At 58.0% G+C, this 49,637-nt stretch carries 48 protein-coding genes, 1 other RNA gene and 1 pseudogene; 23 read left to right on the top strand and 27 right to left on the bottom strand.

Annotated features, from left to right (window positions below):
• Positions 1–424: pseudogene (locus ACRDD5_RS12050) on the bottom strand (dimethyl sulfoxide reductase subunit A); the annotation flags it as partial.
• A gap of 296 nt (positions 425–720) precedes the next feature.
• Here ACRDD5_RS12050 and ACRDD5_RS12045 point away from each other — a divergent pair.
• On the top strand, positions 721–2,331 hold the full coding sequence (locus tag ACRDD5_RS12045) for an FAD-NAD(P)-binding protein (protein WP_438676889.1): 1,611 nt from the start codon (positions 721–723) through the stop codon (positions 2,329–2,331).
• Here the strand turns inward: ACRDD5_RS12045 and ACRDD5_RS12040 are convergent.
• The 5 genes from ACRDD5_RS12040 to ACRDD5_RS12020 all read right to left on the bottom strand — a co-directional run bounded on the left by ACRDD5_RS12040 (position 2,318) and on the right by ACRDD5_RS12020 (position 8,307).
• Positions 2,318–3,631, bottom strand: coding sequence for an amidase (locus tag ACRDD5_RS12040; RefSeq protein WP_438676888.1), 1,314 nt, complete (start codon positions 3,629–3,631; stop codon positions 2,318–2,320). The two genes, ACRDD5_RS12045 and ACRDD5_RS12040, sit on opposite strands and share 14 nt — an antisense overlap.
• Before the next feature lie 55 nt (positions 3,632–3,686).
• Positions 3,687–4,997, bottom strand: a complete 1,311-nt coding sequence (gene hisD, locus ACRDD5_RS12035) for a histidinol dehydrogenase (RefSeq protein ID WP_438676887.1) — start codon at positions 4,995–4,997, stop codon at positions 3,687–3,689.
• Positions 4,997–6,136, bottom strand: coding sequence for a nuclear transport factor 2 family protein (locus tag ACRDD5_RS12030; protein WP_271283779.1), 1,140 nt, complete (start codon positions 6,134–6,136; stop codon positions 4,997–4,999). Before ACRDD5_RS12030 ends, hisD (ACRDD5_RS12035) begins: the two co-directional genes overlap by 1 nt.
• 132 nt (positions 6,137–6,268) lie before the next feature.
• Positions 6,269–7,240, bottom strand: a complete 972-nt coding sequence (locus tag ACRDD5_RS12025; RefSeq protein ID WP_438676886.1) for a nuclear transport factor 2 family protein — start codon at positions 7,238–7,240, stop codon at positions 6,269–6,271.
• Positions 7,237–8,307, bottom strand: a complete 1,071-nt coding sequence (locus ACRDD5_RS12020) for a LacI family DNA-binding transcriptional regulator (protein ID WP_271283781.1) — start codon at positions 8,305–8,307, stop codon at positions 7,237–7,239. The genes ACRDD5_RS12025 and ACRDD5_RS12020 overlap by 4 nt, the downstream gene beginning before the upstream one ends.
• Before the next feature lie 348 nt (positions 8,308–8,655).
• On the opposite strand from ACRDD5_RS12020, the gene ACRDD5_RS12015 reads away from it, so the two are divergent.
• The 6 genes from ACRDD5_RS12015 to ACRDD5_RS11990 all read left to right on the top strand — a co-directional run bounded on the left by ACRDD5_RS12015 (position 8,656) and on the right by ACRDD5_RS11990 (position 14,759).
• Entirely contained in the window at positions 8,656–9,894 is a 1,239-nt protein-coding gene (locus ACRDD5_RS12015) for an MFS transporter (RefSeq protein WP_438676885.1), read from the top strand.
• A 72-nt stretch (positions 9,895–9,966) separates the two neighbouring features.
• Positions 9,967–11,289: a histidinol dehydrogenase gene (gene hisD / locus ACRDD5_RS12010; RefSeq protein ID WP_438676884.1), complete on the top strand. Its 1,323-nt coding sequence runs from the start codon at positions 9,967–9,969 to the stop codon at positions 11,287–11,289.
• Between the two features lie 3 nt (positions 11,290–11,292).
• Positions 11,293–12,057: an SDR family NAD(P)-dependent oxidoreductase gene (locus tag ACRDD5_RS12005; protein WP_438676883.1), complete on the top strand. Its 765-nt coding sequence runs from the start codon at positions 11,293–11,295 to the stop codon at positions 12,055–12,057.
• Positions 12,058–12,062: 5 nt separating this feature from the next.
• Complete coding sequence (locus ACRDD5_RS12000) at positions 12,063–12,797, top strand: alpha/beta fold hydrolase (protein ID WP_438676882.1); 735 nt, start codon at positions 12,063–12,065, stop codon at positions 12,795–12,797.
• Positions 12,784–13,572, top strand: coding sequence for an HpcH/HpaI aldolase family protein (locus ACRDD5_RS11995; RefSeq protein WP_271283786.1), 789 nt, complete (start codon positions 12,784–12,786; stop codon positions 13,570–13,572). The genes ACRDD5_RS12000 and ACRDD5_RS11995 overlap by 14 nt, the downstream gene beginning before the upstream one ends.
• An 11-nt stretch (positions 13,573–13,583) precedes the next feature.
• Positions 13,584–14,759, top strand: coding sequence for a cupin (locus tag ACRDD5_RS11990; protein ID WP_438676881.1), 1,176 nt, complete (start codon positions 13,584–13,586; stop codon positions 14,757–14,759).
• 43 nt (positions 14,760–14,802) lie between these two features.
• Here ACRDD5_RS11990 and ACRDD5_RS11985 read toward each other — a convergent pair whose 3' ends face one another.
• Together ACRDD5_RS11985 and ACRDD5_RS11980 are read right to left on the bottom strand one after the other, a co-directional pair.
• On the bottom strand, positions 14,803–15,438 hold the full coding sequence (locus tag ACRDD5_RS11985) for a carbonic anhydrase (protein WP_271283788.1): 636 nt from the start codon (positions 15,436–15,438) through the stop codon (positions 14,803–14,805).
• A gap of 51 nt (positions 15,439–15,489) precedes the next feature.
• Entirely contained in the window at positions 15,490–16,299 is an 810-nt protein-coding gene (locus ACRDD5_RS11980) for an MBL fold metallo-hydrolase (RefSeq protein WP_438676880.1), read from the bottom strand.
• A 137-nt stretch (positions 16,300–16,436) separates the two neighbouring features.
• Between ACRDD5_RS11980 and ACRDD5_RS11975 the strand changes: the two genes are divergently transcribed.
• Positions 16,437–16,577 (top strand): hypothetical protein, encoded by a 141-nt coding sequence (locus tag ACRDD5_RS11975; RefSeq protein ID WP_271283936.1) that lies wholly within the window; start codon positions 16,437–16,439, stop codon positions 16,575–16,577.
• 31 nt (positions 16,578–16,608) lie between these two features.
• On the opposite strand, the gene ACRDD5_RS11970 is transcribed toward ACRDD5_RS11975, so the two are convergent.
• The 4 genes from ACRDD5_RS11970 to ACRDD5_RS11955 all read right to left on the bottom strand — a co-directional run bounded on the left by ACRDD5_RS11970 (position 16,609) and on the right by ACRDD5_RS11955 (position 19,428).
• Positions 16,609–17,091 carry a GlcG/HbpS family heme-binding protein gene (locus tag ACRDD5_RS11970; RefSeq protein WP_438676879.1) on the bottom strand — a complete coding sequence of 161 codons (483 nt, stop codon included), beginning with the start codon at positions 17,089–17,091 and terminating at the stop codon, positions 16,609–16,611.
• Positions 17,092–17,168: 77 nt separating this feature from the next.
• Positions 17,169–17,792, bottom strand: a complete 624-nt coding sequence (locus tag ACRDD5_RS11965; protein WP_438676878.1) for a response regulator transcription factor — start codon at positions 17,790–17,792, stop codon at positions 17,169–17,171.
• Entirely contained in the window at positions 17,785–19,110 is a 1,326-nt protein-coding gene (locus ACRDD5_RS11960; protein WP_438676877.1) for a sensor histidine kinase, read from the bottom strand. The genes ACRDD5_RS11965 and ACRDD5_RS11960 overlap by 8 nt, the downstream gene beginning before the upstream one ends.
• Positions 19,111–19,260: 150 nt before the next feature.
• The gene (locus tag ACRDD5_RS11955; RefSeq protein WP_271269786.1) at positions 19,261–19,428 is read right to left on the bottom strand and encodes a hypothetical protein; all 168 of its coding nucleotides are present in this window, start codon (positions 19,426–19,428) and stop codon (positions 19,261–19,263) included.
• Positions 19,429–19,669: 241 nt separating this feature from the next.
• Between ACRDD5_RS11955 and ACRDD5_RS11950 the strand changes: the two genes are divergently transcribed.
• Genes ACRDD5_RS11950 through ACRDD5_RS11935 form a run of 4 tightly spaced genes read left to right on the top strand, consistent with a single transcriptional unit; the run spans position 19,670 to position 22,746 of the window.
• Positions 19,670–20,488: an ABC transporter substrate-binding protein gene (locus ACRDD5_RS11950; protein WP_438676876.1), complete on the top strand. Its 819-nt coding sequence runs from the start codon at positions 19,670–19,672 to the stop codon at positions 20,486–20,488.
• Between the two features lies 1 nt (position 20,489).
• On the top strand, positions 20,490–21,305 hold the full coding sequence (locus ACRDD5_RS11945) for an amino acid ABC transporter ATP-binding protein (RefSeq protein WP_438676875.1): 816 nt from the start codon (positions 20,490–20,492) through the stop codon (positions 21,303–21,305).
• Positions 21,305–22,072, top strand: a complete 768-nt coding sequence (locus ACRDD5_RS11940) for an amino acid ABC transporter permease (RefSeq protein ID WP_438676874.1) — start codon at positions 21,305–21,307, stop codon at positions 22,070–22,072. Before ACRDD5_RS11945 ends, ACRDD5_RS11940 begins: the two co-directional genes overlap by 1 nt.
• A complete protein-coding gene (locus ACRDD5_RS11935) occupies positions 22,066–22,746 on the top strand; it encodes an amino acid ABC transporter permease (RefSeq protein ID WP_438676873.1) in 681 nt (226 codons plus the stop codon). Before ACRDD5_RS11940 ends, ACRDD5_RS11935 begins: the two co-directional genes overlap by 7 nt.
• Here ACRDD5_RS11935 and fumD read toward each other — a convergent pair.
• From fumD to ACRDD5_RS11910, 5 genes are all read right to left on the bottom strand, one after another.
• Complete coding sequence (gene fumD / locus ACRDD5_RS11930; protein WP_271269781.1) at positions 22,727–22,936, bottom strand: fumarate hydratase FumD; 210 nt, start codon at positions 22,934–22,936, stop codon at positions 22,727–22,729. The genes ACRDD5_RS11935 and fumD overlap by 20 nt on opposite strands.
• A 107-nt stretch (positions 22,937–23,043) precedes the next feature.
• Positions 23,044–23,856: a MetQ/NlpA family ABC transporter substrate-binding protein gene (locus tag ACRDD5_RS11925; protein ID WP_438676872.1), complete on the bottom strand. Its 813-nt coding sequence runs from the start codon at positions 23,854–23,856 to the stop codon at positions 23,044–23,046.
• 26 nt (positions 23,857–23,882) lie between these two features.
• Positions 23,883–24,551, bottom strand: a complete 669-nt coding sequence (locus ACRDD5_RS11920; protein ID WP_438676871.1) for a methionine ABC transporter permease — start codon at positions 24,549–24,551, stop codon at positions 23,883–23,885.
• Positions 24,544–25,566 (bottom strand): methionine ABC transporter ATP-binding protein, encoded by a 1,023-nt coding sequence (locus tag ACRDD5_RS11915; protein WP_438676870.1) that lies wholly within the window; start codon positions 25,564–25,566, stop codon positions 24,544–24,546. The genes ACRDD5_RS11920 and ACRDD5_RS11915 overlap by 8 nt, the downstream gene beginning before the upstream one ends.
• A gap of 222 nt (positions 25,567–25,788) precedes the next feature.
• Complete coding sequence (locus ACRDD5_RS11910) at positions 25,789–26,088, bottom strand: hypothetical protein (protein WP_271283800.1); 300 nt, start codon at positions 26,086–26,088, stop codon at positions 25,789–25,791.
• On the opposite strand from ACRDD5_RS11910, the gene ynhH reads away from it, so the two are divergent.
• The 3 genes from ynhH to ACRDD5_RS11895 all read left to right on the top strand — a co-directional run bounded on the left by ynhH (position 25,998) and on the right by ACRDD5_RS11895 (position 28,176).
• Complete coding sequence (ynhH, locus tag ACRDD5_RS11905) at positions 25,998–26,201, top strand: protein YnhH (protein ID WP_418939619.1); 204 nt, start codon at positions 25,998–26,000, stop codon at positions 26,199–26,201. The genes ACRDD5_RS11910 and ynhH overlap by 91 nt on opposite strands.
• 7 nt (positions 26,202–26,208) lie before the next feature.
• The gene (gene pykF, locus ACRDD5_RS11900) at positions 26,209–27,630 is read left to right on the top strand and encodes a pyruvate kinase PykF (RefSeq protein ID WP_271283801.1); all 1,422 of its coding nucleotides are present in this window, start codon (positions 26,209–26,211) and stop codon (positions 27,628–27,630) included.
• 309 nt (positions 27,631–27,939) lie between these two features.
• Complete coding sequence (locus tag ACRDD5_RS11895; protein WP_012017161.1) at positions 27,940–28,176, top strand: major outer membrane lipoprotein; 237 nt, start codon at positions 27,940–27,942, stop codon at positions 28,174–28,176.
• A gap of 60 nt (positions 28,177–28,236) precedes the next feature.
• Here the strand turns inward: ACRDD5_RS11895 and ldtE are convergent, their stop codons facing one another.
• The 9 genes from ldtE to ydiJ all read right to left on the bottom strand — a co-directional run bounded on the left by ldtE (position 28,237) and on the right by ydiJ (position 38,948).
• A complete protein-coding gene (ldtE, locus tag ACRDD5_RS11890; RefSeq protein ID WP_271283802.1) occupies positions 28,237–29,235 on the bottom strand; it encodes a L,D-transpeptidase LdtE in 999 nt (332 codons plus the stop codon).
• A 97-nt stretch (positions 29,236–29,332) separates the two neighbouring features.
• Positions 29,333–29,749 carry a cysteine desulfuration protein SufE gene (gene sufE / locus ACRDD5_RS11885; RefSeq protein WP_271283803.1) on the bottom strand — a complete coding sequence of 139 codons (417 nt, stop codon included), beginning with the start codon at positions 29,747–29,749 and terminating at the stop codon, positions 29,333–29,335.
• Between the two features lie 14 nt (positions 29,750–29,763).
• On the bottom strand, positions 29,764–30,984 hold the full coding sequence (gene sufS / locus ACRDD5_RS11880; protein ID WP_271283804.1) for a cysteine desulfurase SufS: 1,221 nt from the start codon (positions 30,982–30,984) through the stop codon (positions 29,764–29,766).
• On the bottom strand, positions 30,981–32,252 hold the full coding sequence (sufD, locus tag ACRDD5_RS11875) for a Fe-S cluster assembly protein SufD (protein WP_438676869.1): 1,272 nt from the start codon (positions 32,250–32,252) through the stop codon (positions 30,981–30,983). The genes sufS and sufD overlap by 4 nt, the downstream gene beginning before the upstream one ends.
• Entirely contained in the window at positions 32,227–32,973 is a 747-nt protein-coding gene (sufC, locus tag ACRDD5_RS11870) for a Fe-S cluster assembly ATPase SufC (RefSeq protein WP_271283806.1), read from the bottom strand. The genes sufD and sufC overlap by 26 nt, the downstream gene beginning before the upstream one ends.
• 16 nt (positions 32,974–32,989) lie before the next feature.
• Positions 32,990–34,477: a Fe-S cluster assembly protein SufB gene (gene sufB, locus ACRDD5_RS11865; protein ID WP_438676868.1), complete on the bottom strand. Its 1,488-nt coding sequence runs from the start codon at positions 34,475–34,477 to the stop codon at positions 32,990–32,992.
• A gap of 8 nt (positions 34,478–34,485) precedes the next feature.
• Positions 34,486–34,854, bottom strand: a complete 369-nt coding sequence (sufA, locus tag ACRDD5_RS11860) for a Fe-S cluster assembly scaffold SufA (RefSeq protein WP_438676867.1) — start codon at positions 34,852–34,854, stop codon at positions 34,486–34,488.
• Between the two features lie 630 nt (positions 34,855–35,484).
• Complete coding sequence (gene menI / locus ACRDD5_RS11855) at positions 35,485–35,895, bottom strand: 1,4-dihydroxy-2-naphthoyl-CoA hydrolase (protein WP_271283818.1); 411 nt, start codon at positions 35,893–35,895, stop codon at positions 35,485–35,487.
• The gene (gene ydiJ / locus ACRDD5_RS11850; RefSeq protein WP_438676866.1) at positions 35,892–38,948 is read right to left on the bottom strand and encodes a D-2-hydroxyglutarate dehydrogenase YdiJ; all 3,057 of its coding nucleotides are present in this window, start codon (positions 38,946–38,948) and stop codon (positions 35,892–35,894) included. The genes menI and ydiJ overlap by 4 nt, the downstream gene beginning before the upstream one ends.
• A 207-nt stretch (positions 38,949–39,155) precedes the next feature.
• On the opposite strand from ydiJ, the gene ydiK reads away from it, so the two are divergent.
• Both ydiK and rprA read left to right on the top strand, forming a co-directional pair.
• Positions 39,156–40,268 carry an AI-2E family transporter YdiK gene (ydiK, locus tag ACRDD5_RS11845; protein ID WP_438676865.1) on the top strand — a complete coding sequence of 371 codons (1,113 nt, stop codon included), beginning with the start codon at positions 39,156–39,158 and terminating at the stop codon, positions 40,266–40,268.
• A gap of 188 nt (positions 40,269–40,456) precedes the next feature.
• Positions 40,457–40,564: antisense sRNA RprA (gene rprA / locus ACRDD5_RS11840), an RNA gene on the top strand.
• Positions 40,565–40,713: 149 nt separating this feature from the next.
• On the opposite strand, the gene ppsA is transcribed toward rprA, so the two are convergent.
• Positions 40,714–43,092: a phosphoenolpyruvate synthase gene (gene ppsA / locus ACRDD5_RS11835; protein ID WP_438676864.1), complete on the bottom strand. Its 2,379-nt coding sequence runs from the start codon at positions 43,090–43,092 to the stop codon at positions 40,714–40,716.
• A 338-nt stretch (positions 43,093–43,430) separates the two neighbouring features.
• On the opposite strand from ppsA, the gene ppsR reads away from it, so the two are divergent.
• The 6 genes from ppsR to ACRDD5_RS11805 all read left to right on the top strand — a co-directional run.
• Positions 43,431–44,264, top strand: a complete 834-nt coding sequence (gene ppsR / locus ACRDD5_RS11830; RefSeq protein ID WP_438676863.1) for a posphoenolpyruvate synthetase regulatory kinase/phosphorylase PpsR — start codon at positions 43,431–43,433, stop codon at positions 44,262–44,264.
• Between the two features lie 151 nt (positions 44,265–44,415).
• On the top strand, positions 44,416–45,462 hold the full coding sequence (aroH, locus tag ACRDD5_RS11825; protein WP_271283823.1) for a 3-deoxy-7-phosphoheptulonate synthase AroH: 1,047 nt from the start codon (positions 44,416–44,418) through the stop codon (positions 45,460–45,462).
• A 192-nt stretch (positions 45,463–45,654) separates the two neighbouring features.
• Positions 45,655–45,849, top strand: coding sequence for a hemin uptake protein HemP (gene hemP / locus ACRDD5_RS11820; RefSeq protein ID WP_271283824.1), 195 nt, complete (start codon positions 45,655–45,657; stop codon positions 45,847–45,849).
• Positions 45,850–45,920: 71 nt separating this feature from the next.
• Complete coding sequence (locus tag ACRDD5_RS11815) at positions 45,921–47,906, top strand: TonB-dependent hemoglobin/transferrin/lactoferrin family receptor (RefSeq protein ID WP_438676862.1); 1,986 nt, start codon at positions 45,921–45,923, stop codon at positions 47,904–47,906.
• Positions 47,907–47,953: 47 nt separating this feature from the next.
• Positions 47,954–48,982 carry a hemin-degrading factor gene (locus tag ACRDD5_RS11810; RefSeq protein ID WP_438676861.1) on the top strand — a complete coding sequence of 343 codons (1,029 nt, stop codon included), beginning with the start codon at positions 47,954–47,956 and terminating at the stop codon, positions 48,980–48,982.
• Positions 48,979–49,637, top strand: a 659-nt coding sequence (locus ACRDD5_RS11805) for a heme/hemin ABC transporter substrate-binding protein (RefSeq protein WP_438676860.1), incomplete at its 3' end; no start/stop codon positions are given. The genes ACRDD5_RS11810 and ACRDD5_RS11805, both read left to right, overlap by 4 nt.

The raw sequence follows: 49,637 nt of genomic DNA, 5'->3' as shown, positions 1-49,637 counted from the left end.
CTTCATCCCATGAGATGCGTTCAAACTTGCCCTCCCCGCGCTTACCGACGCGCTTCATCGGGTATTTCAGGCGATCCGGGTGATAGACAAACTTGCGATAGCCGCGACCGCGAACGCAGGCGCGCATAATAGGCATTTCCGGGTCCAGATCGCTGTCCGGGCGGGTCGTGATTTGGGTGATCACGCCGTCCGCGACATGCGCGCGAATATCGCATTTTCCGCCGCAGTCAAAGGTACTACAGGTTTGCACAACGCGTTCAGATGCGCCGGACGCTTGTGCTGCCGGGCTGGCATGGGTTGACGATGCCAGCGCTTTCCCGGACATGACAAATGGCAGCGTCACCAGCGCCGACCCTGCCTTGAGAAGCCCTCTGCGTGTGATCTGGGGAAAAAGAGTGTCCCGATTTTCTTTGTGTTCTGACATGTTATTCCCTCAAAAAAAGAGGGGTATTCTTTCTCATAACCCCATCGAGGTATTTGATGTGAATCAACTCAGAAAATATGACATCCAACAGACCCTTTATTCGCTTTTTATTTAGGCATAACAATGACGTACACAAATATCAAAAACCACATCCATTCATGAAATAAATATAAATACCGGGAGATGATGCGCCGGTTTGCTCATTCGCCGTTTTCGACCACACTTATTTTTTAATGGATTTTTGCGTGTTGACCTGAGGCGTATTGCCAGGCGGGCCGTAATAAAGGGTGGCATTGATGAAAAGGATCGCAATTATCGGCGCAGGGCCGACCGGCATTTATACGTTTTTTTCGCTGCTGAATCTCCGGACGCCGCTGTCCATCTCAGTTTATGAGCAGGGTGACAAAGCCGGCGTGGGCATGCCCTACAGCAGTGAAGAGAACTCCAGAACGATGCTGGCCAACATCGCCAGCATCGAAATCCCCCCTGTTTTCTCAACCTATATCGACTGGCTGCGCAGCCAGAGCGCCGCCCATCTGGCGCGCTATGGCGTGGAGAAAGCATTCCTGCATGTCCGGCAGTTCCTGCCGCGCATTCTGCTGGGGGAGTATTTCCGCGATCAATTTTTACAGCTGGTCGAACGGGCGAAAAAAGAGGGTTTTGAGGTCGAGGTGCACGAGTCCTGCCCGGTTATCGACATCGCCGCCACGCCCGAGGGCGTCAACCTGTGGACGGAAGGTGAACCGGAGCCAAAATCATTCGATCTGGCGGTGATCGCCACCGGGCACGTCTGGCCGGAGGAAGACGCCTCGTCGCGGGCCTTCTTCCCGAGTCCGTGGTCCGGGCTGATGGAGGCCAAAATCGCTGCCGGCAACGTGGGTATTATGGGCACCTCCCTGAGCGGCCTCGACGCAGCGATGGCGGTGGCTATTCAGCATGGTACCTTCGTCGAAGCCGATAACGAGCAGATCCACTTCCACCTCGATGAAGGCAGCGAGGCGCTGAAGATTGTGCTGATGTCCCGCTCGGGCATCCTGCCGGAGGCCGATTTTTACTGCCCGATCCCCTACGAGCCGTTAACCATTGCTACCGAACAGGCGATTGACGCCGCGATCGAGCAAGGTTCAGAGGGCTTACTCGACCGCATCTTCCAGCTTATGGTGGAAGAACTGCAGCGCGCCGATCCGGCCTGGAGCGAGGCGGTCGCGCTGAACACTCTCACGGCCGACAGCCTTCGCGAGGCCTGGTTTGCCGACCGGGAAAAAAACGGCCCGTTCCGCTGGGCGGTGTCGAATCTGGATGAGGTGGAGCGCAACAAACGCGACCGGCGAACGGTGCCGTGGCGCTACACCATCCTGCGTCTGCACGAAGCCGTCGAGAAAATTGTCCCTCACCTCACTGAACAGGATCGGGAGCGTTTTAACACCGGTCTGGCGAGGGTGTTTATCGACAATTATGCGGCCATCCCGTCCCGGTCAATTCGCCGGCTGCTGGCCCTGCGCGAGGCGGGCATCATCAGCATTCTGACGCTGGGCGCGGATTATGAAATGGCCCTAAAAACGGACCGAACGGTGATTAATGCCGAGGGTAACAGCTGGTCGTTCGATACCTTTATCGACGCCCGCGGGCAGAAGCCGCTCAAAACCAAAGACCTGCCGTTCCCGGTGTTGCGCAAACAGCTCGAGTCCGCCGGCGAGGAGATCCCGGACGTCGGGGACGATTACACCCTCCTCGCCCCGGAATACCTGCGCGGAAAAATTGCCTTTGGCGCGCTGCCTTACCTGATGCACGACAGGCCTTTTGTACAAGGTCTGGTGGTGTGCGCCGAAATCGGGGAGTCAATGGCGAAAGCCGCCGTCCAACCCACCTCCCGGGCGCGCAGACGGCTGCCGTTTATCGGGGATTAAAAGCAGTTTCGCAGGCGGCGGCCAGCGCCAGTAACGAGGACTCATCCTCTGCGGTCGAGAGGATTTCGAGCCCCACGGGGAAGTGAGTTCGCGTTCTTGCACAGGGGAGCGTGATGGCAGCAAAACCGCTGATGGCCGCCAGTTCGGGTGCATGGCCGGGCGGCATTTTTTCCAGGCTGTCCGGTAACCGACACACCGTCGGGTAGAGAAACGCGTCTATTCTTCCCTGCTCCGCCACCTGTATCAACGCCATACGTAACGCACGCCGCAAGCGCCGTCCGGCCAACCATGCGGGGGTTTTCAGCGTCCTGCAGGACAACATGCTGGTCAGCAGCGGCAAGAACTCCGCTAAATATTGCCCGGAGGCGACGATGGCCTGAAGATCGTGCGGTGCGCCAGGATGCTGTTGCAACCAGCCGTCAAAGGCCACGCGAAACTCGTACATACTCAGGCATGTCGCCATTTCAACGTCACGCAGCAGTGGAATGTCAACCGCCACCACCGCTGCGCCATGCAGCCTCAGCCTTCCGATGGCGGCGTGCCAGGCTTCAAGCTGGTGCGGGTCGTCCCCTTCGAGGGCGCGGATCACCCCAAATCTCACCCCTTTCAGCGATACGGTTTCGACGGTTGACGGCGGGTGCCCATGCATAATCCCGTGCAGCAATGCAGCATCCTGCACGCAGTGTACCATCGGCCCTACGGTGTCTTTACTCAACGACAGCGGCGCGATGCCAGCCATTTGTTCCCGGCGGACCCGCGGTCGTAACCCCACCAGCCCGGTATAGCTGCACGGAATGCGAATCGACCCACCGGTGTCGGTGCCTAGCGCCCCCTCAGCCATCCCGGCCGCCACCGCCGCGGCGCTGCCGCCGCTGGAACCTCCGGCGGTAACGTTCGGGAACAGCGGATTGCGCACGTCGCCACCGAGCGAGCTGCGGGAGCGGACGTCAAAGGCAAACTCGGACATATTTGCCCGCGCCAGAATAATGGCCCCGGCATCGCGCAACCGGCGAACCACCAGCGCATCGGCTGTTGGTTGTAGCGCGCTCAGCGACGAACAGCCCAGCGTCAGCGGCAACCCGGCGCAGGCGATGTTATCTTTCACGATCAACGGCACGCCATGTAATGGCCCGGAAAGCATGCCGCGACGCCGCAGCGTTTGACACTGCATCGCCTGCGACAGGGCGTCAGGATTGACGCCCAGAATGGCATTCAGATCCGCTCGCCTTTCAATCATGGTCAGCCGTCGGGTTATCTCCTCGGGACAGTCTGCCGGAGGGATCAGCCGTCTGTTTAGCATAGTGTTCCCTTAATCAATGCCGGAGGCCAGGCCAGCGCCCGACCTCCCGTCGCATCTAGTCCCGTAACCCGGAAGTAATGGCGTCAAGAGCCTCTGGACGCAGGCGGATTTCCGCGGCCCGACGGTGTCCCTGCATCCCTTCGGTGCGGCTCTGGCGGATCGCGGGCTCCGCAATTGCGGCAATCCCCTTATCGTCAATCCACTGGTGGGTACAAATTTTGACGTACGCCCCTACCCACAGTCCACCGGTATAGCGCGCTGCCGCCATGGTCGGCAGGGTGTGGTTGGTGCCGCAGCATTTATCCGAGAACACCACGCTGGCGTTCTGGCCGATAAACAGCGATCCGTAGTTACGGATTTTGGCTGCCGTGCTGTGCGGATCCCGGGTATGCACCTGCAGATGCTCGGTCGCCATATAATCCGCGAAGGCGATCAGCTGTTCTTCACTGTCGCAGACTACGATTTCCCCCTGCCGACGCCAGGCTTCCCCCGCCGTGGCGGCGGTCGGCAGCGTCGTCAGCTGGCGTTCGATCTCTGCCAGCGTCCCTTCGGCAAGCGCCCTGCTGCTGGTCGCCAGCCCTACGCGGGTATGAACATCATGTTCCGCTTGCGCCAGCAGATCGGCGGCAATAATACGCGCGTCGGCGCTGTCATCGGCAACGGTGAAGATTTCGCTCGGCCCGGCCAGGGCGTCGATTCCCACTTTGCCGAATACCTGACGCTTAGCCTCGTTCACGAAGGCATTGCCCGGCCCGACAATTTTATCCACCGCCGGAACGCTCTGTGTCCCCCAGGCCATCGCCGCAATCGCCTGCGCGCCGCCGATTTTAAAGATCCGGTGTGCACCTGCCAGATGGCAGACCGCAATCATCGCCGGATGCGCCGCCGGTGGCAGACAGGCAATGATCTGCTCGCAGCCCGCCACCGTCGCGGGCACGATCGACATCACCGGCGCGGAAAGAATGGGGTAGCGACCGCCCGGCACGTAACAGCCCACCGTCTGGACCGGGATAATCCGATGCCCCAGATGCACGCCTGGCAGGGTTTCGACCTCCAGCGGCAGCATGGTGGCAAGCTGAGCCTCTGCAAAGCGGCGCACCTGCGCAATCGCAAACTCGCTGTCGCGACGCGTCTGCGGATCCATCTCCCGGAGCGCGGTGTCGATCTCCTCAGCGGTGACTTCAAACTGCGCCGGCACTACCTTATCAAACTGCTGCGAATAGTCTTTCAGGGCGGCGTCGCCCTCACGCTTCACCCGTTCAATAATGGCGCTGACGGTGTCGGTTAACGACTTATCGGCCTGCGCGTCCTGTCCCTGCGGACGTTTGATCCAGCTCACCTGGTCAACAATCGATTGTGCTGTCATTACGCGTCCTCCATTTGACCAAGTTTGATTTGTGCCAGCAGCGCCAGGTGATCGTAAACCACCCACTCATCGACAATTTTGCCGTTGATGATGTGGTAATGGGACATGCCCATCACGAACAGGCGTTCGCCGGTCGGTTTACCCAGCTCACCGTAGCCCAGGTGATGGCCTTCAATAATCCAGCGAACCGCCACTTTGGTGCCGCCCTCTTCGCACGGGTTGGAGCAAATATGCTGCGGCAGCCAGGCGCCATCGGGGATCATGCCGATCAGCGCCAGAGTCTGGTGCGTCACTGCCGCCACGCCGTACAGCTCTTTCATCAGCGGGCCGTGCCACTGCACGTTTGGCGCATACACCTCTTTGATCTTGCCGAGCATCCGGCGGTTATAAATTTCGTGCAGCCAGCGCAGGCACTGCTCTTCGGTGTCGGTATGGGCGATGGAGACGTCGCAGACCATTTCCGGCGGATACTGGCCCAGCATGCGCCCATTTTCGCCGATGTCGGTGACGCGAAAGCCCTTGTCGAACTGCTCTTTCGCCATGTTAAAGGCCACTTCGTCGGTGTTCAGCCCCAGCTGCTTCATCAGGGACATGTTGTCGCTGACCACCCACTCCCGGTAGATTTTGTTTTCGTGGATCATGCAGTCGGCCACGGTGCGGGTGACGAAGGTGCGGTTGGTCGGTTTGCCCAGATGGCTGAACTGGGTGTGGCGCCCGCTGCCGGTCACCAGATGCGAGGTATAGAAACCGTCAACGTCGTTGCCGTTCCAGATAACCTGGGTCGCCATCCCCCGGCGCTCCGGGAAAGCAATCAGACGCTGCAGGGTATCCTGCACCACCTGCTCGCGGTTATACAGGGTGCCAAGCGCATTATATAAAATACAATTGTGCGTATAGTGGGTGTAAATTAAGCCCACGTCGCGTTCATCCCATATTTTATGGGTGCAGCGAACGATATAGTCGACAATATCGGTATAGCAATCATCAAAGCCGCGTAATGATTGCGCGCGCGGACGCTTTTCCGGCACCAAATCAATAAAGTCCCGACGCTCAACCTGTAATACCGGTTCGTCACGGGTCGGTTTATTATTTTTTTCAGGTACGGCTGGAGCTTTATTTGTTGCTTCGGTTGAAGACATGCGATCTCCTGCTTCTATTTTCAGACAATACGATCCCGCACCCGGAATGGATGGAGAAGAGAACCGCAATTTGCATTGCGGTGGATTTAAAACACGTTACGGATAAGTTATATAGCGGGGGCGAACCGCCGCTTAATTCACGATTTGCGACCAGATAGCTAATTCATCAATACCGAGATATTCGCGAATAATTAAACCATCGCGTAATTCGAGCTGGCTAATACCGGTAATTGATACCGGTTTGCGGGTCGGCATGCCAAATTTGCCGTAGCCGTCGTGCCAGGTCAGCAGCGACCAGCGCAGCGAAATGCGCACCGGCTCGTTAGCATCCCGACGAACAATCAAGTGGTGAAGCTGCACTTCGCTGTCGGCGAAGGAGGCCCGGTAGCCCGACAGCAGGGCGGCGATTTCCTGCTCCCCGGTGCAGATGCAGTGCCCCGGCGCAAACAGCGTGGCGGCGGGATGATACAGGCCCGGCACGGTGCCGCTGTTGCCGCCTGCCCACATGGTCAGATAGCGCTCAATAACCCCGGCAATCGGCCCTTCGACGTCATCACCTTCAGGTCCCCCGGCCCAGCGGGCGTCCAGCGTCTCGGCGGTTTCACGTGGGATCCCAAGCTGTTCCTGCATGTTCGCCAGATTGCGCGCAAAGTCCTGCACGTTGAACCCCAGCTGCGCCACTATCGCCGCCCGGTCCTGCAGGAGCCACTCCTGACGTACCGCGCCGTCGGCGCAGATCCGGTCCGCCCAGGTGCGCACCCAGACGGTTTTGCCGGTCGGTGCACCGAAGAACCCTTCCCCCTGATGGCGAATGCAGGCGATCGTGCGCTGGGCGGCGTAGTATTCATCCCCCGGATTGTGGGTCGCCAGAATGTCCTCCGTCAGCACGGTGCGCTGGGGGAAGCTGTGCATCGCCTCGAGGGTTAAGCGCATAAACTGGGAGAGATCGTTCAGCTGTTTTTCTGGGGTGATAAATACCACCGGCGTGGCGTAAAAGTCCGCGAGCTGGCCGATATCTTTCTGCTCCCAGACCACGTGGGTCAGGGTCAGAATAAACTGTTGAATGGAGTCGAACTGGGGGCTAAAGCCCGGCAATCTGCTCATTTGTCCTCCTGCGTCTGGAACACCACTTTCCCGTTTTCTTCGACGACGCCCGCGTGCGGACGGCGTGCAGAGTGCCGAACGACCAGCGTGCCCGGCACGGTGATTTGTTCAGGCTCGATATTTCCACTCTCGATTTGCTTCATCAGTAGCGCCACCGTCTCCGTCACCATCGCTTCCACCGGCTGTGACGCGGAGGTTAACGCATATGACGACCAGCCGGACGGGCCGATATCGTCGTAGCCAATCACCGAGACGTCTTCCGGGATGCGCAGGCCAAACTCGTAGCGGGCCACGTCCATCACTATCACCGCCATGTGGTCGTTGGCGACAAAAATGGCGTCCGGCGCCGGCGCAGCGGAAAAGAGCGCGTACGCCGCACGGGTGGTTTGCTGGGCATCGTAATTACCATTCACCACCCGGACATCGTCGATGCCCTGCTCGTGCAGCGCGGTCAGATAACCCCGCTGGCGGGTGATATTCACCGACGAGTCCGCCACGCCGCCCACGTAGGCAAAGCGCTGGTGGCCTGCCGCCAGTAAAAATTCGGCAATCTGGCGGGCGGCCGCCTCGTTGTTGCTGTTGACGCTGGATGCCATTCCGCTCGCTTCGCTGCGGTTAAACAGCACCACCGGGATCCCGGCGGCCAGACACTCTTCTGACAAATCAAGCGACAGCGTAACCGAAGCCAGCACGATGCCGTCCACCCGGTACTGCATGATCTGGTCGAAAATTCGGTCCACGTTGCCCTCGCGGTCACCGACAAACAGCAGCAGGTGATAGTTGAGGGTATCCAGCTTTTGCGCCAGTGCCTCAAGCACGTGCGGATAAAACGGGTTATCAAAATAGGAGATCACCACCCCGATGATGCGCGAGCGGGCAGTGTTCAGCGAGCGGGCTATCGCATTCGGACGATAGCCCAGCTCGCGCGCCGCCTTAAGCACCTTCTCACGCGTGGCCGGCGAGATACTCGCCCCCGGCGTAAAGGTGCGGGACACCGCTGATTGTGATACGCCTGCCAGCTGAGCCACCTGTTGAGAGGTCACCGCCGTAAAAGTCTTACGTTTCATTGCCGTTTGTTCCTTATCCCTTGCACTTCCCGATTCTGGCACACTTTCAAGAAGATAACGCGATCACCGCCTATCCCCCCGTTCTTGCTGCCTCAGGAAGCGGGTACTTTTTATACTTACACCATCTTTGCATGCGTATGCAACAGCCTAAATTATTTTTTTCACAATGGTGACAAACAACCTTTACAAAATTGAAACCTTTTCGTAACTTCAATTTTGAATACGTATGCAGAGCAGTTTCACACCGTCAATTGTACCGGGCAAAGTGGGCAGTCATCAAAAGGATTGAGCCGGTAAACGTTGTACTTGATTGGTTATAACCCATTGATTATTTAGAGGTTCACAACCATGTTTCGAGCACTGTTACGCCGACCGGAAGCCCGGCTGTTTTTCTTCATCAGCGTGTTATTTTTCATCTGCATCCACAGCATCGATGCGTTTCTGGCCCCGATGATGATCAATCAGGGGATGGAGCCGCAGGTGATGGGCATCATTATGGGGGCCAGCGGCCTGGCCACGCTGCTGATTCGTTTTCCACTGGGGATCATCTCCGACGTGGTGAAGAGCCGGAAAATTTTTATCCAGGTCGCGCTGGTCCTGCCGATTATCGCCTGGCCGCTGGCCTGGCTGGAGCCGAACGCCCTTACCCTGTATCTGGCTAAAGCGGCAGACGGCGTCACCGCCGCCACCTGGGTGCTCTACAACATCCTGTTTATGCGCTATTTTGACCGCAAAGACGCCCCCGCTGCCGTAGCCTTTCTGGCGCTGGCGGGGCCGCTTGGGGTGTTTCTCGGCAACTGCATCGGCGGGTTGTTGATTCACTACTTTGCCAACAACATCGCCTTCTTCGTCTCCTGCGTCTCGGCGCTGGTGGCACTGCTCCTGACCACCCGGATCCGCGATGTCCACGACCCGGTAAAAGCCCCGTCGCTGAAAGCCTGTATCGCCGGGGCCCGCCTGCAGCTTGCGGACCGTTCGGTGTGGCTGATTGGCATTCTGGCGACCCTTGTCATCCTGGTGCCTTTTGCCACCCGCGATACGTTGACGCCCATCTACGCCGAGCAGCTTGGGGGGCGCGCCGGGATCCTGACTCTGCTGAGCAACATCCATCTGATCTTCTACGCGCTGGCGGTTGCCCTGTGCAGCAGCGTGTTTTACCAGCGCCTGGGCCTGATGAAGACGGCGGTGCTGGGGATTGTGCTGCAGGTGATCTCGACGTTTGGCATTCCGTTCACCAGCAACATGTACGTGATCTATGTTCTGCAGGCGCTGGCCGGCTTCTCCTTCGGGATGGCGTTCGCGGCATTTATGTCCCTGAGCGTGGTCAACACTACCTCCGATGAACAGTCCACCCGCATGGGGTTGTTCCAGACCATTTACTCCTGCGGCATGTTTGCCGGGCCGGTGATCATGGGGGTGATGATGCAGCACATTAACCTCTCTTCCGGGTATCTGTTTATTGCCGCCCTCTCGATTGTTGCGGCGATGGCCACCCCGCTTTCCGTGCGCTGGGTGAATTCACGTAAAACGCCACCGACCGCAGAATTACCGCTGAATAGTTCCCTCGCGCCCGCCCGCGACCAATAAATTGCAGTAGCGATGCTTTATTCCGGTTCGCCGGGAGGCTCTTCGTCATTTTAAATATGAAAGGAAACGATTGTGGCTTATATATTGAAAACCAGTAAACCGGTTCAGGAACGTCAGGATGCACAGCGTCAGATAAGGGAAACGGTAGAAATTATTCTTGCGGATATTGAAAAGCGTGGGAATAAAGCCATTCGCGAATTATCCATTAAATTCGACCGCTACGATCGCCAGGATTATCGCCTGACGGACGCGGAGATTAATGACTGTATTAAACGACTCAGCCGTCAGGATATTCGCGATATCGAATTCGCCCAGGAGCAGGTATTTAATTTTGCCCGCGCCCAGAGGGAATGCCTGCGCGATCTGGAAATTGAAACCCGCCCCGGGGTGATCCTCGGGCATAAAAACATTCCGATTAATGCGGTGGGATGCTACGTCCCCGGCGGCAAATATCCACTGCTGGCCTCGGCGCATATGTCGATCATTACCGCCAACGTTGCGGGCTGTTCGCGCATCGTGAGCTGCGCCCCGCCGTTCGGCGGTGAACCGGCTCCGGCCATCGTGGCGGCGCAAAAAATGGCCGGTGCCACTGAGATTTATGCCCTGGGCGGCATTCAGGCTATCGGCGCGATGGCGCTCGGCACCGATTCGCTGGCCCCGGTGGATATGCTGGTCGGGCCGGGCAATGCCTATGTCGCCGAAGCCAAGCGCCAGCTGTTTGGCCGGGTCGGCATCGACCTGTTTGCCGGTCCAACCGAGACGCTGGTGATTGCCGATGAAACGGTCGACGCCGAAATGTGCGCCACCGATCTGCTGGGTCAGGCCGAGCACGGGGTGACCACCCCCGCCATTCTGCTGACCAACTCGATGATGCTTGCCAAAGAGACGCTGCGGGAGATCGACCGCCTGCTGGAAAAACTGCCTACCGCCGACGTTGCGCGTCAGGCCTGGCGCGACTATGGCGAAATCATCGTCTGCGACAGCTACGACGAAATGCTCGCCGAAGCCGACCGCATCGCCTCCGAGCACGTGCAGGTGATGACCGACCGCGACGACTGGTTCCTCGCGAATCTGACCAACTTTGGCGCGCTGTTCCTCGGCCCGCGCACCAACGTCGCTTACGGCGATAAGGTCATTGGCACCAACCACACCCTGCCGACGCAAAAAGCGGCGCGCTACACCGGCGGCCTGTGGGTCGGCAAGTTCATGAAAACCTGCACCTGGCAGAAGGTGCTCAGCGATGAAGCCACTGCCGAGATCGGCAGCTACTGCTCGCGTCTGTCGCTGCTGGAGGGCTTTGCCGGACATGCCGAGCAGGCCAATATTCGCGTGCGCCGCTACGGCCAGGTGGATGTGCCGTACGCCACCCCCGCCCCGGTCAGAGAAAAGGTGTAAGGCATGACGTTTCCTGAGATGCCTTCTTTTGACCTGCACGGGAAACGCGCGCTGGTAACGGGCGGCTCCAAAGGACTGGGGTTCGCCTGCGCCGTCGCCCTGGCGCAGGCCGGGGCCGAGGTGTGGATTGCCGCCCGGGATCGCCCGGCGCTGGACGCGGCCGCGACGCTCGCCGCCGAACAGGGGCTGACGCTGCATACGGTGTCGCTGGATATCACCGACGTCGCGCAGGTCGAGCGGGTGCTTTCGCCCCTGCCGGCGTTCGACATCCTGGTGAACAGCGCCGGGCTGGCGCGTCACGAGCCGTTTATGAAGGTGAGTGAAGCGAACTTCGATGCGGTGATGGCCATCAACCTGCGGGCCACCTTTTTTATCAGCCAGCAGGTGGCGGCGCGGATGCGCGACCAGCAGATTGCCGGGTCGATTATCCATATCTCGTCGCAAATGGGCCACGTTGGCGGCCCGAACCGCAGCGTCTACTGCGCCTCCAAATTTGCGCTGGAGGGATTAACCAAATCGATGGCGCTGGAGCTGGGGGATGCCGGGATCCGGGTCAACACCCTGTGCCCGACCTTTATAGAGACCGCACTTTCGCAGCGCGCGCTGGGCGAACCCGCCTTTCGTCGCTACGTGCTGGACAACATCAAGCTCGGGCGGCTGGGCACAGTCGAAGACGTGATGGGGCCGGTAGTGTTCCTGGCCTCCGATGCCGCAGGGATGATCACCGGCAGTGCGTTGATGGTCGATGGCGGCTGGACCGCAACCTGAGGGCTATGATGACAACGCTTAACAATACCCACATGCCGCTGGTGCTGATTGGCGGCACGCTGTGTAACCGCAGGCTCTGGCAGCCGATCGTCGACCAGCTCGCGCTGTCTGCCGCGATTTGCGTTGAGCCGACCGGGGCCACCACGGCGGAGCAGGTCTCCCAACGGCTGCGGAGTGAGTTGCCGCCGCGATTCCTGCTGGCGGGATTTTCGCTGGGGGCGATTGTGGCTCTGCAGATGATCGCCGACGCCCCTGAACGGATTGCCGGGCTGGCGCTGCTGTCAGTCAATCCGCTGGCAGACCGGCCGGAAAATGCCACCCCACGCCGCGAAGCCGTTCGTGCGGCGCGGGAACAGGGGCTGGCGAACTGGCTGTCTGCCAGCCTGTGGCCAAAGTACGTGGCCCCGTCACGCCTTCATGACCGGGAACTGCACGCGGTTATCTGCCAGATGGCAGAGGAGTGCGGACCTGACGTGCTGGCGACCCAGACCGAAATCGCGATTTCCCGGGGCGATAATCGCGAGGCGCTGGCCGCCGCGACCTGCCCCATCATCATTATTAACGGCCTGCACGATCCCATCTGCACGCCCCACTACCACCAGCTGGCCGCCGAAAGCGCCCCGCAGGCGACAAGCGTTACCCTCACGCAGGCCGGGCACTTTACCGTGCTCGAAGCGCCGGATGAGGTCGCTATCCCGCTGCGCCAGTGGATTCAGGAGTGTTTACATGCGACAGAATAAACTCAAGGCGCTGCGCGAGAACGCCGCCATCATTAATGGCTGGCTGGCGATCCCGTCCAGCTACAGTGCCGAAATCATGGGCCATCAGGGGTACGATGCCATCACCGTCGATCTCCAGCACGGGATGATTGATTTTGCCAGCGCGCTGACCATGCTGCAGGCACTCTCCGCCACTTCGGCGGTGCCGCTGGTGCGGGTCTCCGATAACGACCCGGCGCAAATCATGCGCATGCTCGATGCCGGCGCTTACGGCATTATCTGCCCGATGATCTCCACCCCGGAAGAGGCCCGCCGTTTTGTCGCCGCCTGCCGCTATCCCCCGCTGGGCAATCGCTCCTTTGGCCCGGCGCGCGGTCTGCTGTACGGCGGTGCCGATTACCCCCAGCACGCCAACAGCGAAATTCTGACGCTGGCGATGATCGAAACCCGCGAAGGGCTGGCGAACCTCGACGCGATTCTGGCGACGGAGGGGTTAGACGGAGTGTTTATCGGCCCGAACGATTTGTCCCTGACCCTCACCGGCAGCGCCAGCGCCGAATCCCGTCATCCGGAGATGCTGGCCGCCGTTGAGCGGGTCGTCAGCCGCTGTCGCCAGACGCAAAAAATCGCTGGGATCTTTTGTACCTCCGGCGACGCGGCCGCCCGGCGCATCAGCGAAGGTTTTCAGTTTGTTACCCCCGCGAACGATGTCATGCAGCTTGGCCGCGCCTCGCGCGAGGCCATCGCGCAGGCACGCGGTAACGCCATTCCTACTACCGGCGCATCAGGCTATTAACAGGAGAGAAAATGAAAGCACGTCACATTACCCCGGAACTGGCGAAAAGCCGCCTGGTGGCACCTGAAGATATGGTGTCCTGTAATCTTGCGTTTATCGACTGCAAGCTTCCGGGCTCGCACCTGAAACAGAACTACTCGTTTGTCGGTCCGGGCGTGACCCAGTCGTCCGCTCAGGTGGTGAACATTCCGGAACCGCACGGCTTTAACATTGGTGCCGCGGCAATGCCCAAAGGGGTCACCAATAATTTGCACCTGCACTTCACGGCAGAAGTGTTTTTGATCCACGAAGGGACATGGCGTTTTCGCTGGGGGGCGAACGGCGAAAATGAAGCCGAGCTCAGCGCCCCGGCCATTCTGTCTATTCCAACGTGGATTTTCCGCGGCTTCACCAACGTCAGCCAGGAAGAGACCTGCGGAATGGTCTACACGGTGCTGGGCGGTAATCATACCGGGGGGATTATCTGGCACCCGTCGATTCTGAATGCCGCCAGCGAGTATGGCTTGTATCTGAGCAAAGAGAATATGCTGATCGACGTTAATGCGGGCGATACGCTGCCGGAACCGGCAGGGTTGCTCACGCCGCTGCCGCCGGAAGAGATTGCCGCCCTGCGCCACTACTCCGTAGAGGAGATGCGCCAACGGGCGGTGACCGGGGAGGATCGCCGCTGGTCTGCGGCAGGTCTGCTGGACTCGGTCCTGCCGGGTCACGGCGGTGAGATTGCGCCGGTGATTGGCTTTGGTATCAGCCAGGACAAACACGCGGCCCCGGCTATCGTTAACCCGCACGGCTTCTCGGTGGAATGGATGCGCCTCGCTGATGAGCATGTGGTCGGGCGGCATCTGTGTCCGGACGTGCAGGTCATCATGGTGTTTAAAGGCACGCTGGAAGTGACGTGGAATCTGGAGGGTGAAGAGGTGAGTATCGTTGCGCCTGAACGTTCGGTGATTTCGGTTCCGGCAAACAGCTGGCGGCGTTACCGCGCGCTGGAGGGTGACATGGAGTGCATCCTGACTACCGAGGGCGATCAGCGTAAGCGCGTCTACTGGGATGAGACAATCCTGAAACAAGCCCGGGCGGCAAACCGCTGTCTCGATCCGGATGGCTACGTCACGGCAGTCGATCTGCTGCCGGAAACCGCTAAGCGCGCCGGTCTTCGACTCGAAGCGCTGCCTTCCGCCTTCTGATGCGTTGGTTCAGGGTGGGACATCCCGCCCTGAACAGCGTCATTTACTCGAAGTACACGCCCGGATTGTCGGACAGGGAGACAAAGGTTTTGCTGTTTTTATCCAGCGCACGAATGTCGCCGCTTTCGATATCGTAAACCCAGCCGTGCAGGCGGATGGTGTCGTTACGCAGACCCACGGCAACCGACGGGTGCGTTTTGATGTTGCTCAGCTGCGCGAAGACGTTTTCCTGCACCATCGCGTTCACTTTGTCAGTCGGGTTGTCCCAGGTTTTATTTTCCACCACCGCTTTCGCCGCGTCGGAATAGCGCAGCCAGTGGGAAACTGCCGGCATTGGATCCAGGTTCGCGTTGTCAGCAATGGCCTTCATTGCGCCACAGTTAGAGTGGCCGCAGATCACGATATCGGTCACGCCCAGAACCACAACGGCGTATTCAATGGTGGCCGACACGCCGCCCGGCTCGGGCCCGAAGGGCGGCACGATGTTGCCAGCATTACGAATGACAAAGAGCTGTCCGGGATCCTGCTGGGTGACGAGTTCCGGAACCAGTCGGCTGTCAGAACAGGAGATGAAAAGCGCTTTGGGATTCTGACTGGAGGCCAGACTGCGGAAAAGTTCTTTACGTTGTGGAAAAACTTCTTTTTGAAAGCTGAGAAAACCTTCAATGATATGTTGCATGGCAATGTCTCATTTTTCTGTAATGGTTTAGATATGATCGAGATCATGTTTTTAGATTTTAGCGACCGGGCCGGGGTTCAGACAAGCAATATATTTCTGGCCCGACCGCATGACGATCTCCCGGGCATCGGCAGGAATGTTCTGCCCTTCAAAGGCACCATACAGTCTGGAAAAGCGCACACCGTCCAGACGCGCGGTGATATCGCTCACCGTTGCGGCGGGTAGCGGCAGCATATTTGGGTAGCTCCACATAAAGGACACCGCGTCTTTTCCCGGGGTCACCTGCAGAATATCCCCCGCCAGCAGCACGCCCCTATCGCGTTTCCAGTGCAGCACCGTGCCACCGGCAAAATGCCCGCCAAGCCTTAACAGGGTTACCGTTGGGGCAATTTCGAGCGCGTCGCCCTCCCAGAACCGCAGCGCCGGGCTGTCCCGCATCACCCACTCCCTGTCGCTGGCATGCAGATAAACCGGGGCGTTAAAGGCCGCCGCCCAGTCCTGCATCGTGGTGTAGTAATGCGGATGAGAAAGCGCGATGGCGCTGATCCCGCCCAGCGCCATCACCAGCGCGTGGGTAGCGCTGTCGAGATTGGCGATGCAGTCCCACAGCACGTTGCCCTGCGGGGTACGCAGCAGAATGGCGCGCTGGTTAATGGCGAAGCCGGGCACGGTTTTGATACCGAACAGATCCGGTTCGAGCTGCTGCCATTTGTTGGTGTGCGTTGCGGTCAGGGTGTCAAACGCGACCCACGCCTGGCCTGTCGAGGGCACATACTGGCGTTCATCTTCACAAATGGGGCACCGTTTGGGTTCGGTGGGCCCGTCATAGGACGTGCCGCAGGTCTGGCATAGCGTAATCATTGCCGCTCCTTTGCAGGGTTAATGCCTGAGTATGGCAAGGATTATCCTTATGTGCGCTCTGCGCGGCGGGGTGCCTCATGCGCCGGTTTTGCCCTATAATACGACCTGGAACAAAAACTGAATAAAGCGGGTGCATGATGGAAATTGATCTCGAGAATCTGGTGTTTAACGGACTGGAAGAAGCTGAAGAGCGCAACGCGGAGCGTCTGGATGATGCGGATAAAAAAGCGCAGGCGATAGTGGCGGACGATGACTGCGGCGACGCCTGCAAGATCTAACAAATAGCCCCGGATACGCCGGGGCTTTTTATTACGACTTTTTCAGGCTGTCTATCGCCTGCTGGGCACAGGCTTCATCAAGATGTCCGCCCGGCGCACCGCCAATACCGATCGCGCCAATCACGTCATCCCCTTCTTTAACCGGCAGACCACCGGCCAGCAGCAGCAGACCCGGAATATCACGCAGGTTCTGTGCGCCCGCATTGCTTTGCGCCGATTCCATCACTTTACCCGACGCATTTTTGGTGCTCAGCGCGGTAAAGGCTTTCATCTCGCTGGCTTTCAGGGTGTGCGGACCGGCGTTATCCGTGCGCTGTACCGCTTTAACTACCCCGGCGCGATCCACCACCGTGACGCTCACCTGGTAGTTTTTCGTCAGACAAGCCTGAACGGCGGCGCTGGCCAGGGCGTTCGCCTGGGTCAGTGACAGACTGTTTTGCGCCACAGACTGTGCGTGCGCCGATACGCCGACCATCCCTGCAACCCCGATTACTGCCATCATTACCTTTTTCATCGCACATCCTCTTATCAGTGGGAACACCTGAAGCATATCGGGGAGGCGGCGCGAATGTTATTCGGTCGATTACGCAGCTAGCCTGGTAGTTCTACGGATTGCAATTTGTCATATTCCCGGATGGCCTGTACCAGGCTCGAGACGCCCAGCTTGAGAAACACCGCCGCCCGGTGCGCTTCTACCGTGCGCGGAGAAAGATTCAGCCGCGCGGCGACTTCTTTATTACTGCGCCCGTCCATCAGGGCATGCAGCACTTCGTACTCGCGGGCGGTGAGCTGGGCAAACAGCGCCCGCACGCGGGTGGTCTCCTGCCACGCGCCCACGCGCTGCTGGCTCTCTGCCAGCGCCGCGGTGATGGATTCGATCAGCTTGTCGGCATCCAGCGGCTTGGTGAAAAACTCATACACCCCGTTGTGAAAGGCGCGACGGCAGGCGTCGATGGTGCCATGCCCGGTCATCAGGATCACCGGCAGCAGCGGCCACGGCCATGCCCCCTCTTCCAGCCAGGCCAACCCGCCTTTCCCCGGCATGCGCATATCCAGCAGCAGGCAGCCGGTGAGCCCGGTATTGCTGCTGTGCGCCGCCGTAAACGCGGCAATGCTGTCGAAGGTGGCGATCTCCCAGTTCATCCCCGACAACAGGAACACCAGCGACTCCCGAACCGACGCATCATCGTCGATAAGGTAAATAACGTTATTCATGCGTGCGACTCCCCTGGCGAGCAAACTGCAGCGTAATCTGTGCCCCACCTTCGGGCGCGTTATTCAGCAAAATAGTGCCATTCATACGGGTCAATAACGACTCCGTTAAGGTCATACCCAGCCCAATCCCCTCTTTGCGCCCGCTATAAAACGGCATAAAAGCATTTTCTAACGCCTCGGGGGTAAAGCCCGGCCCGCCGTCGGTCAGGATCAGCGTGATACGATCCCCTTCTGCGCGGCTGGTGATGTGCACCCAGCCTGCGGGTCTGTCCTGCTGAGCCTGAATGGCATTGCTGAGAAGATTGTGCAGCACCTGCTCCAGCCACAGCCGGTCTGCCTGGATCGTTTTCGCGTCCGGGGCGAAGTCATGGGTAACACGGATGTGCTTCGCGGTGCGTTCATGCTCCAGCAAATTGCCAACATGTTGCCAGCATTCGGCCAGATCGACCTCGCGCAGGGTCACCTCTTCCTGGGCGACATGCTCGCGAAAGCGCGTCAACAGGGCGTTAATCCGCTGGATCTGAATCAGGGCAGCGCCCAGCGCCTGCGCGACCACCTCGGAATTTCCCTGCCCCAGTTGGCGCTGCGCGCCCTGAATCCAGGTCTGCACCGCCGTCAGCGGCTGATTGATCTCATGCACGATACCGGCGGTGATCTCGCCCAGGGTGTTGAGTCGGGCATGTTGATAATACCGGGCGCGGTGGTCGGCATGTTGCCGCTGCGTTCGCTGCCAGACGATGGCGCCAGCCGCCGCAGTGACTATCGCCCAGCCGAGAAACAGCAGCACGAAAGGCAGCAGCGGGATCTGCCCCCAGGCGGGTTGGGCACTGGCTGCGAGCGTAAACGGCTGAGTATGCTGTGAAAACTGCCGCTGCCAGTGCCAGAAGGCCTCCGACTGAACCGGCGGCGTGCCGTCGAGGTGCAGGCTGATATGGGTAAAGCGTGGGTTGGCGTGAAGCACCGTTTGTGGGTCAATCAGCACTCGGATCTGCCGCCAGGGGTTATACAGCCAGTACTGCTCACCTTCGGCAGGCTCCACCCGCGCGGCGTCGAGCGCACGACCAGTGGTCTTTTGCAGGGTGACGATTTGCGGGAATTTTTTGCGTAGCGCGGCCAGATCTTCATCGCCATTGAGCAGGGGGAGGATCGATTCATTTTGCGTGAGCATCGCCCCCACCTCCGCGAAGGCGGTGGCAAACTGCTGATCCAGCACCCAGAACTGGCGGCGGATCTGTTCGGCATACAGCAACGCGCTGCTGAGCAGGAAGAGCAGTAACCCGAGGAGGATCCCGCGTTGTATAAAATGTTTGTTGTTCATCCGCTTAACTGGCGTCAGTGAGGTCGTCAGAAACCTTAGCAGGTTGCGGAGCCAGGGACAAAACGAAGGCGTGATTTTGGATGTTAACATCCAGTTTAGTGGTTAAGCACGCACACCTCGTTCCAGTAGGTTTCCCGCACCAGGCGGTGTTCAGCGTTGCGTTTGGTCATAAAACCACTCCGGATCGATAGTGGCAATGTCCACGCCGTACAGGCTGGCAGCAGGCAAGATCGACTCCAGAACACGTTGCGCACTGTTCTCCGCACCCTCGGTTCGACCCGCAAATAACCGTCGTAACGTACTCAGTAATTTTCCCATTGCCTGTTTCCTCTGTGTTCAGCCTGAGTTCAGTAAACCTGCAATGTGGCACAAAGGGAAATGCGAATACCGGCAGAGAATGTGCGCAAACTGCAAAAGCCCGCCAGCCGTTTACTTACGTGTAACACCCTGTTCACTAATCACTTTTTTCATATAGCAAAGACATTTTTCTTATTTGGCCGGACGTAACGGGTATGGGAGCGTAACAGGACAAAACCAAAACAGAGAGGCAGGGATATTTATGGCAATACACACAAAACTGGCGCTGGCACTCGGTCTGCTGACCGCAGGCGGCCTGATTTCAACCCAGGCGCAGGCGGATCAGCTGGCGGATATTAAAGCCGCCGGAGTGGTCAAAGTAGCCACCTTCGATGCCAACCCGCCGTTCGGATCGGTGGATGCTAAAAGCCACGACATTGTCGGTTACGACGTTGATTTCGCCAACGCACTGGCAAAAGCGTTGGGGGTGAAGCTCGAGTTAGTCGCCACTAACCCAGCAAACCGTATTCCGCTGCTGCAGTCCGGTAAAGCGGACCTGATCGTGGCGGACATCACCATTACCCCGGAGCGCGCGCAGGTAATCGATTTTTCCACTCCTTACTTTGTGACCGGCCAGCAGTTCCTGGTTCCGTCCAGCGGCGCGGATAAGCTGGATGCCTACAGCAAGGCGCGCATTGGTGCCGTAAAAGGCACTACCGGTGAACAGGCCCTGCATCAGCGCTTCCCGCAGTCCCGGGTGCTGTCTTATGACGATATTCCGCTGGCGCTGACCGCGTTGCGCAACGGTAACGTGCAGGCGATCACTCAGGACAGCACCATTCTGGCGGGTCTGCTGGCCCAGGCGCCGGATAAGGCCAGCTTCAAAATTCTGCCCGACCTGCTGAGTAAAGAGGAGATCGGTGTCGGGGTGAAAAAAGGCGAAACCGCGCTGCTGAAGGTGGTCAACGATGAGCTGGTGAAACTGGAGGGCAGCGGCGACGCGGCGAAAATTTACGACGTCTGGTTTGGCCCGCAGACCCCCTCCCCACAACCGCGCGCCTTTAAAATAGAAGCCCAGTGATATGTTCTCCGGTCTCTTTTCCTCCTCCGCGGCCGATGCCGCGGATTTTGCGCATCTGGCGCAGGCCAGCGTCACCTTTTGCGATGTGGTGAAACGCTACGGCGATCGCCCGGTGCTGAAAGGTGTCAACCTCAGCGTCACGCCCGGAGAGGTGGTGGCGATCCTCGGCCCCTCCGGCTCCGGTAAATCCACCCTGATTCGCCTGATCAACCAGCTCGAAACCTTAACCTCCGGCGAGATCCTGATTGACGGAAAACCCACCCGTCAGCTCAGTCGCCGGGCATTGCGGCAGCTGCGCAGCCGGGTCGGATTCGTGTTTCAGCAGTTTAATCTCTACAGCCATCTGACGGCCCGGCAAAACATCACCCTGGCGCTGGAGCAGGTTCACGGCTGGCCGTCTGCGCAGGCGCACACCCGGGCCGACACCCTGCTCAGCCAGGTGGGGATGGCAGATAAAGCCGAACAGTATCCCGATACCCTCTCCGGCGGGCAGCAGCAGCGGGTGGCAATTGCCCGGGCGCTGGCCTCCTCGCCGCAGATAATTCTATTCGATGAACCCACCTCGGCGCTCGATCCCGAGATGATTGGCGAGGTGCTGCTGGTGATGAAAGCCCTCGCTCATAGTGGGATCACCATGATTGTTGTCACCCACGAGATGCAGTTCGCCCGCGAGATCGCCGATCGGGTGGTGTTTATCGATGGTGGACAAATTCTGGAAGTGGCGCCGCCCGAGCAGTTCTTTCAGCATCCCAGCCATCCGCGCGCCCGGCGTTTTCTGCAGAAGGTGCTTAACCCACTTCATCAGGACGCAGTGTAATGCCCGCCCTTGACTGGCAAGGGGTGCTGACCGGTCAGCCCTTGCAGTGGATCCTGTCCGGTTTCTTAACCACCCTGTGGGTGACGCTGGCGGGCGCGCTGGTCGCCAGCCTTCTCACCCTTGCCTGCCTCGGATTGCGCCTCGCTGGGGGTCGCCTTGGTACTGCCGTCGTCGCCGTGTGGGTCTCGCTGTTTCGCAATACGCCCCTGCTGGTACAGCTCCTGTTCTGGTATTTCGCCGCCTGGAATGGGCTTCCGCAGGCCTTTCGCGCGGTAGTGATGGCCGATCACCCCTGGTCGGTACTGCCGGGTAACGTCTGGTGGTTCACGCCGGAGTTTCTCTGCTCCGCCTGGGGCCTGGGGGTCTTTACCTCGGCGTTTTTAACCGAAGAGGTCACCGCCGGACTGCGGGCGGTCTCCAGCGGACAGCGGGAGGCGGCGCTGGCTCAGGGTTTCTCGTCCTGGCGGTTACTGCGCCATATTCTGCTGCCGCAGGGGCTGGCCAACGCCTGGCAGCCTGTGGTGGGTCAGTACCTTAATCTGATGAAGCTCTCGTCGCTCGCGAGCGGCATCGGCTTTGCCGAACTCACCTATCAGGTGCGCCAGATCGAAAGCTATAACGCCCACGCGCTGGAAGCCTTCAGCGTGGGCACGGTGCTGTACCTGCTGACCGGCATCGCGCTGGGCTTACTGCTCACAAAGCTGGGCCCCACGCCCGCGCGGCGGCGTAAAACAAACACCGAGTTAAGGAGTGAAGAGCCATGTTAGCCGGGTTTAGCGTGATTACCGACAACCTTGATTATCTGCTGTGGGGACGCATAAGCGCCGGGCAACCCGGCGGCGTGCTGCTGACCCTGCTGATGGCCTTTGGCGCGGCGGCGCTGGCGCTCCCGGCCGGGATTGCGCTGGCGGGCCTCGCCTGGCGTTACCCGGGCGTCATTCGTCAGACCCTGTTTGCGTGGGCCGAGCTGATTCGCGGGATCCCGCTGATATTTGTTATTTTCTGGATGTGGTATCTGCTGCCGCTGATGACCGGGGGCGATCTGCCCGGCGCCTTGACCGTGACGCTGGCGCTGGCGTGGTTTACCGCGGCGGCGGTGATGCATTCGGTGCTGGCGGGGCTGCGCGCATTGCCTGTCGGGCAGTATGAGGCGGCGCAGTCGCAGGGGTTTGGCACACTGCAGACCCTGTGGCATCTGCTGCTGCCGCAAGTGTTGCGCAATACGTTGCCGTCGCTGTCGGGGATTTTTATCAGCCTGCTGAAGGACACCTCGCTGGCTTTTATTGTCAACGTGCCGGAACTGACCACCGTCGCCGGACAGGTTAACAACCGGGTACAGATTTACCCGGCGGCTATTTTCATCTTTACGGGGCTGGTCTATTACCTGCTGTGCTGCACCGTTGAGCAGCTGGCAAAACGCATTACCCGGCCAGCGCTTTAACCACCGTTTCCATCGCCTGAGTCGTTAATTCACTGCGTGGCACGCGCTGGTTCGCCAGCGCGGTGCGGACGACTCCCGCGATCACGATATGCTTGGGCTCCTGCCCCAGGTCGCGCATCTCAAGAACGACTTTGCCCACCACACGACACATCTCCTGATACAGCGCTTCGTCTTTGGTCACATTGCCCATTACTTTCACTCCGTTGCCTAAAACGTCAGCTTAATAGATTCACCGGCCGTATACAAAAAAGAAGCCCGGCGAGAAACTCGCCGGGCCTGGGAAAAAGCATCCGTGAATCAGTTATTAACCGGGATCACCGCGCCTTTGTATTTGGTGCGGATCCACTCCTGAATCTCTTTGGAGTGCAGGACGTTCACCAGGGCTACGATGTCTTTTTTCTTCTCGTCGCCACGGTGTACGGTAATGATGTTGGCGTACGGGTTGTTTTCACCGCTTTCGACCGCAATCGGATCGTGAACCGGGTCGAGACCGGCGTCGATGGCGTAGTTAGCGTTGATCACCACCGCCGCGCCTTCGTCGTTGTTATACATCTGCGGCAGCAGCGCGGCTTCGACGTTCGGCGTGAACTGCAGTTTTTTCGGGTTCTCGACAATGTCGCTGATGCGTGCGGTCACTTTGTCGATGCCCGGCTTCAGCTTGATCACGCCCTCTTTCTCAAAGATAGAGAGGATACGACCCTCTTCGGACACCGCATCACGCATGATGATTTTGCCGCCTTCCGGCAGATCTTTCAGCGATTTGAATTTTTTAGAGTAAATACCGATCGGCTCGATGTGGATCGCACCGGCGCTGACAAAATCATAGGTCTTATCGCCAGCGTGATCTTTCAGGACGCTGTTCAGATAAGGAATGTGCTGGAAGTAGTTGGCGTCGATGTCACGACCCGCCAGCGCGGTGTTCGGCAGGATGTAATCCTGGAACGGTTTGATCTCCAGATCGATACCCTGTTTAGCGAGGATAGGCTTCGCCTGCTCGAGGATTTCGGCGTGCGGCGTATTGGACGCGCCCACGGTCAGAGTATCAGCCCAGGAGGCAAAGCTCAGGGCGCTCAGGGTTGCTGCGGCGATCAACGTCAGTGTTTTTTTCATGATGTGGTTCCTGTGTGTTTGTATTATTAGCGTTTGTCTAAGACGGAAGTAATGGCATCGCCGCAGAGCTGGATAATGAAAACGATGATCAAAATGGTCACCGTTGCCACCAGCGTGACATCACCATGGTTGCGCTGGAATCCTTCCAGATAAGCCAGATTCCCCAGACCACCTGCGCCAATCACCCCCGCCATGGCGCTGTAGCTGACCAGGGCAATAAGCGTGACCGTAATACCTGACACTAGCGCAGGCGATGACTCTGGCAGTAAAACCCGAAAAATTAAGGTGCTGAGCCGGGCGCCCATCGAACGGGTCGCCTCAATCACCCCTTTGTCCACTTCACGCAGGGCGATCTCTACCAGCCGGGCGTAGAACGGCGCGGCCCCGACAATCAGCGCCGGCAGCGCCGCGTTAGCGCCCAGAATGGTGCCGACCACGGTTTTGGTAAACGGGATCAGCAGCACGATCAGGATGATGAACGGGATGGAACGAAACACGTTCACCACAATGGAGATAAAGCTGTAGAGCGCGCGGTTGTGGAACAGTCCACCGCGGGCGGTTAAAAACAGCGCCAGACCGAGAATCAGCCCCAGCACGAAGGTCGCAATACCCGAGAGCGCGGTCATGTACAGCGTCTCCAGCGTGGCCGCCCACAGTTGGTCCCATTTCAGGTGCGGAAAAAGAGTCTCAGCCATGCTTAATTACCTCGCCTTCAATATCACTGTTCTGCACATCGGCGAGGATATTGTTCAGTTGTTCTTCCGTGGCCAACACGTGCAGCCACAGCTGGCCGAAAACGCCGTGAGCGGTTTGGGTCATTTTTCCGTGCAGAATGTTAAACGGCAGGCCGTAGCGCAGCGTCAGTTCGCCGACAATCGGCTTATGGGTACTGTGTCCGGTAAAGGTCAGCTTGATGACCGTGCCTTCCAGATCCTTCGCCAGCTCGCTGTTAAAGGTCTCTTCTTCGGCGTACTGGCTCACCTGGCGGACAAACTGTTGGGTAATAGCCTGCTGCGGATGGGTAAACACCTGCAGCACTTCGCCCTCTTCCACCACTTTGCCGTTTTCCATTACCGCCACGCGGTCACAGATTTTACGCACAACGTGCATCTCATGGGTGATGAGGACAATGGTCAGGCCGAAGCGACGGTTAATATCCAGCAGCAGGTCGAGGATCTGATCGGTGGTCTGCGGATCCAGCGCCGAGGTGGCTTCATCGCAGAGCAGGACGTCAGGATTGTTCGCCAGCGCACGGGCAATACCGACACGCTGTTTTTGTCCGCCGCTCAACTGGGACGGGTACGCCTGTTCGCGCCCTTTCAGGCCGACCAGCTCCACCAGCTCGGCGACGCGGGCTTTGATTTTGGCTTTTGGCACGCCGGCAATTTGCATCGAAAACGCAATGTTTTCATTAACCGTGCGCGACCACAGCAGGTTGAAGTGCTGAAATACCATGCTGATTTTCAGTCGGGCCTGGCGCAGGGCCTCGCCCTTTGCGGCAGAAATGTCGTGACCGTTAATGGTGACGCTGCCGGTAGTCGGCTTTTCCAGACCATTCAGCAGGCGGATCAAGGTACTTTTCCCGGCGCCGCTGTAGCCAATAATGCCGTAAATTTGCCCCTGCTCAATGGCGAGGTTCACGCTATCAACGGCCGTCAGCGCCACTTTTCCGTTGTCAAAAATCTTCGAAATATTCCTGAGAACAATCATTCTTATTGTTATCCGTGCCGCATTTAGCGGTTTAGCAGTATGGATGTCCAAATGATAGTAAGCACAGGTTATCATTTTTTGAATGAATAAAAAGGAATAAACTTATAACTGAAAACCATATATTGCGTGCCGACTGGTACAATGCCCACCTGCAGTAAATAGCTGATTTTCAGTAATGAATAGTCATCTGGCGCAAATGATCGGCATCGTGTTGCGCAACGTTCAACAAAAAAAGCAAAATCCAACACGAAAGTTTAGGTTTTTGGCTGCGGTTTTACTTAGCGTCGCCCTCCTCGGTAAGAACCTTAACGCATTGATAACAATCCCTTGTGAAACTGCACATAAAATTTTTGAAACGCTGTTTTCATTTTCCTTTTGCGTATTTTTCAGCGTATAATGCGCCCCTAATTCCTGATGAATGGTTTCAGCGCTTGGACTGCAAAAAACAACCCATACAACTTCCTCTCCTCCGTTGGGCTGAAACTCAGGCACACATTCCTCGGCACGCTCATTTGATGTCACCTATCCTTAGTGCGTGCCATCGTAGATTTCGCAATACAGGTTTGACTCCACGGCAGTGCGCCCCCGGAGCGATATTTCCCTATCCTTCTCAACTTTCTCAACTTAAAGACTAAGACTGTCATGAAAAAGACGAAAATTGTTTGCACCATCGGCCCGAAAACCGAATCTGAAGAGATGCTGACCAAAATGCTGGACGCCGGCATGAACGTTATGCGTCTGAACTTCTCTCACGGTGACTATGCTGAGCACGGCCAGCGCATCCAGAACTTGCGCAACGTGATGAGCAAGACCGGCAAAAAAGCCGCTATCCTGCTGGACACCAAAGGTCCGGAAATTCGTACCATTAAGCTGGAAGGCGGCAACGACGTTGCGCTGAAAGCTGGCCAGACCTTCACCTTCACCACTGACAAGTCCGTTGTCGGCAACAACGAAACCGTTGCTGTGACCTACGAAGGCTTCACCAGCGATCTGTCCGTTGGCAACACCATTCTGGTGGATGACGGCCTGATCGGGATGGAAGTCACCGCGATCGAAGGTAAAAACGTGGTTTGTAAAGTGCTGAACAACGGCGATCTGGGCGAAAACAAAGGCGTTAACCTGCCGGGCGTTTCCATCGCGCTGCCAGCACTGGCTGAAAAAGACAAACAGGATCTGATCTTCGGTTGTGAGCAAGGCGTTGACTTCGTTGCTGCCTCTTTCATCCGTAAGCGTTCCGACGTGGTTGAAATCCGTGAGCACCTGAAAGCCCACGGCGGCGAGAAGATCCAGATCATCTCCAAAATCGAAAACCAGGAAGGCCTGAACAACTTCGACGAAATCCTCGAAGCCTCTGACGGCATCATGGTGGCACGTGGTGACCTGGGCGTTGAGATCCCGGTTGAAGAAGTTATCTTCGCGCAGAAGATGATGATCGAGAAGTGTGTTCGCGCGCGTAAAGTGGTTATCACCGCAACGCAGATGCTGGACTCCATGATCAAAAACCCACGTCCAACCCGCGCAGAAGCTGGCGACGTTGCCAACGCCATCCTCGACGGTACCGATGCCGTTATGCTGTCCGGTGAATCCGCGAAGGGTAAATACCCGCTGGAAGCCGTGACCATCATGGCCACCATCTGCGAACGTACCGATCGCGTGATGACCAGCCGTCTGGACAACAACAACGACAGCCGTAAGCTGCGCATCACCGAAGCGGTTTGCCGCGGTGCAGTAGAAACCGCAGAGAAACTGGAAGCGCCACTGATCGTTGTCGCCACCCAGGGCGGTAAATCCGCTAAAGCTGTGCGTAAATACTTCCCGAACGCTACCATCCTGGCGCTGACCACCAACGAAGTGACTGCCCGTCAGCTGGTGCTGAGCAAAGGTATCGTTCCACACCTGGTGAAAGAGATCGCGTCTACCGACGATTTCTACCGTCTGGGTAAAGAAGTGGCCCTGCAGCTGGTTGAATGTGGCCTGGCGCAGAAAGGTGACGTTGTGGTGATGGTTTCCGGTGCGCTGGTACCAAGCGGCACCACCAATACCGCATCTGTTCACGTGCTGTAATAATTCCGAAAGAATTAATTCGATTAAAAAGCGTCCCTCGGGGCGCTTTTTTATTTCCGCTATCAGCCAAACTTATTAAAAAATCAAATCGAGTTTCTCTATTTAACGGGTGCGTTTTCTAAGATGAATCCGATGAAAGTGGTCTGTTTTAATACAACAATTTTAATGAAATAGCCAAAACAGATGGTTCTTTGAGCGAACGATCAAAAATAGGCGTATTCCCATCAAAAAAATATTCTCAACCTAAAAAACTTTGTGTAATACTTGTAACGCTACATGGAGATTAACTCAATCTAGAGGGTATAAATAATGAATCGTACTAAACTGGTACTGGGCGCGGTAATCCTGGCTTCTACTATGCTGGCTGGTTGTTCTAGCAATGCTAAAATCGACCAACTGTCTTCTGACGTTCAGACTCTGAACGCTAAAGTTGACCAGCTGAGCAACGACGTGAACGCAATGCGTTCTGACGTTCAGGCTGCTAAAGACGACGCAGCACGCGCTAACCAGCGTCTGGACAACCAGGCTACTAAATACCGTAAGTAATAGTACCTGTTAATAAAAATGGCGCACATCGTGCGCCATTTTTTTTGCCCCGCATTTGCCTTACTGCAGCGCCTGCGTTACCGACACCGGCATCTCACGGTTCAGCGCTGACTGCCCCGTACTTTCGATAGCCGTTCCGGCACCTGTCGATACCACTACCGGGATCCCTGCCCGACGCGACAAGGCTTTATTAACCAGCACTTTATCGCTCCCCTGTTGTGAGACAAAGGATGCCAGGCCTGCTGTCTGCGTAATCGGCACCGTTTGTGGGTTTTCACCTTCCAGCATGGCCAGCGGGCGATGCACCTCAACGTAGCGTTTACCGTCCGGCTCCACTGAGAACTTCACCGGCTCATTGATGATCTGCACCCGTGTGCCCACCCTGGCCTGCGCGAACAGTGCTTTGATATCAGGAGCATTCATGCGCATGCAGCCAGAACTGACGCGCAGCCCGACGCTGTCCGGGGCGCTGGTGCCGTGAATGAGGTATTCGCCGTTACCGATCCCCAGACGCAGCGCATAGCGCCCCAGCGGGTTATTTGGCCCTGCGGGTACCACCGGGGGCAGTCTGATGCCCTGCGCTAATGAGCGCGCTCTGATGCCCGCTGTCGGGGTCCAGGTCGGATTGGGGATTTTCTGGCTGACGTGGGTCGTCGACACCGGCGTCTCCAGCCCAAGCTGACCAATTCCCAGCGGATAGACCTGAACGCTGTTTTCACCCGGCGGGAAATAGTACAGACGCAGTTCCGCCAGGTTCACCACAATGCCTTCCCGCGGTGTATCCGGCAGCAGCATCTGCGACGGAATGGTGATCACCGTTCCCGGTGCTGGATAGACCGGCGCGATGGTGTTATTGGTTTCGAGGATTAAATGGGCAGCGGTATTAAACCGGCGCGCAATGGCCTGCAGGTTATTATCGCCTTCCTGAATGGTGTAGGTCTGATTTTGTCCAATCAGGCGGCTACCCGCCGGGGGCAAGGGATAGTCCATCGCTTTGACGCTATTCACCGCGCTGAGCGAACCAAAAAGAATAAGAGTAATGAGAGACGCGCGCTTCATGCTGAGATTCCTTATTCACTGACAGAACGTCAGAAAGCTGAAAAACCCGCGAGGCGGGAACCGCCTCGCGAAACAGAATGAGAGCTGTCCTGATAGTTTAGCTAATGTTGGCGGCTTTGGAGCGGATTGCGCGGATCATCGCTTCCAGCCCCTGTGAGCGGGAGGGGGTTAAATGCTGGGCCAGCGCCATTTGTTCAAACCACGGGCGCACGTCGAAAGCCGCAATATCCTGGGCGGACATCTGCTGATAGAGAATAAACACCACTGCGATAAGGCCTTTCACAATTGCCGCATCACTGTCACCGGTTAATTCAATCATCCCGGCGTCGTTCTGGCGCATGATTATCCACACCTGACTCTGACAGCCCTGAATACTGTTTTCCGGCCGATGCTCTTCCTCACTGAGCACAGGCAGTCGCTGCCCCAGCTCAATAATGTAGAGGTACTTTTCTTCCCAATTTGCGCAACGCGTAAAGTTACGCAGTAATTTTTCTTTGTCCGGCAACGCGGCCATCTCTTGCCTCTCTGTTAGCCTAGCAGATGGTGGGTGCGTTTCAGCCCAGCCACCAGTCTGTCGACCTCTTCCATTGTGTTGTACATCACCAGCGATGCGCGGCACATCGCCGGTACCTGGTAGAACGCCATCAGCGGCATGGCGCAGTGGTGTCCGGTTCGCACCGCCACCCCGTAGTTATCGAGGAAGCTGCCGACGTCATAGGCGTGATGCTTGCCGAGGTTAAAGGCGATCACCCCCAGCCGGTCGGCGGGGCCATACAGCCTGAGATCCGGCACGCTGGCCAGCTCCGCCAGTGCGTAGTGCATCAGCACCTGCTCGTACTCCGCAATGGCATCCAGGCCAATAGCGGAGACATACTCAATGGCCGCCCCGAGCCCGATAATCCCCCCGGTGTTGGGCGTCCCGGCTTCAAAGCGCCACGGCGCGCGCGCGTAGGTGGTGCCTTCGCTCAGGCTGACGGTGGCGATCATTGACCCGCCCCCTTCCCACGGCGGCATCGCCTGTAGGATCTCGTCTCTGACGTACAGCACGCCGATGCCGGTCGGTCCGTACAGCTTATGCCCGGAGAAGACGTAAAAATCGCAGTCCAGCGCCTGCACGTCAACCTTATGGTGCATCACCGCCTGGGCACCATCCACCAGCACTTTCGCGCCGACCTGATGCGCTTTGGCGATGATCTCCGCCACCGGGTTTTCGGTGCCCAGCACGTTGGAGACCTGAGTGATGGCGACCAGCCGGGTACGTTCATCCAGCAGGGTATCCAGCTGCTCGAGCTGTAAGGTTCCGTCGTCGTTCAGCGGGATCACCCTAAGCTGAGCGCCCACGCGCTCGCACAGCATCTGCCAGGGCACGATGTTGGCGTGGTGCTCCATTTGGCTTATCAGGATATTGTCCCCGGCGTGGACCTGATCGCTGCCCCAGCTGTTGGCTACCAGGTTGATCCCTTCGGTGGTGCCGCGCACGAATATCAGCTCCTCCGGCGACCGGGCATTAAGAAACGCGCCAGTCTGGGTACGAACATTCTCCATCCGCTGGGTGGCTTCCGCGCTAAGGGTATGGATCCCCCGGTGCACCGCCGCGTAGCCGTGGCGATAAAACTCCGCTTCGGCATCGATCACCTGCGCAGGCTTTTGCGCGCTGGCGGCGCTGTCGAGATAGGCAAGCGGCAGACCGTTCACTTCACGGGTCAGGACGGGAAAATCCGCCCGCACTTTCTCTACGGGGAAACTCATACGGCACCTCCGGGCAGACGCTGGCCAATACGTGCCAACACCTGCTGTCTTAACGTTTCGTCGTCGAGCGCTTCGGTCAACTCGGCGGCAAACGCGTAAATGATCATCTTCTCTGCCGCCTGCCGGTCGATCCCGCGCGAGCGCAGATAGAACATCTGTTCATCATCAATCCGCCCCACCGTCGCGCCGTGGCTGCACTTCACGTCATCGGCGTAGATCACCAGCTGCGGCTTGGTGTCCACCTCTGCCAGACGCCCCATCAGCAGGTTGTTGTTGGTCATCTGACCATCGGTTTTAATCGCGTGCTGCGCAACGTTGATCAGCCCGTTAAACACCGCCCGGCCTTTGTCGCTGACGATGGTTTTATGCAGCTGACGGCTGTTGCAGTAGCCCTTGTTGTGCTCCAGCCAGGTACGAGTGTCGCACACTTCGTTTTTCACCGGCATTGCCAGGCTGTTGATGCGCAGCGTGGTGTTCTCGCCGTTCAGCTGGGTGCTGGTGTTGTGGCGTAGCACCGCGCCCCCGAGAAGGAAGCTGTGGCTGTACGCCGAGGCGTCCGCCGCAAGCTGGATATCGTTGTGGGCGAAGTGGTGGCTCACCGCATTCTCAAACGCCAGCTTGATATGGTGCAGGCGGGCGTTGGCCGCCACGTTCATCGTCAGGCGCGCGCCGGTAAAATGCCGGGCCGGCGTCAGGCTGACGTAATGCTCAACGATAGTCGCTTCTGCCCCTTCGGCCAGCGTCAGGTGATGGCGGTAGTGCGCGGTGTTGATCTCCTCCCCCTCCAGCCCCTGAGTGATGTGCATTAAGAGCAACGGCTTAGAAGGCCGTTGGTTACGCTTCACGCTGATATGGGTGACGCCTGGCGCCAGGCTTTCGGTCAGATGCAAAAACAGCTCCGCCTGAACCGGGGCCGGCAGCGTCTGACGCTCATCGTTAAGGGTCACCTCAAACCCGCTGTCGTCGGTGCTGTCGCTCAATGCCGGGCTAAAACGCCCGTCAACGAACACCAGCCGCGTGGCATCCAGCTGCAGCGCCAGCGCGTCACAACGATCCTTTTCCACCTCGGCGAGTCGGGAGACAAACTCACCGTTGGTCAGCCCCTCCAGCGGGGTGTACTTCCAGTCTTCATGCTTGCGCGTCGGCAAGCCCAGACGCAGCATCTGCTGCAGGTGCTGTTGCGCCTGTTCAGAGCGCGTTTCGCCCTGCGCCTCAAACAGACGGTGCCACTGTTGCAGCGCGTTACTGCTGTTCGCTAAGCCAGCCATAGCCCTGCTCCTCCAGCTGTTTCACCAGCGAGAAATCACCGGATTTCACAATCCGTCCCTGATACAGCACGTGCACGTAGTCCGGCTTGATGTAGTCAAGGATACGCTGATAGTGGGTGACAATAATGAACGAGCGCTTGCCGTCGCGCAGGGCGTTAACGCCATCGGCGACGATTTTCAGGGCGTCGATGTCCAGCCCGGAGTCGGTTTCATCAAGGATGCACAGCTCTGGCTCCAGCACTGCCATCTGCAAAATGTCGTTGCGCTTCTTCTCGCCGCCGGAAAAGCCGACGTTAACCGAGCGGGTGAGCAGGTCTTCCGGCATTTTCAGCAGCTGGATTTTCTCTTCCATCAAATCCTGAAAATCAAAGCGGTCCAGCGCCTCTTCGCTACGGTACTTACGCACGGCATTCAGCGCGGTCTGCAAAAAGAACTGATTGCTGACGCCGGGAATTTCGACCGGGTACTGGAAGGCCATAAAAATGCCTTCGCCCGCGCGATCTTCCGGTGACAGTTCAAGCAGATCTTTGCCCTTAAAGTCGACCGAACCGCCGACGACCTCGTAATCTTCACGCCCGGCCAGAGTGGCTGAGAGCGTACTTTTCCCCGATCCGTTCGGCCCCATAATGGCGTGGACTTCGCCCGGGCGCACCTCGAGGCTGAGACCGCGCAGGATCGCTTTATCTTCCACACTGACCTGTAAATCTTTGATGCTTAACATGTGCTTTCCTTAATGCTTAACCGACGCTGTGTTCAAGGCTAATCGCCAGTAATTTCTGGGCTTCCACGGCAAACTCCAGCGGCAGTTCAGAGAATACGTCCTTACAGAAACCGTTTACGATCATCGAGATGGCATCTTCTTCGCTGATGCCGCGCTGCAGACAGTAGAACAGCTGATCTTCGCCAATGCGCGAGGTGGTGGCTTCGTGTTCCAGCTGGGCGCTGTTGTTGCGGCATTCAACGTACGGGAAGGTATGCGCCCCGCAGTCCGGACCGATCAGCATCGAATCACACTGGGTAAAGTTGCGCGCGTTGGTGGCGGTCGGCATGATTTTGACCAGCCCGCGATAGCTGTTCTGGCTTTTACCCGCCGAGATCCCTTTCGAGATGATGGTGGATTTGGTGTTTTTGCCGATGTGGATCATCTTGGTGCCGGTGTCGGCCTGCTGATATCCGCTGGTCAGCGCCACTGAGTAAAACTCGCCGATGGAGTTGTCACCGCGCAGAATGCAGCTCGGGTATTTCCATGTGATAGCCGAGCCGGTTTCCGACTGGGTCCACGACATTTTACTGTTCTCACCTTCGCACAGCGCACGCTTAGTGACGAAGTTCAGAATACCGCCGGTATTGCCATCCCCCGGGAACCAGTTCTGCACCGTCGAGTACTTCACTTCGGCGTCTCTGTGGATGATCACTTCCACCACCGCCGCGTGCAGCTGGTAGCTGTCGCGCACCGGGGCGGAACAGCCCTCGATATAGCTGACGTAGCTGCCTTCATCCGCCACCAGGATTGTGCGTTCAAACTGGCCGGTTTTTTCGGCATTGATGCGGAAATAGGTCGAGAGCTCCATCGGACAGCGCACGCCTTTCGGCACGTAGATAAAGGTGCCGTCGGACGCCACCGCCGCGTTGAGGGCGGCAAAGAAGTTGTCGTTACCGGGCACCACGGTGCCGAGGTATTTCTTGATAAGCTCCGGGTGATCGTGAATGGCTTCGCCAAACGAACAGAAGATGATCCCCTGCTCGCCGAGCTTTTCCCGGTAGGTGGTGGCGACGGAGACGGAGTCGAAGATGGCGTCGACCGCGACTTCGCGTCCTTCGCGCACCGGCACGCCGAGCTGCTCGAAGGCCTCTTCTACCTCTTTGCTCAGGAAGGCATTGGCCCCGGTCTGTTGCACCGCACCCGGCTCCGAGGCACAGGTGTCGTCGCAGTTCCCGCAGGACGGCGCCGAGTAGTAGCTGTAATCCTGATAGTTAAGCTTGTCGTAATGCGCCTTCAGCCAGTGCGGCTCTTCCATCTCCAGCCAGGCCTTAAACGCATTCAGACGGAATTCCAGCATCCACTCGGGTTCGTTGCGCTTAGCGGAAATTGCGCGAATGACCTCTTCGTTGATCCCCTTCGCCAGCTCATCGGTTTGCAAGTGGGTGAAGAAGCCCTCTTTGTAATTAAGATGGCTGCCGGACCAGGTGTTGACATCGTCAGTTGCTTCAGTTTGTCGAGACATAATACCGCCTATACCCCAAAACTTTCGCCGCAGCCGCATTCGTTCTGGGCTTTAGGGTTATTGAATTTGAATAACTGGTTTAAGCCTTCGCGCACGTAATCCACTTCGGTGCCGTCAATAAACGGCATCGCCTGCAGCGGCACGTACAGTTTTGCGCCGTCACGCTCGAAAACCAGATCGTCTGTCTCCGGTTGAGTGACGGTACCCAGCACATAGCCAAAACCGGCGCAGCCGGTGGTCTTCACGCCTAAGCGCACGCCGAGCAAGCCGGGCTGTTTGCTGGTCAGCTCGCGAATATGCGCCGCCGCGGCAGAGGTCAGCGTTAATCCACGCCATGCAAAATCTGTCGGGTCAAACGTTTCTGAATGCAGTTCCATAGGTCCACCTTATGTATTGCGCCATCAGGGCATAACACCATGTTAGTGATAACGATTATCACTTCAACCCCCTGACAGCAGGGGCTTTCGCCTTAATCGCCCTTTTTGGTGACATTAATTAAGCATAGACCCTGCACGAAGGGTTAACAGGGTTCGATTTTTTTCTGCAATCAATTGAATATTAATGGCTTTATAAAGGTTAATCGGCGAAAACGGTTACAAGGGAAAAGATGTATAGGGAATGCCTATTTATGAAATAGGGATGAAAAAAATGATCAAGCTGGCAATAGCATGAAAATCAAAAAGTTATATTACGGGCTCCAGCGTAATCATGGGCTTGCCGCACCGCAGCAGGGTCTGATACGGTTGCCGGGCGGGTTTTATTGACGGCGGGGTTTTTATGGCGTCGACGAGAGTGAACGCCGCGATCGGCATGGCGCTATAACACACAAAAAAGAAAACCCTTAAGACTACCAGCGGCAATCTTAAGGGTTCCTTACTCCATCCGGCGCTTATCTCCGGCACTCATCATGGCTTAGCTCTTGAAGGAGCATCAGAATAGTCTCATAACTGCGGGGCGCGGCTTTGTCATAAATTGCGGATTATGATAAAAGCCGCCCAACTTTCTGTTTACACCACCGCGGTGGTTAAGCGCGAGGAGCAGCACAGGCGTTCCTGCTCATCAAAAATGTCGATCTGCCACACCTGATGACGGCTGCCGGTGTGCAGCGCCCGACACACGCCACGCACCCGCCCACTGCGTACAGCACGCAAATGGTTGGCGTTAACCTCAACCCCCACCACCTTCTGTTCGCCTTCGGTGCAGAGATAGCCCGCCACCGAGCCCAGCGTTTCGGCCAGCACCACCGACGCGCCGCCGTGCAGCAGCCCAAACGGCTGATGGGTACGGCTGTCCACCGGCATCGTCGCTTCCAGTTCGCTGTCGCCGATGCGGGTAAACTGGATATCCAGCAGCCCGACCATATTGCCCTCGCCCATGGCGTTTAAGGCCTGCAGCGTGACGGCACGTTTCCAGATCATCCCATAATCTCCAGTAAAGCCTGCAATGGATGGCGCACGCCGCTGCCCTCGACGCGTTTCACCTGACTGCGACAGGAGTAGCCTGTCGCCAGACAGCGATTGCGCGGCAGACGCTGCATCGCCTGATGCCAGCTGAGCTCGTAGATCCCCAGCGAATTGGCGTGATTGACCACTTCATGCCCGTACGTCCCCGCCATGCCACAGCAGCCGACGCTGACGCTCTCGAGCTTCGCGCCAAAGCGGGCAAAGATCGATGCCCATTGCGCAGGCGCGCCCGGCAGCGCGGTCACTTCGGTGCAGTGTCCGAACAGATACCAGGCTTCACCGCTGGTCTCCTGGGTGGCTTGCGCATTCACAATCCCCGGGAGCCACTCGTGGACCAGCATCACGTTGAAATCGCCGCGCTTATCGCCGAGCGTCTGCTTATACTCATCGCGATAGCAGAGCACCAGCGCCGGATCGACCCCGACCATCGGCATCCCCAGCAGCGATACCCGATTGAGGAAGTCAGAGGTTTTTTGCGCCGTTCTGGCAAAGCGATTGAGGAAGCCCTTAATGTGCTGGGCCTTGCCGTTTGGCGAGAACGGCAGCAGCACCGGCTGGTAGCCCAGGCGCTCCACCAGGCGGATAAAGTCGGCCACCACCTGCGCGTCGTAGTAGCTGGTAAACGGGTCCTGCACCACCAGCACCGTTTTGGCTTTTTGCGCCGGGCTCAGCGCCTCAAGTTGCTCCAGGGTCAGGTTGGCCGAACGGTGGCCAACCATTTGACGCTGCAGCGACGGCGTGGAGAGCAGCGGCAGGTCGATCATGCCGATATGCTTCTCGGACAGCTTGCGCACCAGCGGCTGGTTAATAAAGAAGTTGAATGTTTTTGGCGCACGCGCCATCAGCGGGGCATAGCTCTCGACGGTCGCCACCAGATGATCGCGCATCGGGCGCAGGTAGCGGGTGTGATAGAGCTGCAGGAAGCGCGAGCGGAATTCCGGCACATCAATCTTGATCGGACACTGGGTGGAACAGGCTTTACAGGCCAGACAGCCCGACATCGCCTCTTTCACTTCGTGGGAAAAATCGTACTCGCCTTTGCGCGCGTGCCAGCTGTTGCGGGTCCGCTCAACGAGGGTTCGCAGGCTGGCGCGTTTTTCTGGCAGCTCTTTTTCCAGCGCCAGGGGATCCACACCGCGGTCGGCCAGCAGACGCAGCCACTCGCGCACCAGCGTCGCACGCCCTTTCGGGGAGTGAATACGATTGCTGGTGATTTTCATCGACGGGCACATCGGGCTTTTGGCATCGAAGTTAAAGCACAGACCGTTGCCGTTACACTCCATCGCCCCACGCCAGGATGAACGCACCGCAATCGGGATCTGGCGATCGTAGGTGCCGCGTTTGACCGCATCCACCTGCATCATCGGCGCGTCAACGCCTGCAGGTGGGCAGATCTTGCCCGGGTTGAGGCGGTTGTCCGGGTCGAAGGCGGCTTTTATTTTGCGCAGTTCGGCATACAGTTGCTCGCCAAAAAACGCCGGGCTGTATTCGGCGCGGAAGCCTTTTCCGTGCTCTCCCCACAGCAGGCCGCCGTATTTAGCGGTAAGCGTCACCACGTCGTCGGAGATCTTTTTCATCAGGATCTCCTGCTGCGGATCGCACATATCCAGCGCCGGGCGCACGTGCAGCACCCCGGCATCCACGTGACCGAACATGCCGTAGCTCAGACCGTGGCTGTCGAGCAGCGCGCGGAACTCGACAATATAGTCCGCCAGATGTTCCGGCGGCACGCAGGTGTCTTCCGCAAACGGGATCGGCTTGGCCGCGCCTTTGGCGTTACCCAGCAGACCGACTGCTTTTTTGCGCATCGCGTAGATACGCTCGATGCCGGACAGCTCCTGGCACAGCTGCCAGCCAATCACCCCGCCCTCACCCTGCGCCATCAGCTCATCCAGACGCTGGCACAGGCTGGCAACCTGGCTGTCGATCAGTTCGCCGTCATCGCCAGCAAACTCGACGATGTTGAGCCCCAGCATCTCTTTATCGGGCACGTCAGTGATCAGCTCGCTGACCGAGTGCCAGACGATATCTTCCCGCGCCAGATTGAGCACTTTTGAGTCGACGGTTTCCACCGACAGCGCACGGGCCTCCACCATAAACGGCGCGTTGCGCAGGGCAGAGTCAAAGGAGTTGTACTTCACATTCACCAGGCGGCGCACTTTCGGCAGCCGGGTAATGTCGAGACGCGCCTCGGTGATCATCGCCAGCGTGCCTTCCGAACCCGTCAGAATGCGGGTCAGATCGAACTGGCTGAGATCGTCATTAAACACATGGCGCAGGTCGTAACCGGTAAGGAAGCGGTTCAGTTTCGGGAATTTATCAATAATCAGCTGACGGTTATCGCGACAGCTGTCCAGCACGGTGCGGTAGATGCGCCCGCTGGTGGTGTTGTCTTTGCCGAGCGTCTCGGCAAGCTCAACGGGCATCGGCTGGGTATCAAGAATATCACCGCCCAACAGCACCGCCCGCACGCCGAGGACGTGATCGGAGGTTTTGCCGTACACCAGCGACCCCTGCCCGGAGGCATCGGTATTGATCATCCCGCCCAGGGTCGCGCGGTTACTGGTAGACAGCTCCGGGGCAAAGAAGTAGCCGTACGGCTTAAGATACTGATTGAGCTGATCTTTGATCACCCCTGCCTCAACGCGCACCCAGCCCTCTTCAGGGTTGATCTCAATGATGCGGTTCATGTTGCGGGACATATCGACGATGATCCCCTGGTTCAGCGCCTGACCGTTGGTGCCGGTGCCGCCACCGCGGGGGGTGAAGATCAGCGAAGTGAAACGTTCCTGTGACGCCAGACGGGCAATCAATGCCACATCAGCGGTCGAACGGGGGAAAACGACGGCATCGGGAAGTAGCTGGTAGATACTGTTGTCGGTCGCCATTGTCAGCCTGTCGGCATAACGTGTGGCGGTATCGCCGGTAAAACCCTGTTGCTCCAAAGCCTGCAAAAAATTGAGCACCAGCTGAACGACGCCCGGTGCCTGAGAAATTTGTGGGATCATTACTGTCGACCCTGCCCCATCTAAATTGTTGTAGATAATCGTTTGCGTTGTGTCTCCCTGTTTGTATCACATTTTTTTCTTATGCGCCCGACAGAATTACAGGCAGAATCTGCCTGTCAAAAATCGCTGAAATCACTAATCATTAGAGTCACGTGGTTTCATGTTCTCACCAGCTATGCTGGTATCCTTCAAAGGTAAATTCAAACTATGGTCAATCGACATCAGCCCAGGGACGTTGCGCAAATTTTGCTGTCGGTGCTGTTCCTGGCAATCATGATTATTGCGTGTCTGTGGATCGTTCAACCTTTTATTCTTGGCTTCGCGTGGGCGGGAACCGTGGTGATTGCCACCTGGCCGCTGTTTATCCGCCTGGAGCGCCTGCTGTTTGGTCGCCGTTCGCTGGCGGTGCTGGTGATGACCCTGCTGCTGGTGCTGGTGTTTGTGATCCCGATTGCCCTGCTGGTCAACAGTCTGGTGGATGGCAGCGGGCCGCTTATCACCAGTATTTCCAGCGGCGATATGTCACTACCGGATCTGGCGTGGCTGAACGACATCCCGCTGGTTGGCGATAAGCTGTATGCCGGCTGGCACAACCTGCTGGAGATGGGCGGCAGCGCGATTATGGCCAAAGTCAGGCCTTATATCGGCGCCACCACCACCTGGTTTGTCGGCACCGCTGCGCACCTTGGCCGCTTTGTGGTCCATTGCGTGCTGATGCTGCTGTTCAGCGCCCTGCTGTACTGGCGCGGCGAGCAGGTGGCACTGGGGGTTCGCCATTTTGCGACGCGCCTCGCCTCCGCGCGCGGTGATGCCGCGATGCTGCTGGCGGCGCAGGCTGTCCGGGCCGTCGCCCTGGGCGTGGTCGTCACGGCGCTGGTGCAATCGGTGCTGGGCGGGATTGGTCTGGCGATTGCTGGCGTGCCTTACGCCACGCTGTTCACCGTACTGATGCTGTTAACCTGCCTGATGCAACTCGGGCCGCTGCTGGTGCTGGTTCCGGCCATTATCTGGCTGTACTGGAGCGGGGATACCACCTGGGGCACGGTGCTGCTGGTCTGGAGCTGCGTAGTGGGAACGATGGATAACGTGATCCGCCCGATACTGATCCGCATGGGTGCCGATCTGCCGTTAATCCTGATCCTCTCCGGCGTGATCGGCGGTCTGATCGCCTTCGGAATGATCGGTCTGTTTATCGGTCCGGTGCTGCTGGCGGTCTCCTGGCGACTGTTCTCCGCCTGGGTGCATGAAGTGCCGATGCCGCAGACCGATCCTGATGTGCTGCTGGCGTCCCTGAACGATACGGAAGAGTTAAATAAGTAATCATCGCCATTCTGGTGGGTTCGCCCACCAGAAAGTTAAGCATTACTTAACATTTGCTTTTTATTTAACCGCACCTGAACTGACTCGCCACCGTAATCGCCTCATTCACCTCACAAAATCTTCACCGCTGTTAAACTATTGAGACGAATCTGATCGACGCAAAAATCCGTCATGCCTACTATTAGGTCACGGTTATGAATCAACACCTTGATTTATAAGCATGGAAATCCCCTGAGTGAAACAATGAATTGCTGTGTGTAGTCTTTGCCCATCTCCCACGATGGGCTTTTTTTTATCCTGAAAACACACGCACTACAGCAGCTTACCTTAATACATCACGCAGTGGCTCAGCATGCGCCACTCGGCAGGCGCGGCGGTGAAGAAGCAGGCGCAAAAAAAAAGGTGAGGATGTTATCCTCACCTTTTATGCGGTATGACCGACAGCTTATTTTTTCAGTTCAGCCAGGCTCAGCCAGGTTTGCACCACAGTGTCCGGGTTCAGGGACAGGCTATCGATCCCCTCTTCCATCAGCCAGGCAGCGAAGTCTTCGTGATCGGACGGACCCTGACCACAAATACCGACGTACTTGCCCTGCTTCTTCGCCGCGCGGATGGACATCGACAGCAGGGCTTTCACCGCTTCGTTACGTTCATCAAACAGCGCGGATACCACGCCAGAGTCGCGATCCAGACCGAGCGCCAGCTGTGTCATGTCGTTAGAGCCGATAGAGAAGCCGTCGAAGTGCTCGAGGAACTGCTCTGCCAGCAGGGCGTTGGACGGGATCTCGCACATCATAATGATCTTCAGCCCGTTCTCACCGCGCTTCAGACCTTGACGCGCCAGCTCCTCTACCACCGCCTTCGCCTGATCGACGGTGCGTACAAACGGCACCATGATCTCGACGTTGGTCAGCCCCATCTCATTACGCACATATTTCACCGCGTCGCACTCGAGCGCAAAGCAGTCGCGGAAGCTATCGGAGACGTAACGACCGGCCCCGCGGAAGCCCAGCATCGGGTTCTCTTCTTCCGGTTCGTAGCGCTTGCCACCCACCAGGTTGGCGTATTCGTTAGATTTGAAGTCAGACAGACGCACGATGACGCGTTTCGGGTAGAACGCCGCCCCCAGAGTGGCAATCCCCTCGCTCAGGCGACCCACATAGAACCCTTTCGGCGAGTCGTAGCCCTTCATCATCTCGCGAATTTCTTTCTGCAGCTTCGGATCCTGGTCGTCAAACTCCAGCAGCGCACGCGGATGAACCCCGATCATGCGGTTAATGATGAACTCCAGACGCGCCAGGCCAACCCCTTCGTTTGGCAGACAGGCAAAGTCAAATGCCCGGTCCGGGTTGCCGACGTTCATCATGATCTTCAGCGGCAGATCCGGCATGGTATCGACGCTGGAGCTTTTCACGCTGAAGTCCAGCAACTCGGCGTAGACGTAGCCGGTGTCGCCTTCGGCGCAGGAGACGGTAACGTTCTCGTCGTCCTTCATGCGCTCGGTGGCGTCGCCGCAGCCGACCACTGCCGGAATACCCAGCTCGCGGGCGATGATCGCCGCGTGACAGGTCCGCCCGCCGCGGTTAGTGACAATCGCCGCTGCCTTTTTCATGATCGGTTCCCAGTCCGGGTCGGTCATGTCGGTCACCAGCACGTCGCCCGGCTGGATACGGTTCATCTCGCTGATGTCATGGATCACCTTCACCGGGCCTGCGCCAATGCGATGGCCAATTGCGCGGCCCTCGGCGATAATGTTGCCCTGCGCATGCAGGGTATAACGCTCCATTACCTGACCGCGGGAACGCACGGTTTCCGGACGCGCCTGCACAATAAACAGCTTGCCGGTGTTGCCGTCTTTTGCCCACTCGATATCCATCGGGCGGCCGTAGTGTTTTTCAATCTGCACCGCCTGCTTCGCCAGCTCCTGCACTTCGGCATCGGTCAGCGAGAAGCGATCGCACTGCTCCTGCGGCACATCCTCAATGCGAACCTGCTTGCCGTGCTCCTGCGACGGGGCGTAAATCATGCGGATCTTTTTCGATCCCATGGTGCGACGCACGATAGCCGGACGATCCGCTGCCAGCGTCGGTTTGTGCACGTAGAACTCGTCCGGGTTGACTGCGCCCTGCACCACCATCTCGCCCAGACCCCAGGCAGAAGTGATAAAGACCACCTGATCGAAACCCGATTCGGTATCAATAGAGAACATCACGCCTGAGGATGCTAAGTCCGAACGCACCATGCGCTGCACGCCCGCCGACAGCGCGACGCCGCGGTGGTCGTAACCCTGATGCACGCGATAGGAGATGGCGCGGTCATTAAACAGGGAGGCAAAGACATGTTTGACCGCTACCAGCACGGCATCGTAGCCCTGCACGTTGAGGAAGGTCTCCTGCTGCCCGGCGAACGACGCGTCTGGCATATCTTCGGCGGTGGCGGAGGAGCGCACGGCGAAAGAAGCCTGAGCATCATCAGCGGAGAGCTGGTTATAGGCGTCGTGAATAGCGTGTTCCAGTTCAGGCTGGAAAGGTGTATCGATGATCCACTGGCGGATCTGTGCCCCGGCTTTCGCAAGCTCAGAAACATCATCAATGTCCGTGTGGTCCAGTAGTTCGTAAATGCGCTGGTTTACGCCGCTTTGGTCTAAAAAGTAGTTAAACGCATCGGCGGTGGTGGCAAATCCATTCGGTACGGAGACACCCATACTGGACAGATTGGTAATCATTTCACCCAGGGAGGCATTTTTGCCTCCAACTCTGTCTACATCATTCATGCCGAGTTGGTTATACCAAAGCACCAGCGGTGACGAGCCATTGTTGGACATCGAAACAATCCTTTTGTGATATATGAACGGGTTTTAAGAAACTCCTTACTGCGTATTTATACTGGCATATTTATCCGCGCTAAAAAAACGGTGAATCGTGTAAGCAATTTTATTTTTTAGCTTTTAAGACTGTTCCCGCTTAAATCATAACCTAATGATTAATATAGATTCCCACAGTAAATATCAGACTTTAGGGTGATTTATAAAAATGAAACACCCCTTTCATTAAAAATAAAAATAGTGTTTCATTTTTAATTTCAGAAGCGGGTCGGCTGTTGTATTTTACTTTTTTAATTTATGCTTTCAGGCAATTACCACTGAGAGTTAAGGTGCGCAAAATGGATAATGCTGTCGATCGCCACGTTTTTTATATTTCTGATGGTACGGCGATCACCGCCGAAGTGCTGGGCCACGCGGTGATGTCGCAATTCCCGGTCGCCATCAACAGCATCACCCTGCCTTTCGTTGAAAACGTGAGCCGCGCCAAAGCGGTGAAAGACCAAATCGACGCCATCTTCCGGCAAACCGGCGAGCGTCCGCTGGTGTTTTACTCGATTGTCATCCCGGAAATTCGCAATATCATTTTGCAGAGTGAAGGCTTTTGTCAGGACATCGTGCAGGCATTGGTTGCTCCGCTGCAGCAAGAGTTGAAGCTGGATCCGACCCCTGTCGCCCACCGCACCCACGGCCTGAACCCGGCGAATATTATCAAGTACGACGCCCGTATCGCCGCCATTGACTACACCCTTGCCCATGATGACGGCATTTCGATGCGTAACCTCGATCAGGCGCAGGTGATTTTGCTCGGCGTGTCGCGCTGCGGGAAAACCCCTACCAGCCTGTATCTGGCGCTGCAGTTTGGTATCCGTGCCGCCAACTACCCCTTTATTGCCGACGACATGGACAATCTGGTGCTCCCCGCTGCGCTAAAACCGCTGCAGCACAAGCTGTTTGGCCTGACGATTAACCCTGAACGGCTGGCAGCAATCCGCGAAGAGCGCCGGGAGAACAGCCGTTACGCCTCAATGCGCCAGTGTCGTCTGGAGGTGTCGGAAGTCGAAGCGCTGTACCGGAAGAACAACATTCCGTGGCTGAACAGCACCAACTATTCCGTGGAAGAAATCGCCACCAAGATCCTTGATATCATGGGCCTGAACCGCCGCATGTACTAACAGGCTAGTACACAAGTTCGCGTTCATGTATACTCCCACCCCATGCCAGGGCAGTGATGCCCTGCACTTGAAATCAGCGGGGATTGGTTTAAGGTGATGCCCATCACTTCCCGGTAAGTTACCGATGAAGCACTACATTCTGAGAAACACCATGAACAAAACCGATGAACTGCGCACGGCGCGTATCGATAGCCTGGTTACGCCAGCCGAACTGGCCCAGCGGCATCCCGTCTCTGCGGCAGTGGCAGAAAACGTGACAACGTCACGCAAACGTATTGAAAAAATCCTTAATGGCGAAGATCGCCGCCTGTTGGTCATTGTTGGCCCCTGCTCCATTCACGACCTTGATGCCGCGATGGACTATGCCCAGCGCCTGAAGGGGCTGCGCGACAAGCACGCCGCGCGCCTCGAAATCGTGATGCGCACCTACTTTGAAAAACCGCGCACCGTGGTGGGCTGGAAAGGGCTGATTTCCGACCCCGACCTGAACGGCAGCTACCGCGTAAACCACGGCATTGAGCTGGCCCGCAAGCTGCTGCTGCAGGTCAACGCGCTGGGCGTCCCGACCGCCACCGAGTTCCTTGATATGGTGACCGGACAGTTTATCGCCGATCTGATCAGCTGGGGCGCAATTGGCGCCCGCACGACCGAAAGCCAGATCCACCGGGAGATGGCCTCCGCACTCTCCTGCCCGGTCGGCTTTAAGAACGGCACCGACGGCAACACGCATATTGCGGTGGATGCGATCCGCGCCGCCCGTGCCAGCCATATGTTCCTCTCCCCGGATAAAACCGGCCAGATGACTATCTATCAGACCAGCGGCAACCCGTACGGCCATATCATCATGCGCGGCGGCAAGCAGCCGAACTATCACCCACAGGATATCGCTGAAGCCTGCGATACCCTGCGCGAGTTCGACCTCCCGGAGCAGCTGGTGGTGGATTTCAGCCACGGCAACTGCCAGAAACAGCACCGCCGCCAGCTGGACGTCTGCGATGAGATTTGCCAGCAGATCCGCAACGGCTCCACCGCTATTGCCGGGGTGATGGCAGAGAGCTTCCTGCGGGAAGGCACGCAAAAAGTGGTTGTCGGCCAGCCGATTACCTACGGCCAGTCGATCACCGATCCGTGCCTGAGCTGGGAAGATACCGAGCTGCTGCTGGAGAAACTCGCCGCTGCGGTTGATTCTCGTTTTTAACCTTTTTGCCGGGTAGCGCTGTGCTTACCCGGCCTGTTCACCCTTCCTTTAATCTCGTGTAACCCTCTGCTTTTCCCCTCTTTTGTCTGTAAATTGATCCCTTCACGGTTTTTACATAAAAATGCTTGCCGTTAAAATCGATTTGTTGATAATGATTATCATTGTTACATTGATTATTATTTTGAAAACATTATGTCACGCATGGATAACATCGCCGCAACGCTTCCACATCCAGAAAAGACCACACAGCCTGCACCAGGCGTAACCGATCGCCGCATCGACAGCAAACAGCTGTTGGGCCCCGAAGGGCGCGTCATTATTGAGCATGATGGACAGCACTACCTGCTGCGCCAGACACATGCCGGAAAATTGATCCTCACAAAATAAGCAACTCGCCAGCCACCCAGGTTATCCCCAGGCAGCCAGCGCTTTTCACTTTTTTAAATGGAGAGTGGCTAATGCCATACCTGAATACCGCGTCTTTACGCCCGTCACTGTTGGCGCTGGCGATCGTCAGTGCCTTGCCGGGCGCTGCTGTTGCAGCATCCGAAGAGATGACCGTTACCGCTACCGGCAATGCCCGTAGCGCCTTTGAGGCCCCGATGATGGTGAGCGTGATTGACGCCACCGCCCCGGAAAATCAAACCGCCAGCTCCGCCGCCGATCTGCTGCGCCACGTCCCCGGCCTGACCCTCGACGGCACTGGCCGTACCAACGGTCAGGACGTCAATCTGCGCGGGTACGATCGTCGTGGCGTGCTGGTACTGGTGGACGGCATCCGCCAGGGCACCGATACCGGGCATATCAACAGCACCTTCCTCGACCCGGCGCTGATCAAGCGCATTGAGATTGTGCGCGGGCCGTCTGCCCTGCTGTACGGCAGCGGCGCGATGGGCGGGGTGATCGCCTATGACACCGCCGATGCCAAAGATCTGCTGCAGCCCGGCCAAAACAGCGGATTCCGCGTGTTCAGCACCGCCGCCACCGGCGATCATAGCCTCGGAATGGGTGCCAGCGCCTTTGGCCGCACCGACACTCTCGACGGTCTGGTGGCCTGGTCAAGCCGCGATCGCGGCGATATCCGCCAGGGCGGCGGCGGCACCGCACCGAATGACGAATCGATCAACAACATGCTGGCCAAAGGCAGCTGGAAGCTGGACAGCGCCCAGTCTCTGAACGGCTCGCTGCGCTATTACAACAACGCCGCGCAGGAGCCAAAGAACCCGCAGACCATTGATGCGGATGCCAGCAGCAACCCAATGACCGACCGCTCCACCATCCAGCGCGATGCCCAGCTCGGTTACCATATTTCCCCGGAAGGCAACGACTGGCTCAACGCCGATGCGAAAGTCTACTGGTCGGAAGCGCGCATTAATGCCCAGAACGTGGACGGCTCCGGCGAATTCCGCCAGCAGACCACCAAAGGCGCGAAAGTTGAAAACCGCACCCGCCTGTTCGCCGACTCCTTTGCCTCGCACCTGCTGACCTACGGCGGCGAGTATTACCGTCAGGAGCAGGAACCGTCCGGCGCAACGACCGGCTTCCCGGATGCCAGCATCGATTTTAGCTCCGGCTGGATCCAGGATGAGATCACCCTGCGCGATCTGCCCGTCACACTGCTCGGTGGCACCCGCTACGATAACTACAGCGGCAGCAGCGACGGATACGACGACGTGGATGCCGATAAATGGTCCTCCCGCGCCGGGATAACCGTCACCCCGGCAGAGTGGTTGATGCTGTTCGGCTCCTACGCTCAGGCGTTCCGTGCGCCGACGATGGGTGAAATGTACAACGACGCCAAACACTTCTCGATTGGCCGCTTCTACACTAACTACTGGGTACCGAACCCGAATCTGCGCCCGGAAACCAACGAAACTCAGGAGTACGGGTTTGGCCTGCGCTTTGACGACCTGATGCTGGCAGACGATGCGCTGGAGTTTAAAGCCAGCTACTTTGATACCAACGCCAAAGATTACATCTCTACCACCGTCGATTTCGCGGCGGCCACCACCATGTCGTACAACGTGCCGAACGCCAAAATCTGGGGTTGGGACGTGATGGCGAAATACTCCGCCAGCCTGTTCAGCCTGGATGTTGCCTACAACCGCACCCGCGGCAAAGATACCGACACCGGGGAGTACATCTCCAGCATCAGCCCGGACACCGTCTCCAGCAAACTGGACATCCCGCTGGCGCAGAGCGGCTTTAACGTCGGCTGGATCGGTACCTTCGCCGACCGTTCGACCCACGTGAGCAGCGGCACCAGCAAACAGCCTGGCTACGCGGTGAATGATTTCTACGTCAGCTATCAGGGCCAGCAGGCGCTGAAGGGCGTGACCACCACGCTGGTGCTGGGAAATGCCTTCGACAAAGCGTACTGGTCACCGCAGGGCATCCCGCAGGATGGCCGCAACGGCAAGATTTTCGTGAGTTATCAGTGGTAATTACCCTGCCCCGGTTTTCCGGGGCTTTTATCTGGAAGGACGAGACAATGAATCACTACACACGCTGGCTTGAGCTAAAAGAAGAGAATCCAGGGAAATACGCGCGGGACATCGCCGGGCTGATGACGATCAGCGAAGCCGAGCTGACCTGGGTGCGCGTGGGCCACGATGCCGCACGCCTGCAAGGTGAGATCCGCGAGATCCTCGGCACGCTGGAAGCCGTGGGCGAAACCAAATGCATCTGCCGCAACGAATACGCGGTGCATGAGCAGGTTGGCACCTTTACCAACCAGCATCTTAACGGCCATGCCGGGCTGGTGCTGAACCCGCGCGCGCTGGATCTGCGCCTGTTCCTGAACCAGTGGGCAAGCGTCTTTACGATCCGCGAAACCACTCCCCGCGGCGAACGCCAGAGCATCCAGTTCTTCGACCATCAGGGCGATGCTCTGCTGAAGGTGTACACCACCGACAATACCGACCTTGCCGCCTGGAGCGAGGTGCTGACCCGCTTTACCGTCGCCGATAACCCGCCGCTGGAACTAAAAGCCGCCGACACCGCCGTCAATGTGGCGCATGAAGACGCCGGAACGGTTGACAGCGAGTGGCGTGCCATGACCGACGTGCACCAGTTCTTCGGCCTGCTGAAACGCCACAGCCTGACGCGCCAGCAGGCGTTCCGCCTGGTGGGTGACGATCTGGCCTGTCAGGTAGATAACAGCGCCCTGGCCCAGCTGCTGGCTACCGCCCGTCAGGATGCCAATGAAATTATGATTTTCGTCGGCAACCGCGGCTGCGTGCAGATCTTCACCGGCACCATTGAGAAAGTGGTGCCGATGAAAGGCTGGCTTAACATCTTCAACCCGGCCTTTACCCTGCACCTGCTGGAAGAGACCATCGCCGAGACCTGGGTCACGCGTAAGCCTACTGCCGACGGCCACGTCACTAGTCTGGAGCTGTTTGCCGCTGACGGTACCCAAATCGCCCAGTTGTACGGGCAGCGTACCGAAGGCGAACCCGAGCAGAACCAGTGGCGGACGCAGATTGATGCCCTGACGGTAAAAGGGCTGGCCGCATGAGAACACTGCTGGTTCTGATCGCCGCGCTACCGCTGGCGGCCTTTGCCGCCAGCCAGGAGAAGATCGTCGCCCTTGGGGGCGACGTGACCGAAATTGTCTACGCGCTGGGGGCGGACGAGGCGCTGGTGGCGCGTGACAGCACCAGCCAGTGGCCTACGCAGGCCGTTTCGCTGCCGGACGTAGGTTACCTGCGCCAGCTGAATGCCGAAGGGATCCTCGCGATGCGCCCGACGCTGGTGTTAGCCAGTGCCCAGGCGCAGCCCTCTCTGACGCTGACGCAGGTCGGGCAGAGCCAGGTCAAGGTGGTGACGGTTCCGGCCAGCAACGATCTGAGTGTGATTGACGAGAAGGTCCGCGTCGTGGCGCAGGCCACGCACCGTGAGGCTGAAGGTGAAGCCCTGCGTACTACCCTGCACCAGCAACTGGCCGCGCTGCCCACGACGGCGCTCAATAAGCGGGTGCTGTTTATCCTCAACCACGGTGGAATGACCGCGATGGCGGCAGGTCAGGACACCGGTGCCGATGCGGCGATCCGCGCGGCGGGTCTACATAATGCAATGCAGGGATTCTCCCGCTATCAGCCGTTGTCCCAGGAAGGGGTGATCGCCAGCCAGCCGGATCTGGTGCTGATTTCCAAAGACGGCGTTAAGGCACT

The sequence above is a fragment of the Silvania sp. genome (assembly GCF_051656365.1).
Classification (GTDB): Bacteria; Pseudomonadota; Gammaproteobacteria; order Enterobacterales; family Enterobacteriaceae; genus Enterobacter; species Enterobacter hatchlandensis.
The sequence above is the reverse complement of the archived record's forward strand: the minus strand, read 5'-3'. Positions and strand labels throughout refer to the sequence as shown.

Excerpts from the sequence above, each read along its gene's own strand:
- ACRDD5_RS12045 (WP_438676889.1), top strand. The coding sequence starts at position 721 with ATGAAAAGGATCGCAATTATCGGCGCAGGGCCGACCGGCATTTATACG.
- ACRDD5_RS12040 (WP_438676888.1), bottom strand. The coding sequence starts at position 3,631 with ATGCTAAACAGACGGCTGATCCCTCCGGCAGACTGTCCCGAGGAGATA.
- hisD (WP_438676887.1), bottom strand. The coding sequence starts at position 4,997 with ATGACAGCACAATCGATTGTTGACCAGGTGAGCTGGATCAAACGTCCG.
- ACRDD5_RS12030 (WP_271283779.1), bottom strand. The coding sequence starts at position 6,136 with ATGTCTTCAACCGAAGCAACAAATAAAGCTCCAGCCGTACCTGAAAAA.
- ACRDD5_RS12025 (WP_438676886.1), bottom strand. The coding sequence starts at position 7,240 with ATGAGCAGATTGCCGGGCTTTAGCCCCCAGTTCGACTCCATTCAACAG.
- ACRDD5_RS12020 (WP_271283781.1), bottom strand. The coding sequence starts at position 8,307 with ATGAAACGTAAGACTTTTACGGCGGTGACCTCTCAACAGGTGGCTCAG.
- ACRDD5_RS12015 (WP_438676885.1), top strand. The coding sequence starts at position 8,656 with ATGTTTCGAGCACTGTTACGCCGACCGGAAGCCCGGCTGTTTTTCTTC.
- ACRDD5_RS12005 (WP_438676883.1), top strand. The coding sequence starts at position 11,293 with ATGACGTTTCCTGAGATGCCTTCTTTTGACCTGCACGGGAAACGCGCG.
- ACRDD5_RS12000 (WP_438676882.1), top strand. The coding sequence starts at position 12,063 with ATGATGACAACGCTTAACAATACCCACATGCCGCTGGTGCTGATTGGC.
- ACRDD5_RS11995 (WP_271283786.1), top strand. The coding sequence starts at position 12,784 with ATGCGACAGAATAAACTCAAGGCGCTGCGCGAGAACGCCGCCATCATT.
- ACRDD5_RS11990 (WP_438676881.1), top strand. The coding sequence starts at position 13,584 with ATGAAAGCACGTCACATTACCCCGGAACTGGCGAAAAGCCGCCTGGTG.
- ACRDD5_RS11985 (WP_271283788.1), bottom strand. The coding sequence starts at position 15,438 with ATGCAACATATCATTGAAGGTTTTCTCAGCTTTCAAAAAGAAGTTTTT.
- ACRDD5_RS11980 (WP_438676880.1), bottom strand. The coding sequence starts at position 16,299 with ATGATTACGCTATGCCAGACCTGCGGCACGTCCTATGACGGGCCCACC.
- ACRDD5_RS11975 (WP_271283936.1), top strand. The coding sequence starts at position 16,437 with ATGGAAATTGATCTCGAGAATCTGGTGTTTAACGGACTGGAAGAAGCT.
- ACRDD5_RS11970 (WP_438676879.1), bottom strand. The coding sequence starts at position 17,091 with ATGAAAAAGGTAATGATGGCAGTAATCGGGGTTGCAGGGATGGTCGGC.
- ACRDD5_RS11965 (WP_438676878.1), bottom strand. The coding sequence starts at position 17,792 with ATGAATAACGTTATTTACCTTATCGACGATGATGCGTCGGTTCGGGAG.
- ACRDD5_RS11960 (WP_438676877.1), bottom strand. The coding sequence starts at position 19,110 with ATGAACAACAAACATTTTATACAACGCGGGATCCTCCTCGGGTTACTG.
- ACRDD5_RS11955 (WP_271269786.1), bottom strand. The coding sequence starts at position 19,428 with ATGGGAAAATTACTGAGTACGTTACGACGGTTATTTGCGGGTCGAACC.
- ACRDD5_RS11950 (WP_438676876.1), top strand. The coding sequence starts at position 19,670 with ATGGCAATACACACAAAACTGGCGCTGGCACTCGGTCTGCTGACCGCA.
- ACRDD5_RS11945 (WP_438676875.1), top strand. The coding sequence starts at position 20,490 with ATGTTCTCCGGTCTCTTTTCCTCCTCCGCGGCCGATGCCGCGGATTTT.
- ACRDD5_RS11940 (WP_438676874.1), top strand. The coding sequence starts at position 21,305 with ATGCCCGCCCTTGACTGGCAAGGGGTGCTGACCGGTCAGCCCTTGCAG.
- ACRDD5_RS11935 (WP_438676873.1), top strand. The coding sequence starts at position 22,066 with ATGTTAGCCGGGTTTAGCGTGATTACCGACAACCTTGATTATCTGCTG.
- fumD (WP_271269781.1), bottom strand. The coding sequence starts at position 22,936 with ATGGGCAATGTGACCAAAGACGAAGCGCTGTATCAGGAGATGTGTCGT.
- ACRDD5_RS11925 (WP_438676872.1), bottom strand. The coding sequence starts at position 23,856 with ATGAAAAAAACACTGACGTTGATCGCCGCAGCAACCCTGAGCGCCCTG.
- ACRDD5_RS11920 (WP_438676871.1), bottom strand. The coding sequence starts at position 24,551 with ATGGCTGAGACTCTTTTTCCGCACCTGAAATGGGACCAACTGTGGGCG.
- ACRDD5_RS11915 (WP_438676870.1), bottom strand. The coding sequence starts at position 25,566 with ATGATTGTTCTCAGGAATATTTCGAAGATTTTTGACAACGGAAAAGTG.
- pykF (WP_271283801.1), top strand. The coding sequence starts at position 26,209 with ATGAAAAAGACGAAAATTGTTTGCACCATCGGCCCGAAAACCGAATCT.
- ACRDD5_RS11895 (WP_012017161.1), top strand. The coding sequence starts at position 27,940 with ATGAATCGTACTAAACTGGTACTGGGCGCGGTAATCCTGGCTTCTACT.
- ldtE (WP_271283802.1), bottom strand. The coding sequence starts at position 29,235 with ATGAAGCGCGCGTCTCTCATTACTCTTATTCTTTTTGGTTCGCTCAGC.
- sufE (WP_271283803.1), bottom strand. The coding sequence starts at position 29,749 with ATGGCCGCGTTGCCGGACAAAGAAAAATTACTGCGTAACTTTACGCGT.
- sufS (WP_271283804.1), bottom strand. The coding sequence starts at position 30,984 with ATGAGTTTCCCCGTAGAGAAAGTGCGGGCGGATTTTCCCGTCCTGACC.
- sufD (WP_438676869.1), bottom strand. The coding sequence starts at position 32,252 with ATGGCTGGCTTAGCGAACAGCAGTAACGCGCTGCAACAGTGGCACCGT.
- sufC (WP_271283806.1), bottom strand. The coding sequence starts at position 32,973 with ATGTTAAGCATCAAAGATTTACAGGTCAGTGTGGAAGATAAAGCGATC.
- sufB (WP_438676868.1), bottom strand. The coding sequence starts at position 34,477 with ATGTCTCGACAAACTGAAGCAACTGACGATGTCAACACCTGGTCCGGC.
- sufA (WP_438676867.1), bottom strand. The coding sequence starts at position 34,854 with ATGGAACTGCATTCAGAAACGTTTGACCCGACAGATTTTGCATGGCGT.
- menI (WP_271283818.1), bottom strand. The coding sequence starts at position 35,895 with ATGATCTGGAAACGTGCCGTCACGCTGCAGGCCTTAAACGCCATGGGC.
- ydiJ (WP_438676866.1), bottom strand. The coding sequence starts at position 38,948 with ATGATCCCACAAATTTCTCAGGCACCGGGCGTCGTTCAGCTGGTGCTC.
- ydiK (WP_438676865.1), top strand. The coding sequence starts at position 39,156 with ATGGTCAATCGACATCAGCCCAGGGACGTTGCGCAAATTTTGCTGTCG.
- ppsA (WP_438676864.1), bottom strand. The coding sequence starts at position 43,092 with ATGTCCAACAATGGCTCGTCACCGCTGGTGCTTTGGTATAACCAACTC.
- ppsR (WP_438676863.1), top strand. The coding sequence starts at position 43,431 with ATGGATAATGCTGTCGATCGCCACGTTTTTTATATTTCTGATGGTACG.
- aroH (WP_271283823.1), top strand. The coding sequence starts at position 44,416 with ATGAACAAAACCGATGAACTGCGCACGGCGCGTATCGATAGCCTGGTT.
- hemP (WP_271283824.1), top strand. The coding sequence starts at position 45,655 with ATGTCACGCATGGATAACATCGCCGCAACGCTTCCACATCCAGAAAAG.
- ACRDD5_RS11815 (WP_438676862.1), top strand. The coding sequence starts at position 45,921 with ATGCCATACCTGAATACCGCGTCTTTACGCCCGTCACTGTTGGCGCTG.
- ACRDD5_RS11810 (WP_438676861.1), top strand. The coding sequence starts at position 47,954 with ATGAATCACTACACACGCTGGCTTGAGCTAAAAGAAGAGAATCCAGGG.